General features: G+C 40.4%; 62 protein-coding genes, 1 rRNA gene and 2 riboswitches (1 of these 65 only partly in view). Of the genes, 19 read left to right on the forward strand and 44 right to left on the reverse strand.

Features of this window, described 5'->3' with window-relative positions; genetic code table 11:
• Positions 1–59, reverse strand: a 16S ribosomal RNA gene (locus ACH0BF_RS15645); the annotation flags it as partial.
• 547 nt (positions 60–606) lie between these two features.
• Between ACH0BF_RS15645 and ACH0BF_RS15650 the strand changes: the two genes are divergently transcribed.
• Positions 607–1,326: a class I SAM-dependent methyltransferase gene (locus tag ACH0BF_RS15650; RefSeq protein WP_406909660.1), complete on the forward strand. Its 720-nt coding sequence runs from the start codon at positions 607–609 to the stop codon at positions 1,324–1,326.
• A 167-nt stretch (positions 1,327–1,493) separates the two neighbouring features.
• Positions 1,494–1,859 carry a hypothetical protein gene (locus ACH0BF_RS15655; protein WP_340854185.1) on the forward strand — a complete coding sequence of 122 codons (366 nt, stop codon included), beginning with the start codon at positions 1,494–1,496 and terminating at the stop codon, positions 1,857–1,859.
• 63 nt (positions 1,860–1,922) lie between these two features.
• Here the strand turns inward: ACH0BF_RS15655 and ACH0BF_RS15660 are convergent, their stop codons facing one another.
• From ACH0BF_RS15660 to ACH0BF_RS15715, 12 genes are all read right to left on the reverse strand, one after another.
• Positions 1,923–2,279, reverse strand: coding sequence for a hypothetical protein (locus ACH0BF_RS15660; RefSeq protein ID WP_406909661.1), 357 nt, complete (start codon positions 2,277–2,279; stop codon positions 1,923–1,925).
• A gap of 214 nt (positions 2,280–2,493) precedes the next feature.
• Complete coding sequence (asnB, locus tag ACH0BF_RS15665) at positions 2,494–4,401, reverse strand: asparagine synthase (glutamine-hydrolyzing) (protein ID WP_340854188.1); 1,908 nt, start codon at positions 4,399–4,401, stop codon at positions 2,494–2,496.
• A gap of 334 nt (positions 4,402–4,735) precedes the next feature.
• A complete protein-coding gene (locus ACH0BF_RS15670; RefSeq protein ID WP_120031183.1) occupies positions 4,736–5,173 on the reverse strand; it encodes a peptidylprolyl isomerase in 438 nt (145 codons plus the stop codon).
• Positions 5,174–5,285: 112 nt separating this feature from the next.
• A complete protein-coding gene (locus tag ACH0BF_RS15675) occupies positions 5,286–7,961 on the reverse strand; it encodes a YhgE/Pip domain-containing protein (protein ID WP_406909662.1) in 2,676 nt (891 codons plus the stop codon).
• Positions 7,962–8,259: 298 nt separating this feature from the next.
• Positions 8,260–9,084 (reverse strand): STAS domain-containing protein, encoded by an 825-nt coding sequence (locus tag ACH0BF_RS15680; protein ID WP_259455764.1) that lies wholly within the window; start codon positions 9,082–9,084, stop codon positions 8,260–8,262.
• Between the two features lie 654 nt (positions 9,085–9,738).
• On the reverse strand, positions 9,739–10,644 hold the full coding sequence (locus ACH0BF_RS15685; protein ID WP_120031178.1) for a sulfite exporter TauE/SafE family protein: 906 nt from the start codon (positions 10,642–10,644) through the stop codon (positions 9,739–9,741).
• A 15-nt stretch (positions 10,645–10,659) separates the two neighbouring features.
• Positions 10,660–11,283, reverse strand: coding sequence for an NAD(P)-binding protein (locus tag ACH0BF_RS15690; RefSeq protein WP_120031176.1), 624 nt, complete (start codon positions 11,281–11,283; stop codon positions 10,660–10,662).
• Positions 11,264–12,025 (reverse strand): sirohydrochlorin chelatase, encoded by a 762-nt coding sequence (locus ACH0BF_RS15695; protein ID WP_406909663.1) that lies wholly within the window; start codon positions 12,023–12,025, stop codon positions 11,264–11,266. The genes ACH0BF_RS15690 and ACH0BF_RS15695 overlap by 20 nt, the downstream gene beginning before the upstream one ends.
• Positions 12,022–12,801: a uroporphyrinogen-III C-methyltransferase gene (gene cobA / locus ACH0BF_RS15700; RefSeq protein WP_406909664.1), complete on the reverse strand. Its 780-nt coding sequence runs from the start codon at positions 12,799–12,801 to the stop codon at positions 12,022–12,024. The genes ACH0BF_RS15695 and cobA overlap by 4 nt, the downstream gene beginning before the upstream one ends.
• Positions 12,802–12,865: 64 nt before the next feature.
• Complete coding sequence (cysC, locus tag ACH0BF_RS15705) at positions 12,866–13,465, reverse strand: adenylyl-sulfate kinase (protein ID WP_406909665.1); 600 nt, start codon at positions 13,463–13,465, stop codon at positions 12,866–12,868.
• Positions 13,466–13,479: 14 nt separating this feature from the next.
• Positions 13,480–14,625, reverse strand: coding sequence for a sulfate adenylyltransferase (sat, locus tag ACH0BF_RS15710; RefSeq protein ID WP_120031168.1), 1,146 nt, complete (start codon positions 14,623–14,625; stop codon positions 13,480–13,482).
• A 60-nt stretch (positions 14,626–14,685) separates the two neighbouring features.
• The gene (locus tag ACH0BF_RS15715; RefSeq protein ID WP_120031166.1) at positions 14,686–15,393 is read right to left on the reverse strand and encodes a phosphoadenylyl-sulfate reductase; all 708 of its coding nucleotides are present in this window, start codon (positions 15,391–15,393) and stop codon (positions 14,686–14,688) included.
• Between the two features lie 180 nt (positions 15,394–15,573).
• On the opposite strand from ACH0BF_RS15715, the gene ACH0BF_RS15720 reads away from it, so the two are divergent.
• From ACH0BF_RS15720 to ACH0BF_RS15730, 3 genes are all read left to right on the forward strand, one after another.
• Complete coding sequence (locus ACH0BF_RS15720) at positions 15,574–15,993, forward strand: pyridoxamine 5'-phosphate oxidase family protein (RefSeq protein WP_120037727.1); 420 nt, start codon at positions 15,574–15,576, stop codon at positions 15,991–15,993.
• A gap of 232 nt (positions 15,994–16,225) precedes the next feature.
• The gene (locus tag ACH0BF_RS15725; protein ID WP_182916923.1) at positions 16,226–16,402 is read left to right on the forward strand and encodes a hypothetical protein; all 177 of its coding nucleotides are present in this window, start codon (positions 16,226–16,228) and stop codon (positions 16,400–16,402) included.
• 309 nt (positions 16,403–16,711) lie between these two features.
• Positions 16,712–18,337: an ABC-F family ATP-binding cassette domain-containing protein gene (locus ACH0BF_RS15730; RefSeq protein ID WP_120031164.1), complete on the forward strand. Its 1,626-nt coding sequence runs from the start codon at positions 16,712–16,714 to the stop codon at positions 18,335–18,337.
• Positions 18,338–18,379: 42 nt separating this feature from the next.
• On the opposite strand, the gene tatC is transcribed toward ACH0BF_RS15730, so the two are convergent.
• From tatC to ACH0BF_RS15750, 4 genes are read right to left on the reverse strand one after another with little or no spacing between them, the layout of a single operon-like run.
• Complete coding sequence (gene tatC, locus ACH0BF_RS15735) at positions 18,380–19,144, reverse strand: twin-arginine translocase subunit TatC (protein WP_120031162.1); 765 nt, start codon at positions 19,142–19,144, stop codon at positions 18,380–18,382.
• Positions 19,145–19,159: 15 nt separating this feature from the next.
• Positions 19,160–19,357, reverse strand: a complete 198-nt coding sequence (tatA, locus tag ACH0BF_RS15740; protein WP_120031160.1) for a twin-arginine translocase TatA/TatE family subunit — start codon at positions 19,355–19,357, stop codon at positions 19,160–19,162.
• 14 nt (positions 19,358–19,371) lie between these two features.
• On the reverse strand, positions 19,372–21,084 hold the full coding sequence (locus ACH0BF_RS15745; RefSeq protein ID WP_340854203.1) for a GMC family oxidoreductase: 1,713 nt from the start codon (positions 21,082–21,084) through the stop codon (positions 19,372–19,374).
• Positions 21,085–21,098: 14 nt separating this feature from the next.
• Positions 21,099–21,869: a gluconate 2-dehydrogenase subunit 3 family protein gene (locus tag ACH0BF_RS15750; RefSeq protein ID WP_182916922.1), complete on the reverse strand. Its 771-nt coding sequence runs from the start codon at positions 21,867–21,869 to the stop codon at positions 21,099–21,101.
• Positions 21,870–22,071: 202 nt separating this feature from the next.
• Here ACH0BF_RS15750 and ACH0BF_RS15755 point away from each other — a divergent pair, with 202 nt between their 5' ends.
• A complete protein-coding gene (locus ACH0BF_RS15755) occupies positions 22,072–22,551 on the forward strand; it encodes a hypothetical protein (RefSeq protein WP_340854205.1) in 480 nt (159 codons plus the stop codon).
• Between the two features lie 45 nt (positions 22,552–22,596).
• Here the strand turns inward: ACH0BF_RS15755 and ACH0BF_RS15760 are convergent, their stop codons facing one another.
• Positions 22,597–23,019, reverse strand: a complete 423-nt coding sequence (locus ACH0BF_RS15760) for a DUF2935 domain-containing protein (protein WP_340854207.1) — start codon at positions 23,017–23,019, stop codon at positions 22,597–22,599.
• Positions 23,020–23,106: 87 nt separating this feature from the next.
• Here ACH0BF_RS15760 and ACH0BF_RS15765 point away from each other — a divergent pair, with 87 nt between their 5' ends.
• Both ACH0BF_RS15765 and ACH0BF_RS15770 read left to right on the forward strand, forming a co-directional pair.
• On the forward strand, positions 23,107–23,973 hold the full coding sequence (locus ACH0BF_RS15765; RefSeq protein ID WP_340856409.1) for an MBL fold metallo-hydrolase: 867 nt from the start codon (positions 23,107–23,109) through the stop codon (positions 23,971–23,973).
• A 70-nt stretch (positions 23,974–24,043) separates the two neighbouring features.
• Positions 24,044–24,232 carry a YozQ family protein gene (locus ACH0BF_RS15770; protein ID WP_120031152.1) on the forward strand — a complete coding sequence of 63 codons (189 nt, stop codon included), beginning with the start codon at positions 24,044–24,046 and terminating at the stop codon, positions 24,230–24,232.
• A 23-nt stretch (positions 24,233–24,255) separates the two neighbouring features.
• On the opposite strand, the gene ACH0BF_RS15775 is transcribed toward ACH0BF_RS15770, so the two are convergent.
• Positions 24,256–24,531, reverse strand: coding sequence for a GNAT family N-acetyltransferase (locus ACH0BF_RS15775; RefSeq protein ID WP_340854208.1), 276 nt, complete (start codon positions 24,529–24,531; stop codon positions 24,256–24,258).
• Between the two features lie 30 nt (positions 24,532–24,561).
• Positions 24,562–26,289 (reverse strand): methyl-accepting chemotaxis protein, encoded by a 1,728-nt coding sequence (locus ACH0BF_RS15780; protein WP_340854209.1) that lies wholly within the window; start codon positions 26,287–26,289, stop codon positions 24,562–24,564.
• A 410-nt stretch (positions 26,290–26,699) separates the two neighbouring features.
• On the opposite strand from ACH0BF_RS15780, the gene trhA reads away from it, so the two are divergent.
• On the forward strand, positions 26,700–27,344 hold the full coding sequence (gene trhA / locus ACH0BF_RS15785; RefSeq protein WP_340854210.1) for a PAQR family membrane homeostasis protein TrhA: 645 nt from the start codon (positions 26,700–26,702) through the stop codon (positions 27,342–27,344).
• On the opposite strand, the gene ACH0BF_RS15790 is transcribed toward trhA, so the two are convergent.
• Positions 27,341–27,499: a hypothetical protein gene (locus ACH0BF_RS15790; RefSeq protein ID WP_340854211.1), complete on the reverse strand. Its 159-nt coding sequence runs from the start codon at positions 27,497–27,499 to the stop codon at positions 27,341–27,343. The genes trhA and ACH0BF_RS15790 overlap by 4 nt on opposite strands.
• Before the next feature lie 197 nt (positions 27,500–27,696).
• Positions 27,697–28,251, reverse strand: coding sequence for a helix-turn-helix domain-containing protein (locus ACH0BF_RS15795; RefSeq protein ID WP_340854213.1), 555 nt, complete (start codon positions 28,249–28,251; stop codon positions 27,697–27,699).
• Between the two features lie 83 nt (positions 28,252–28,334).
• Between ACH0BF_RS15795 and ACH0BF_RS15800 the strand changes: the two genes are divergently transcribed.
• Positions 28,335–29,042: an AzlC family ABC transporter permease gene (locus tag ACH0BF_RS15800; RefSeq protein ID WP_120031144.1), complete on the forward strand. Its 708-nt coding sequence runs from the start codon at positions 28,335–28,337 to the stop codon at positions 29,040–29,042.
• Positions 29,039–29,365: an AzlD domain-containing protein gene (locus ACH0BF_RS15805; protein ID WP_120031142.1), complete on the forward strand. Its 327-nt coding sequence runs from the start codon at positions 29,039–29,041 to the stop codon at positions 29,363–29,365. Before ACH0BF_RS15800 ends, ACH0BF_RS15805 begins: the two co-directional genes overlap by 4 nt.
• A 67-nt stretch (positions 29,366–29,432) precedes the next feature.
• On the opposite strand, the gene ACH0BF_RS15810 is transcribed toward ACH0BF_RS15805, so the two are convergent.
• From ACH0BF_RS15810 to ACH0BF_RS15825, 4 genes are all read right to left on the reverse strand, one after another.
• Positions 29,433–31,160, reverse strand: coding sequence for a methyl-accepting chemotaxis protein (locus tag ACH0BF_RS15810; RefSeq protein ID WP_406909666.1), 1,728 nt, complete (start codon positions 31,158–31,160; stop codon positions 29,433–29,435).
• 227 nt (positions 31,161–31,387) lie between these two features.
• Positions 31,388–32,767 (reverse strand): amino acid permease, encoded by a 1,380-nt coding sequence (locus tag ACH0BF_RS15815; protein WP_340854215.1) that lies wholly within the window; start codon positions 32,765–32,767, stop codon positions 31,388–31,390.
• Between the two features lie 449 nt (positions 32,768–33,216).
• A riboswitch (glycine riboswitch) is annotated at positions 33,217–33,276 on the reverse strand.
• Between the two features lie 2 nt (positions 33,277–33,278).
• Positions 33,279–33,375: riboswitch (glycine riboswitch) on the reverse strand.
• A gap of 340 nt (positions 33,376–33,715) precedes the next feature.
• Complete coding sequence (locus ACH0BF_RS15820; protein ID WP_340854218.1) at positions 33,716–34,933, reverse strand: MFS transporter; 1,218 nt, start codon at positions 34,931–34,933, stop codon at positions 33,716–33,718.
• Positions 34,934–35,156: 223 nt separating this feature from the next.
• Positions 35,157–35,300, reverse strand: a complete 144-nt coding sequence (locus ACH0BF_RS15825; protein ID WP_120031134.1) for a YrzI family small protein — start codon at positions 35,298–35,300, stop codon at positions 35,157–35,159.
• Positions 35,301–35,669: 369 nt separating this feature from the next.
• On the opposite strand from ACH0BF_RS15825, the gene ACH0BF_RS15830 reads away from it, so the two are divergent.
• From ACH0BF_RS15830 to ACH0BF_RS15840, 3 genes are all read left to right on the forward strand, one after another.
• Positions 35,670–36,065 (forward strand): hypothetical protein, encoded by a 396-nt coding sequence (locus ACH0BF_RS15830; RefSeq protein WP_120031132.1) that lies wholly within the window; start codon positions 35,670–35,672, stop codon positions 36,063–36,065.
• Positions 36,066–36,322: 257 nt separating this feature from the next.
• Positions 36,323–36,634 (forward strand): CotD family spore coat protein, encoded by a 312-nt coding sequence (locus tag ACH0BF_RS15835; protein WP_406909667.1) that lies wholly within the window; start codon positions 36,323–36,325, stop codon positions 36,632–36,634.
• Positions 36,635–36,860: 226 nt separating this feature from the next.
• Complete coding sequence (locus ACH0BF_RS15840; protein WP_120031128.1) at positions 36,861–37,013, forward strand: YjcZ family sporulation protein; 153 nt, start codon at positions 36,861–36,863, stop codon at positions 37,011–37,013.
• 298 nt (positions 37,014–37,311) lie between these two features.
• Here ACH0BF_RS15840 and ACH0BF_RS15845 read toward each other — a convergent pair whose 3' ends face one another.
• The 7 genes from ACH0BF_RS15845 to ACH0BF_RS15875 all read right to left on the reverse strand — a co-directional run bounded on the left by ACH0BF_RS15845 (position 37,312) and on the right by ACH0BF_RS15875 (position 42,150).
• Positions 37,312–37,686, reverse strand: a complete 375-nt coding sequence (locus ACH0BF_RS15845) for a PH domain-containing protein (protein WP_120031126.1) — start codon at positions 37,684–37,686, stop codon at positions 37,312–37,314.
• Between the two features lie 39 nt (positions 37,687–37,725).
• Positions 37,726–38,085 carry a replication termination protein gene (locus ACH0BF_RS15850; protein WP_340854221.1) on the reverse strand — a complete coding sequence of 120 codons (360 nt, stop codon included), beginning with the start codon at positions 38,083–38,085 and terminating at the stop codon, positions 37,726–37,728.
• Between the two features lie 151 nt (positions 38,086–38,236).
• The gene (locus tag ACH0BF_RS15855) at positions 38,237–39,097 is read right to left on the reverse strand and encodes a DUF421 domain-containing protein (protein WP_120031124.1); all 861 of its coding nucleotides are present in this window, start codon (positions 39,095–39,097) and stop codon (positions 38,237–38,239) included.
• A 15-nt stretch (positions 39,098–39,112) separates the two neighbouring features.
• Positions 39,113–39,319 (reverse strand): DUF1657 domain-containing protein, encoded by a 207-nt coding sequence (locus tag ACH0BF_RS15860; protein WP_120031122.1) that lies wholly within the window; start codon positions 39,317–39,319, stop codon positions 39,113–39,115.
• Positions 39,320–39,331: 12 nt separating this feature from the next.
• Positions 39,332–40,336 carry a stage V sporulation protein AD gene (spoVAD, locus tag ACH0BF_RS15865; protein ID WP_340854223.1) on the reverse strand — a complete coding sequence of 335 codons (1,005 nt, stop codon included), beginning with the start codon at positions 40,334–40,336 and terminating at the stop codon, positions 39,332–39,334.
• Between the two features lie 60 nt (positions 40,337–40,396).
• Positions 40,397–40,603 carry a DUF1657 domain-containing protein gene (locus ACH0BF_RS15870; protein ID WP_120031118.1) on the reverse strand — a complete coding sequence of 69 codons (207 nt, stop codon included), beginning with the start codon at positions 40,601–40,603 and terminating at the stop codon, positions 40,397–40,399.
• Between the two features lie 116 nt (positions 40,604–40,719).
• Complete coding sequence (locus tag ACH0BF_RS15875; RefSeq protein WP_340854226.1) at positions 40,720–42,150, reverse strand: phospholipase D family protein; 1,431 nt, start codon at positions 42,148–42,150, stop codon at positions 40,720–40,722.
• Positions 42,151–42,335: 185 nt separating this feature from the next.
• Here ACH0BF_RS15875 and ACH0BF_RS15880 point away from each other — a divergent pair, with 185 nt between their 5' ends.
• Positions 42,336–43,508 carry an LL-diaminopimelate aminotransferase gene (locus tag ACH0BF_RS15880; protein ID WP_406909669.1) on the forward strand — a complete coding sequence of 391 codons (1,173 nt, stop codon included), beginning with the start codon at positions 42,336–42,338 and terminating at the stop codon, positions 43,506–43,508.
• Positions 43,509–43,558: 50 nt separating this feature from the next.
• Here ACH0BF_RS15880 and ACH0BF_RS15885 read toward each other — a convergent pair whose 3' ends face one another.
• Entirely contained in the window at positions 43,559–43,834 is a 276-nt protein-coding gene (locus ACH0BF_RS15885; protein ID WP_340854228.1) for a YkvA family protein, read from the reverse strand.
• Between the two features lie 234 nt (positions 43,835–44,068).
• Here ACH0BF_RS15885 and ACH0BF_RS15890 point away from each other — a divergent pair, with 234 nt between their 5' ends.
• Positions 44,069–45,424 carry a TrkH family potassium uptake protein gene (locus tag ACH0BF_RS15890; RefSeq protein ID WP_340854230.1) on the forward strand — a complete coding sequence of 452 codons (1,356 nt, stop codon included), beginning with the start codon at positions 44,069–44,071 and terminating at the stop codon, positions 45,422–45,424.
• Positions 45,425–45,629: 205 nt separating this feature from the next.
• Here ACH0BF_RS15890 and ACH0BF_RS15895 read toward each other — a convergent pair whose 3' ends face one another.
• From ACH0BF_RS15895 to bioB, 6 genes are all read right to left on the reverse strand, one after another.
• Positions 45,630–46,313 carry an LrgB family protein gene (locus ACH0BF_RS15895; protein ID WP_120031108.1) on the reverse strand — a complete coding sequence of 228 codons (684 nt, stop codon included), beginning with the start codon at positions 46,311–46,313 and terminating at the stop codon, positions 45,630–45,632.
• Positions 46,291–46,695 (reverse strand): CidA/LrgA family protein, encoded by a 405-nt coding sequence (locus ACH0BF_RS15900; RefSeq protein ID WP_340854232.1) that lies wholly within the window; start codon positions 46,693–46,695, stop codon positions 46,291–46,293. The genes ACH0BF_RS15895 and ACH0BF_RS15900 overlap by 23 nt, the downstream gene beginning before the upstream one ends.
• Before the next feature lie 196 nt (positions 46,696–46,891).
• Positions 46,892–47,710, reverse strand: coding sequence for an SDR family NAD(P)-dependent oxidoreductase (locus ACH0BF_RS15905; RefSeq protein WP_340854234.1), 819 nt, complete (start codon positions 47,708–47,710; stop codon positions 46,892–46,894).
• 41 nt (positions 47,711–47,751) lie between these two features.
• Positions 47,752–48,453: an SGNH/GDSL hydrolase family protein gene (locus ACH0BF_RS15910; protein ID WP_340854236.1), complete on the reverse strand. Its 702-nt coding sequence runs from the start codon at positions 48,451–48,453 to the stop codon at positions 47,752–47,754.
• A gap of 1 nt (position 48,454) precedes the next feature.
• Complete coding sequence (locus tag ACH0BF_RS15915) at positions 48,455–49,051, reverse strand: TetR/AcrR family transcriptional regulator (RefSeq protein ID WP_340854238.1); 597 nt, start codon at positions 49,049–49,051, stop codon at positions 48,455–48,457.
• A gap of 270 nt (positions 49,052–49,321) precedes the next feature.
• Positions 49,322–50,323 carry a biotin synthase BioB gene (gene bioB, locus ACH0BF_RS15920; RefSeq protein WP_340854240.1) on the reverse strand — a complete coding sequence of 334 codons (1,002 nt, stop codon included), beginning with the start codon at positions 50,321–50,323 and terminating at the stop codon, positions 49,322–49,324.
• A gap of 205 nt (positions 50,324–50,528) precedes the next feature.
• Here bioB and yidC point away from each other — a divergent pair, with 205 nt between their 5' ends.
• The 3 genes from yidC to ACH0BF_RS15935 all read left to right on the forward strand — a co-directional run bounded on the left by yidC (position 50,529) and on the right by ACH0BF_RS15935 (position 53,331).
• Complete coding sequence (yidC, locus tag ACH0BF_RS15925; RefSeq protein WP_120031095.1) at positions 50,529–51,311, forward strand: membrane protein insertase YidC; 783 nt, start codon at positions 50,529–50,531, stop codon at positions 51,309–51,311.
• A gap of 183 nt (positions 51,312–51,494) precedes the next feature.
• Positions 51,495–52,166, forward strand: a complete 672-nt coding sequence (locus ACH0BF_RS15930; protein WP_120031093.1) for a 5-bromo-4-chloroindolyl phosphate hydrolysis family protein — start codon at positions 51,495–51,497, stop codon at positions 52,164–52,166.
• A complete protein-coding gene (locus tag ACH0BF_RS15935) occupies positions 52,150–53,331 on the forward strand; it encodes a toxic anion resistance protein (protein ID WP_120031091.1) in 1,182 nt (393 codons plus the stop codon). The genes ACH0BF_RS15930 and ACH0BF_RS15935 overlap by 17 nt, the downstream gene beginning before the upstream one ends.
• A 107-nt stretch (positions 53,332–53,438) precedes the next feature.
• On the opposite strand, the gene ACH0BF_RS15940 is transcribed toward ACH0BF_RS15935, so the two are convergent.
• The 4 genes from ACH0BF_RS15940 to ACH0BF_RS15955 form a co-directional block, all read right to left on the reverse strand.
• Positions 53,439–54,593 (reverse strand): cysteine desulfurase family protein, encoded by a 1,155-nt coding sequence (locus ACH0BF_RS15940; protein ID WP_340854243.1) that lies wholly within the window; start codon positions 54,591–54,593, stop codon positions 53,439–53,441.
• 260 nt (positions 54,594–54,853) lie between these two features.
• Entirely contained in the window at positions 54,854–55,327 is a 474-nt protein-coding gene (locus tag ACH0BF_RS15945; RefSeq protein ID WP_120031087.1) for a flavin reductase family protein, read from the reverse strand.
• A 129-nt stretch (positions 55,328–55,456) separates the two neighbouring features.
• Positions 55,457–55,801: a cupin domain-containing protein gene (locus ACH0BF_RS15950; protein WP_340854245.1), complete on the reverse strand. Its 345-nt coding sequence runs from the start codon at positions 55,799–55,801 to the stop codon at positions 55,457–55,459.
• A gap of 481 nt (positions 55,802–56,282) precedes the next feature.
• A protein-coding gene (locus ACH0BF_RS15955) for an amidohydrolase (protein WP_406909671.1) crosses the window boundary here: on the reverse strand, positions 56,283–56,700 show its end. It continues 1,232 nt past the right edge of the window; the window shows 418 of its 1,650 coding nt (coding positions 1,233–1,650); the start codon falls outside the window, past its right edge — the gene reads right to left on this strand; it ends in the stop codon at positions 56,283–56,285.

A 56,700-nucleotide genomic window follows, 5' to 3' on the forward strand; every position in this document is an offset into this window, starting at 1 on the left:
TGCATGTATTAGGCACGCCGCCAGCGTTCGTCCTGAGCCAGGATCAAACTCTCCAAAAAGATGTTTGACTTGCTCATAATTTAAAAATAAGAATTAACTTACTGGCATGTATTTTGTTCAGTTTTCAAAGATCAATTCATAACAACTCTATCATTATATCATTATTCTAATATAAAAGTCAACTGTTTTATGCTTTTTCTCAGTGCTGCTATTCTTAACAGCGGATGTTTAATATAACATATCATAAAAGATAAAGTCAACCATCATTTTAATGCTTTATTTTCTAAATTATTTTATCCCATACATAATAAATAAGAATAACTAAAACTGCGAGGTTATCAAGTAAGATTAACAACCATTTTATCCTACTATTCTCTATCAACAGATTACTTCATAACAATTATTTTTAAAAAATAACTATAGAAGAGCCAGAATTCTAGGATAAATAGCAAAAGGTCCTCTCTCACTCGTGCACTTTATATAACTCAATAATTCATTACAGGTCAAGGTCAACAAGTATGCCAATCAAAATGGTTTCAATAGACAAACCAGGAACTTCCCGACTTTCTCTTTCATATTTTGTATAAATGAAAATGAGTGAAGAAGGTGATTTTAATTAGAAGTTCAATGTACTTAGATTTTTTATCAAAGTTTGGTGTCGGTGGTGCACATCCCGGCGGTATCCATTTAACAAAAGAAATCTTCAAAACTGAAGAAATAAATAATACCTCTTATGTTTTAGATGTAGGATGTGGCACTGGTCAAACAGCTGCCTATCTAGCTGATCGCTATGGAGCCAAGGTAATGGGAATGGATATTAATCCCATCATGATAGAGAAAGCTAAAAAAAGAATGAAAAAACATCGATTGCCCGTAGAAATTATTCAAGGATCTATAGAAAATTTCCCGTTACCAGATGAGACATTTGATGTTATTATTTCTGAATCTGTTCTTGCTTTTGCAAACAAGCCTAGATCTCTTAAAGAAATTTTCCGATTACTGAAAAGTGATGGCCGATTTATTGCTAATGAGCTCACAGTTAACAAACACCTGGGAGCAAACAATGAGGAAGAAATCAAACGATTTTATGGATTGGATGACCTTCTTACAGAGAAAGAATGGTTAGCCTTATTTAAACAAACCAGCTTTAAAACTCTCCATATTTATAGACCAACACACGTCTTCTTCCCAAATTATTCAATGCCTGAGTTTCATCATTCAAAATATATTGAACCACAGCTTCATGCAGTATCGAACCAACATTTCTATATGATGGCAAAATACCACGGAATTCTGGACCATAGAGTGTTTTTCTGTACAAAATAGTTATTTCCTATAATCTAAATAAAAAAGACTGTCATACACACCTTTTTGATTTCGACAAACAACAAAAAGAGTAAACATATAAACCTTTCATGTGTTATATTGAAAAAAATGGAATTTCAAAAAGAGACATCCCTCTAATTTTAAATAAACCGATAAGGAGGCTCGTTATGAAGATAGCATGGGGTATTGTGTGTTTAATTCCTGTACCATTTTTCTTTCATTTTTATGAATATGAACAATATATAAAAGGAAAGGAAGCCTCTCTTTTATTGTTTGGTTTCTTATTTTTTGTAGTCTTGGTTGGTATTTTATCAAAGAATGTTCGCATCTCTGTCATTCTCTTGGTGAATCTACTTACGACTATTGTCTCGCTCGTCCTCGCGATGAAATTCATTCCTAACGACGGTTACTGGTTTACAGTTACTGGTCGAAATGGAGCAGTGATATTTATTTCTATTATATATACAATTGGGCAATTGATTGTAAGAATGATTGCAAAGTATGCGAAAACAAGCGCAATTGAAGAGAATTGAAAAACCTTGGAAAATAGCTCTCCAAGGTTTCTTTTTTCTATAACGTATGAAAAGTTCAAATCTTTAACGCATACCTGGGCAGCCGCCCATTCCTCCGCCTGGGGAACTGCCCATTCCCATGCCTGGATAACCACCCATTCCTCCGCCTGGATAACCACCCATTCCTCCGCCTGGATAACCGCCCATTCCTCCGCCTGGATAACCACCCATTCCTCCGCCTGGATAACCGCCCATTCCCATGCCTGGATAACCACCCATTCCTCCGCCTGGATAACCACCCATTCCTCCGCCTGGATAACCACCCATTCCTCCGCCTGGATAACTGCCCATTCCCATGCCTGGATAACTGCCCATTCCCATGCCTGGATAACTGCCCATTCCCATGCCTGGATAACTGCCTTGACCCATTTGTCTTTCCATTCTTAACCCCTCCTCAAGTAATCACAAGATAGTATATGCTTACATGCTGAAGGGGCATAGGCGATTGTTTAGTTAAAAAAACGCTGCATCAGTTATAAAGGCCGTACTCTCGTTAACGAGCGCTTCTTTGACTATATAAAAATAAACGAATATCCGCTCACAAATCCACAAACATAGGATGTAAGTGAAAAGATTACTCTCTTTAGAGGGTAACTCAATGAGAAAGCAGCGTCTCTCGATTCTCAGTTAATTCTTCAAAATTATAAAGGCGTTCTATATAAATTTGATGCCAAATCATAAATGTAAGAATGGTCCAGAGCTTTCTGCTATTGTCCTTCTTATTCATGACATGCTCTTCCAACAACAAATGAACCTGCTGTTTATCAAAAATGTAATCAACTTGGCTTGAGCGAATAATAAAGCAAGCCCAGTCGTATAGTTCCTTTTTTAGCCAATGGCGAATAGGTACGGGGAATCCTAATTTTCTCCTTCCCAAAACGTGGCTCGGGACGATGCCTTCCGCTGCCTTTCGCAGAATATATTTCGTTGTATTATTTTTTACTTTTTGATCCACGCTGATTTTGGATGCTACATTGAAAACAGCCTTATCCAAGAAAGGCACTCTTAGCTCCAGAGAATGTGCCATAGTCATCTTATCCGCTTTTAATAAAATGTCTCCTCTTAACCATGTATGAATATCTAGATGCTGCATTTTAGTAACCGCATCGTAGCTTGCAGACTGACTGTATATAGGTTTTGTAATATCGGTGTACCTTAAAGAATCTTTGTAGTTAGTAAGTAACATTTCCTTCTCTTGTTCTTCGAAAATTTTGGCATTGCCGATATATCTTTTTTCTAAAGGGGTCACCCCGCGTTCAATGAAGTTTTTTCCTTTAACTCCTTCTGGAAGAAAATGACTCAATGTTTCTAATGCATGTTTTACCGAAGCTGGCATGTACTTGAACAAGCGCAAGGACTGCGGTTCCTGATAAATATTGTATCCTCCAAACAGTTCATCGGCCCCTTCACCCGATAGTGCTACTGTTACATGTTTGCTTGCTTCACGTGCAACAAAATAAAGCGGTACGGCTGCTGGATCTGCTAAAGGATCGTCCATATGCCAAATGATTTTTGGAAGCTCTTCTAAAAATTCATCGGGTGAAATGACATGACTAATATTCTCTAGATTTAAGGAATCAGCTGTTTCTTGAGCTACATTAATTTCGCTAAATCCATCTCTTTCAAATCCAACAGAAAAAGTTTTTAAACCCGGATTCACTTCTTTTGCCAGAGAAACAATAAATGAAGAATCTATCCCACCGGATAGAAAAGCCCCAACCGGCACATCACTTCGCATATGAACTTTTACAGAATCCGTCAAGACTTCACGAATCTCTGTGACAAGTTGATCCTTCACTGACTGGTGCGGTTGAAAATAAGGCTGCCAATAACACCGGATATCCATTGCCTGTCCTGGTTTTTTAAAAAAATAATGACCTGGAGATAATTTTTTAATTAAAGTCGTCATTGTTTCAGGCTCAGGAACATACTGAAAACTAAGATAGTGGTGTAAAGAATTACGATCTATATCAAAAGAAAGACGGTTTCCTGCCGCTAATAAAATACTCTTCTTCTCAGAAGCGAACACACACAAACCTTCTTGCTCCGAATAAAAAAACGGTTTAATTCCAAAATAGTCTCTTGCTCCAAATAATATTTGTTCCTCCTTATCCCAGATGACAAAAGCAAACATTCCTCTTAATCTCTTCACCGCTTGTTCGTTGATCTCACTGTAAAGGGCCAAGATGACCTCTGTGTCCGAATGAGTATAAAACTTATAACCTTTCTCTTCCATCTCTTGCCGAATTTCGATGTAGTTATAAATTTCACCATTGAATATAATCCAATATCGTTCGTCTTCATAAGAGAGGGGCTGCTGACCATTTTCGATATCAATAATGCTTAGCCGCCTAAATCCAAAATTAACATACTCATCAAAATAGAACCCCTCGTCGTTAGGCCCTCTATGAGTAATAATATCGCTCATTTTTCTAAAGCCATTTCCTAATTTATCGTTCATGTCTTGGGGTTTGTCGTACATACAGCCAACAAATCCACACATTTATAACACCTTCCTATTTGCAAATTGAATTTGTGATGATTCTTTCCCACGATAACAACTTTGGTAAAAAATAGCAAAGCATACGCAGCCTATAACGCGGGTAGCGTATTGATAATTTTGGATTCTTCATTTATATAAAGGGGATTTTTTAGAGAGCGCCTATACTGTAAGTAATTGATGTAGCGATTTATGCGGGGAACAATACGAGAATAAAACAACTTTAATCCTAATAGCTATCCAAAGTCACTCCTTTCCAACTGATACTTATAGCTAGAAAACACCATCCATTTAACCGGACGGTGTTTTCTTTATGACTACATTTCAAATAAAAATCTTATTCCTCAGAAACAGTAACTTCCTTCATTACGTCGCCATTTTTCATAGAGCGTGCGGTTTCCAAGCCGGATGTTACTTTACCAAAGACCGTATGTACGCCATCTAGATGGGGCTGTGGCTGGTGGACAATAAAAAACTGACTGCTGCCAGTGTCTTTCCCTGCATGAGCCATAGATAGACTGCCCGCTTCATGCTTATGCGGGTTGCCTTCTGTTTCACATTTAATCGTGTAACCGGCACCGCCTCTTCCTGTACCTGTCGGATCTCCTCCCTGACTAACGAATCCTGGGATAACACGGTGGAATACAACCCCATTGTAAAATCCTTCATTCGCCAGCTTTTCAAAGTTAGCCACCGTGTTCGGCGCTTCATTCGGGTATAGCTCAAATTCGATGGTTTCTCCATTTTCCATAACAATCTTTCCTGTTTTCGCCATAACAATCTCTCCTTTTCACTCAAAGTGCTTTCAAATTTTATCATACCAGAAGGACTGGAGAAAAACAGAAAGACTTGAAAAATAAAGTAAGCATCCAAGCCTTTTCTTCGTGTCAAGAAAGAATCTTTGTCTTCTTTGCATTCGCTGCAAGCTTGCTCGTGATACTGCTTAGTGGCTTCTTCAATAACAATGCAAATACAATGGTAAGCACTAAGAAGAAAAGCAGCGCAAGCAAATCGGTTCTCACAATATCCGGTACAATGCCGCCAACCGCTTCTCGTAACAAGCTGACTGCGTAAGTAAATGGAACAAACGGGTTAATTTTTTGGAAAACCTCTGGGGTTTGGCTAATAGGAAAAGTTCCACCTGAGCTGGAAAACTGTAAAACAAGAAAGATAATGGCCAGTCCTTTCCCGATGTTTCCAAAAACAGACACAAGCGTATAAGTAATTGTAACGAATACGATGCTCGTTAAGATGGAAAAAAGGACGAACCAGAACTTTTCCACTACATAAGCATGAAGTAGAAATATATCTCCCATGCTGACAATAAATCCTTGAAAAACACCGATAGTTAAAAATGTAAGCAGCCGACCAAAGTAAATATGATGGCTCTGGTACATATTTTCCGAGTCCTCGACATCTGTCCGAAACAAAGAAATCAACAGCATCGCTCCTACCCACAAAGATAACGTTGTGTAAAACGGAGACATGGCTGATCCATAGTTAGGGATAGGAAACACTTTTTCTTCCTTTAATTCAATCGGTTTGGTCAAAAATTCACTTTCTTTTTTAACATCATTTTTCAGCAGCCTAATGATTTCTCTTAAATCCTGTTCCTTTTGGAATTTTCTTATTCTGTTAGCTGCATCACGAACAGACCGTTCTACTTCTGGTAAATCTGCTTCAATAAGGTTTGCTGCTTGATGGACTGCTTTCTCCATTTCCGGAAGCCTTGTTTGAATGAAATGAGAGACCTTTCGCACTTCTCGTTCTGCCGCCGGTAGATCATTTCGCACAAAGTCGGCAGCTTTGTGAATCCTTTGCTCCACAGATGGTAAATCATTTTTCACAAAACGCGCCGCTTCATTGACTGTAGCCGTAAATTGTTTCATTTTTCCTGCTATGGCAGATGCAGTCTGATGAATGTCTGTGCGGATTCGAGGCAGCTCTGCTTGGACTCTTGTCAATTCTTCAAATCCAAATTGTACACCTGCCTGTGCGTCATTCAGAATCTGCTGAATATCAGGCAGCTTTGCTTTTGCTGTTTGCACTACTTCGTTCGATATTCTGGCTTTTTCAATTAATGCAGTTAGTGATTGAGTAATCGTTGGTACAGTTTCACTATCATAGGCGTTTAAAACGGAGCCTAATGTACTGCTGGCTGATGAAGCCAGCCTGTTTAATTGCCCCGCTAGTTCTGTTGCCGGCTCGCGACCATTTCTCATAGCTGCCTCTATTTGAGTTAAAACGTCCTCTTGCTGTTGAAAGTTTTGTCTCACATCCGTTAAACGACTGATTAGGCCACCTAGCTGGTTCCCTTCAGTGTATTGATTCATCTTGGCGAGCAGATTGATTGTCCGGCCAACTACCGCTTCTCCTGTTTGTACACGTGTTTTCAGCAATTCGACAGAGCTAAGGGCCCGTTGAGGATCACCACTCTCTGTCTGAATAGATTCCGTGAGCTGCACAGCAGAATCTGCCGTTTGCTGTAAAAGAGAGACATTTTGCCTGATGACCGGAACAATAGCTTGGAAAGCTTCAGCGTTTTTCTGTAAAAATTCGTTTAGCTGATTGGCAAACCCACTTCCTCTCTCTGCTACTTTTGCTATTTCAGGAAGCTCCTGTCGAGCAGCCATGATGATTTGGTTAGCTTTTTGAGCATCCGTGATCCCCTTCGCTACAGCTTCTTCTATTTTATAAAAGTTGCGATCAATTTCTGCTGTCTTTTCAGCGGCCTTCTGAATAACAGGGAGCTTTTTTTGAATAAGTAAAATTTCATTACCGACTTCTCGTAATTTAGGAAGACGTTCTTCTATTCTTAATATACTGCTTCCCAATTGTTCGATTTTAGGTAGTTGTTTCTCTAGCTCTACGACCTTTTGGCTTTTTTCTCTTATTTCCGGCATTTTCTTGTCCAATTCCCGTACCCTGTCCCCCATTTCTCTAATGGCAGGCAATTGCTTTTCCAAAGCAAAAACTTTACTTTCTATATTCCTGATGGTCGGCAGCTCTCTTTCAAGCTCAACACCCGCTTTGTTAAATTCTGTTAAAACAGCTTGGTCAACGGCGTTAGTAAAGTGTTCACTCACCTGCCCGACCACACCAGTCGCTCCTTTTTCAGTAATTTTCGGGGCAACGGCATTCAGCTTTTCATTTACCTTATAAACAATCTCTGCCCGTTTAGGATTTTCCGATAAAACGCTAATCATTTTTTCGGAGAAGTCTGCGGGAATCAATAAGCTGGCATAATACTCGCCATGCTTAACGCCCCGTTCAGCTTCTTCCTGATTGACAAATGTCCATCCTAATTTTTTGTTCTTCTTTAAGTTATCGATTAACTCTTCTCCTATATTTAGTTCTCTACCTCTCACTTCTCCTCCCTTATCAAGACTGGTCACGGCTATTTTTATCCCAGATGTATCTTTATAAGGATCCCACATCGCTTTTATATTCACCCAAGCATAAACAGAAGGCAAAATCATAATAGCTATGGCGAGCAAAATCCCAGTGGGAACACTGAAAATTCTTTTCCAATCCATTTGATAAATTTGAAAAACCTTTTTCACTTTTTACTCACCCGGCTTTTATCAATTGTTTTATTCTTATTTATTTTGGTTATAAATATTAAATCTATCCTTCAGTCTTTTTGACTCTTTGGGAACGGATCATTTGTTTAAGAAGTTGGACAAAAGAGAAATGTTTTGGAGCTGTCTTGTTCACTCATCAACGGTTGGCAATTCGAAAAGGACCTAGATTCACATGTTTCTTTGCTTGCATTCAAACTGCGCTCTAAACATAAAAAAGCTAACAGATCTCGGTCTGTTAGCTTTTTTATGTTTAGAGGTTATTCCCAGAAGAGAGGGATTATTTAATGCTCTCCAGTGCTTGTTTAACAGTCGCAAACGCTTCAACCCTGTACAGATCCATCCCTGAATGAACGACCGTTTGGGCTAATTTAGGACGCAGTCCCGTCGTAATAACATGCAAGCCCATTAAACGTAGAGTTTCTTCTATTCTCCGGAAATACTCTGCCACTTGTGCATCAATCGTTAAAATCCCTGAAAAGTCGAAGATAACATGTTCTACCTCTAAGTCAGCTATTTTCGGAATCACATTATCCATTATGTAACTTGCCCGGTAATCATCAATGTCTCCAATTAGAGGAAGAACCACAATTCCTTCCTTCACAGGAACAATAGGCGCTGATAATTCAGCTAGCTCTTTTTGTGTTTCTTCTCTAAATTGTTCGGAGAGACGTTCAAAAGCGAAAAACGTTTCGTTTAAACTGATATCTAACATATTGTTGATTCGTTTAATAATAAAAGCATTGTCTTTTACAGAGAGCTCAAGCTCGATGCTGATCCGCGTCAATAAGTCATTAAAAACATCTCTAGTCGCCGGATAACGCACAACTATTTCCAGGATACCTTGACCAGCGGAGACCTGCATGGCTGCGTTTTTTTTGCTCCATTCAATTAATGCATCCGGTACTGAATCGTTCTCTTCACAAAAGAGAGATTCACTAAAAAACTTTAAAAGCTCAATATACATGTTGATTGCTTGCTCTCTTTCCCAAGAAGGGATTTCTAATTGCATTCTATTAATAACAGCCTCGACTACTTCATGAGATAAAGCTTCTACATGGCTACTGATATATTTAGAAAAATTCACAAGGGAATTCATCGTCATTCCTTCCACCCTTTCTCCTCATCCATTGACTAATACTCATTTATACTAACGATTGTGCTATAAATCGGAATCACTTCTTGTTGACATTTGTTAATAAATCGCTTTTTATATTAAAATTTGATTTTTCCCCCTAAAGCTTCAATCTTTCACTTATCATTTCGTAAGAAGAAATTTTTCTATGCTATATTATTTGTCCAATAGGTATTTAGTGCCTTCCTTTCATTCTAAGCAATGGAAGTTCGCTCCAATTAGAGTAATTTGTCCTCCTCGTTCCAATTTAACATAAAAACCTCCGCAAGTTAACGTTCCTTGCGGAGGTTTTTATGTTAATGACCAAATGATGAAAAGTAAGAGTACATACCGATTCCTCCTACTCAAAAATCTGAACAATATAGGAGGCCAGTTGTGATAATTCCCTCTTCCTTAACGCTACCTTGTCTATCCGATCTTACACCACAAGCATTTCACGAATCATTTTGCCGTCAAATTTTACATGATGGCCCTTTATTTTGCCGACTAAAATTGGATAAGTGAGACTGCTCATCATTGATAACATGACAACAACACAGCAAAGGCCAGGATTAATAAATAAAAAAGATCCCCTCTCTGCTATTATGGGAAGGGATCGTTCCCCAAAAATCTCCTAAACGTTTATTAAGAGGTTTCTCTAGATTTCTCCAAAGGAAGCTGAAGCGTTTCGCCCTTCAGCTTGCGTTCTTTTTGGGCTACATAAAATACTATATATATCCATACAAGAACAATGGCCGCATAGATTACATGATGAATCGTAGGATCGATGGTCGTATAGCTAAGTATGGACCGCACGTTTGTAAATATCAACATGCCACTTACAATGACGGCCAATATTTTTGTCGGAAGACTTTTTACGATCCAGGCAGCAATCGGTGCTGCAACCACCCCACCTAGCATGATCGCTCCTGCCCAAAGCCAATTGACTTTGCTGGGGCCAAGCGAAATCATGAATCCGATCGTGGCAGAAGCGGCTACTGCAAATTCACTGACACTGACAGTTCCAATGACTTTTCTGGCTTCTATTCCTTTTCGCGAAAGCAAAGCTGGTGTGGCAATCGGCCCCCACCCGCCTCCTCCGCTCGCATCGAAGAAGCCAGCCACAAAGCCAAGAGGCAAATAAAATTTATTCGTCAGTTGTTTATGCTCTTGTTTACGCGCATCTTTTAAAAACAAGAAGCGTGCCAGAATGTATAACCCCAATGCAAATAAAAAGATGGACACATATAGCCGGACATAATCGCCTGTTAGATGACTTAAAAATGTCGCTCCTGAAAATGCGCCAATCGATCCGGGGATAATGAGACGCTTTGCCATCTGTTTATCAACGTTTCCAAACCGCATATGTGAGACTCCTGAAGCTGCAGTCGTCACAACTTCTGCCATATGAACAGAAGCAGAGGCGATTGCTGGCGCGATACCCGCAGTCATTAAAAGTGTGGTAGATGTAAGGCCGTACCCCATTCCGAGCGACCCATCTACAAGCTGAGCAGCGAGACCAACAAGCGCCAGTATGACAAATCGTTCCATATTTCTCCCCCCAAATCAGTGCCTTACATGAGCAAATGGCCGGATTTCATGTAAAAACGTTTCTCTTCTTTTAATATCTTTATAAAAAATAGGATCAGCTGCTATTTTCAGCAAATGGCGGCGCACTTTGCGGTCTGGCTCTACTTTCTTCACAATTTGCCTAACTTCATATAAAAAATCGAGATAGTCTTCATACGATTCATCATATGTTTCTTCAAGCTGATTTCTAATCTGCTTAGCGAGAGTTGGGCTGGCTCCTCCCGTGGACACACTAAGGACGAGGCGCCCTCGCTGAAGAGAAGCAGGAATCGTGCTGTTGCCAAGATCGGGCTGTTCGGCATGAACGACAAGCTTGCCAGCCGCTTTTGCTTTTCTGGCTACTCTATCATTCACTTCTTTGGAATTCGTCACCGCAATTACTAGAAAGGCATCATCGTAATCTTCCTCTTCCGCCAGTTTTTGCAGGGTCGTCACCAATCCCTCCTCAGCCAATTTTTCTATCTCTGGATGAATAGACGGGCTGACCACATGCACATGAAGGCCAAAACGCAATAAATTCTTTATTTTATGCAGGGCTACTTCCCCGCCGCCAACAACAACAATTTTTTCATCCGCTAAATCAACCATGATGGGAAACATAGGCATACCCTCCTGTTGGATCTGCTTCTTGAATACGATCTTTTATAATTTGACTAATAAATGGATGGTAGCCAAGACACCTTGTTAATATAACGAAGCTCTTCGAGTTTAAAGAGCGAATTTCTTTTTCTAATGTTTTGGATAAAATGCCTGTAAATAATAGATAAGGAAGGACCCATAGTTGAGTAGGCTTCTGTTCATTAAGCCGGATTAATTCTTCCTGAAACGAAGGAGCAGCGGCGGCTAAATATCCAATATTCACATCTATTAACTTGGTTTTATAGCGAAACAGGTCGCGGATTGCAGCAAAATCCGCTGTCGTTTGCGGATCACTGCTTCCTCGGCCAACAATCAATATAGAGGCATTAGGCAAAATTGGATGTCCGGTTTCTTTCATTCTTTCCACCAAAATGTCAACCATTGCTTCATGTACACCAAGTGGCTGAGCATAATGAAAGGTTACTGAAGGAAAACTGAATTTTACTTTTTCCAGTTCTAACGGGATGTCTTTCTTGGCATGGCCCGCAGCAAGCAGCAGAAACGGAAAAACAATAATTTCGGTTGCTCCCTGGGCTACACAGTGGGCAATCCCTTGCTCAATCGTTGGTTCCGCCAGCTCAAGAAAACATGCCTCCTGAATAGGAACATCTATAAACGGCTTTGTCCGTTTAATAAAAGCCAACGCTTCCTCTCGGCCTGTTCTCACTCGGCTGCCGTGACAAACGTAAAGAACAGCTTTCATTGGCTGGCACCTGCTGTCATTACAGCGTCCGCTTCCCACTCACTGAACCACTGTAATCTCTCACGAAGACGCACAACCTCTCCGATGACAATCATGCTGGGATTAGTCATTCCCTCAGCTTTTGCTATATCAGCAATTGTTTCAAGTGTTCCTGTCACTGTTCTCTGCTCTTTCGTAGTACCCCAATGGATTAAAGCGGCTGGTGTTTGTGGCGACTTACCGTGTGAAATTAACTTTTCCTGTATATAAGGCAGGTTCTTTACCCCCATGTAAATCGCGAGTGTGTCAATCCCATTGGCAAGTGCAGACCATTTCAGTTCCTCTTTTTCTCCTTCGCGTCGATGACCAGTTACAATGGCAAAAGAAGCGCTATGCTCCCTATGAGTAACAGGAATGCCCGCATAAGCAGGAGCGGCAATTCCTGAGGTAATCCCAGGGATCACTTCAAACAGTACCCCATGCTCGGTAAGAAAGGCTGCTTCTTCGCCGCCACGGCCAAAAACAAATGGGTCGCCGCCTTTTAGCCTTACGACGTTTTTGCCGCTCTTGGCGTGTTTGACGAGCAAATAGTTGATCGTTTCTTGTTGTAAATGATGGTGGTCCGGAAGTTTCCCACAAAAAATTAATTCAGCATCAGGCTTTGCATGCTCCAGAAGTTCCGGGCTGATTAGCCGGTCGTAAAGAATCACTTCTGCTTCTTTAATGGCCTTTAAGCCTTTCACTGTAATTAAGTCTGGATCACCGGGCCCTGCTCCTACTAACCACACTTTTGCCATAATGGCCACCTCCGCTTTAATTCTTTAGAGCGCAGCAGGAAGCCGGTCTGCTGCTTTTATCTATTCATCTTTCAATCCAACGTTTTCCTTTAATAAAGCTAACTAACTGATCCACACATTCATCGACTGAATAGCGGTTTGTCTCCAGAACCAGCTCCGGCATGTCGGGTGCTTCATATGGAGAAGAGATGCCTGTAAACTCTGGAATCTGTCCATTGCGAGCCTTTTGGTAAAGTCCTTTTGGATCACGTGCCTCACACTCTTCCAACGGGCAGCTGACGTATACTTCAATAAACTCATCCGTACCAAGCAGCTGGCGAACGGTTTCCCGATCTTCCTGAAAAGGAGAGATAAATGCTGTAAATACGATTTGGCCGCTGTCAACAAACAATTTGGCTACTTCACCAATGCGCCGGATATTCTCTTTACGGTCTTCATCAGAAAATCCTAAATCTTTATTTAATCCATGACGGATGTTATCTCCATCAAGTACATACGTATTCACACCAAGCTCGTGCAGTCTTTTGGCTGCCGCGTTGGCAACCGTAGACTTTCCTGAACCGGAAAGACCGGTAAACCAGAAGACGGCACTGTGATGTTTATTTCTCATTCTCTGATCATGTTTGGTTAATGCCTGCTCGTGCCAAACAATATTTGTGCTCATTTATACTCCTCCTGTTAAACAGTTTCTTTCTCACGCAGTCCACGGATTAACACTTCGATGACTTCTTTTCGGCTAAATGTGGATGGCGGCACTTCGCCGGCACGCAGCATTTCCCGCACCTTTGTACCAGATAAGATCACATGATGTTCTTTATCATGCGGACATGTTTTGGCTGAGGCCATGCTCTCACACTTTTTGCAGTAAAAGCTGTGTTCAAAAAAGAGCAGCGTGATTCCGATTTCCTCGGCTGAAAATTGGCTGAAAATCTTTTGTGCATCATACGTTCCATAGTAATCGCCGACTCCGGCATGATCGCGACCGACGATGAAGTGGGTGCAGCCGTAGTTTTTGCGCACGAGGGCATGAAAGACAGCTTCTCTTGGGCCGGCATAGCGCATAGCAGCGGGGAAAACAGCAAGTTTTACCCGATCTTGCGGATAATAATCCTTCAATAAAACCTGATAGCTTTCCATTCGTACATCCGCCGGAATGTCATCCGATTTCGTTTCCCCGACAAGTGGATTTAATAAAAGACCATCAACGATTTCAAGCGCAGTTTTCTGAATGTATTCATGGGCACGGTGGACAGGATTTCTCGTTTGAAAGCCAACGATGCGTTCCCAGCCTTTTTCTTTAAAAATCGCTCTCGTTTCAACAGGATCAAAATAAAATTCGCTAAACTGTTTTCGTTCAATCCGGCGAATTAACGTAATGGGCCCACCAATATATACAGATCCCCGTTCCAACAGTTTTTTCACTCCTGGATGAGCTGTATCAGTTGTCTTGTATACTTCTTGAGCCTCATGCTGCTGATCCGGCCGGAAAATCTCTTCAATGGTCAGCACTCCATATGGAACGCCGTTATGAACAAGCAGTACAGTCTCTTCTTCCTGAAGAGAAGCAGCCGTTTCCTCTGTGACAGGAAGAGTAATCGGCAAGCTCCAAACCGTTCCGTCTGCTAGACGAAGGCTAGAAACAACAGAATCATAATCTTTTTTTGTCAAAAACCCGATTAACGGGCTATACGCTCCTGTACCAATCAACTCCAAATCACTCAGAGCTGTTTGATCTAATTCAATCTCTTTATAAATGTTGGAAATGTCTAAATCAGGATGAAATAATTGAACTAACTTTCCGCCATGCGGCACGCTTTGAGTCATTGCGTATACCTCCCAAATTAATTAAACTTATAAAAATACTATGAATTAAGAGTAAAAAAATTAGCTTGTATGCAAGCCACATTCTGTTTTTCCAGTACCTGACCATCGTCCGGCACGCATATCCTCCAAGGAATACGCTGGTTTTGTGCAAGTCTCACATCCAATGCTTGGATATCCCTGATCATGAAGCCGGTTATAAGCAAGCTCATGTTTTGTTACATACCGCCAGACATCTTTCCATGTCCAGTGAATTAAAGGACATACTTTTATCTTTTTAAATTTGTGGTCTTGATTTAAGAAATTCGTATGTTTTCTCGTTTCCGACTGTTCTCTTCTCAGCCCTGAAATCCAGGCAATAGAAGGTGCCAGCGCCTTAGAAAGCGGGGCGATCTTCCGGATATTACAGCATTGGTTAGGATTTGAACTCCAGAGGTCCGCCCCATACTGGGCAGCTTGTTCTTCAATCGTCAATTCAGGCTGCTGAAGATGAATGCGAAGAGCGGGATAATTTTTCTTTACCTCATCGATGACCTCATAAGTTTCTTTAAAATGATAGCCGGTATCTAAAAAGACAATTTCGGCATCCGGTTTTACTTTTGAAATTAAGTCAATAAGGACAATGCCTTCAATTCCGAAGCTGCACGCATATACAAGCTTTTCCCCATACTGCTCATATGCCCATTGAAGGGTTTCAAGCGCTCCTTTTGTTGCACTTTCTGCTGGAAACAGCGGCAATTCTGTTTCATTCCACTGTTCATATTTAATCACTTTTAAACACCTACTTTACAGATAGGATTTTATGAATATAGATAATCTTATCAGAAAATTTTCTAAAGTCAAACCTTATTTTTAAGAAATTTACTTTTTTTATGAATGTCAACGAGGCGATGTTTATTTTTGTCAGACGAAGGAATAGTAAAAGAAGAAAGCATTGCAAAAGGAGATGGAATGATGGAACAGCTAAAAAAAGAAATTCTTGATGTATTGAAAGAAAATCAAACTGGTACGCTTGCCACAGTAAAAAACAACAAACCTCACACTCGTTACATGACATTTTATAATGATGATTTGACCCTTTATACACCGACAGGGAAAGACACATATAAAGTTGAAGAGATTGAACAAAATCCAAATGTTCACATTTTGATCGGTTATTCCGGAGAAGGAATGGGCGATGCATTTCTTGAAATTGAAGGCACCGCTAAGATAGATGATTCAGCCGAAACTAAAAAGCGGCTTTGGAACGAAGAGATTTCTCAATGGTTTAACGGGCCAGACGATCCTGAATACATTGTCCTTGCCATTACTCCAAATACGATTCGTTACATGAATAAAGGAAAAGATACTCCTCAAGTATTAGAATTGTAACAATATCGGCACCTTCCATGCGAGAAGGTGCTTCAGCTTGTTAAAAAGCAATGAATAGTTCATTGCCTGCCTCATAGGGAAAACTACACTCCTCCCTTCCCTCATTCAACCCAGGAAAAGATTTGTCTGCGTTTTCCGCCTAAAAATCCGCCTTGATTAGATTAGGTAGATAAGCAAATGGGTATACTACAGAAAAGTCTGTTTATTTACCATCTTTGAAAGGAGGAATTTGATGACTCACAGACGAGTTTGTACAGAATGCAATGGTCTAGGTAGAGTTCCTCTTGTCAGAGGATTCCTCGTCAGCAAAATATGCAAGCATTGTCATGGTGTTGGAAACCACTTGGCTTTTCGCTTTCAGGACCCTTTTCTTGGCAGCGAGTTTGGCCAAGAATTTACTTATAAATAAAGAGAGGTTATCCGCGTGAAAGAACAGGATATCATTTTATATGAGGAGAAAAGATATCAGATTTTACGGATTGATCCGGCTGGATATTGTGACATTATGCGACTTTCCCCTCCACACCAGGTAGAGCTGACTCACATTAAACATTTAAAGCACTGCCCTATTATTTCTCAATCCTAAGAACCAGACAGAAGAACAACTCTGCAGGTTCTTTTTTTTTGTTTGCATTCTCCCGTTGAGAAGGACTCTCCCTTTTCCCTCTATAAGATGGTATAATCGATACGATTATGAATAAATGGAGGAAGAATACTATTGATTACTGTACAGGATGTCAGCTTACGCTTCGGCGATAAGAAGTTATTTGAAGACATTAACATTAAATTTACCCCGGGGAATTGCTACGGGTTAATCGGTGCAAATGGAGCCGGCAAATCCACTTTCCTAAAAGTTTTATCCGGTGACCTTGAGTCCCAAACTGGACATGTTTCCATGACTCCTGGCGCACGTATGGCTGTGCTGAAACAGAACCACTTCGAATATGAGGAAGAGGAAGTCTTAAAAACGGTCATTATGGGCCATGCCCGCTTATATGAAGTGATGCAAGAGAAGGATGCCATTTACATGAAAGCCGATTTTACAGATGAAGACGGGATGAAAGCGGCCGAACTCGAAGGAGAATTCGCTGAACTAAATGGGTGGGAAGCGGAGTCTGAAGCAGCTATCCTATTAAAAGGGCTCGGCGTTCCAGAAGACCTTCATACGAAAAAAATGGCTGAATTAACCGGATCTGAAAAAGTGAAGGTATTGCTTGCACAAGCCCTCTTTGGCAAACCGGATGTCCTGCTTCTTGACGAACCGACCAACCACTTGGATATTCAGGCAATTCAATGGTTGGAAGAATTCTTAATTAACTTTGAAAACACAGTTATCGTTGTTTCACATGACCGGCACTTCTTAAATAAAGTATGTACACATATTGCTGACTTGGATTTCGGTAAAATCCAACTTTATGTCGGAAACTACGACTTCTGGTATGAGTCCAGCCAACTGGCTGCAAAAATGGCCCAGGATGCGAATAAAAAGAAAGAAGAAAAGATCAAAGAACTTCAGGCATTTATTGCCCGTTTTAGCGCCAATGCATCAAAATCTAAACAGGCCACTTCCCGGAAAAAATTGCTTGATAAGATTACACTTGATGATATCCAGCCTTCCTCCCGTAAATATCCGTACGTTCATTTTAAGCCGGAACGTGAAATTGGTAATGACTTGTTGCGTGTCGAAGGTTTAACAAAAACAATCGACGGTGTAAAAGTGCTTGATAATATCAGTTTTATTATGAATAAAGATGATAAAATTGCCCTTGTCGGTACAAATGAATTAGCGAAAACGACCTTATTTAAAATTTTAGCTGGCGAAATGGAGCCGGACAGCGGAACATATAAATGGGGAGTAACAACGAGCCAGTCGTATTTTCCGAAGGACAACAGCAAGTACTTCGATGAATCTAATTTAACACTTGTTGAATGGCTTCGTCAGTTTTCACCTGAAGATGAAAGCGAAAGCTTCTTACGCGGATTCTTAGGCCGCATGCTCTTCTCCGGAGAAGAAGCATTGAAAAAAGCCAGCGTATTGTCAGGTGGAGAAAAAGTCCGCTGCATGCTGTCGAAAATGATGTTGTCTGGCGCTAACGTGCTGCTTCTTGACGAGCCGACCAACCATTTAGATCTTGAATCCATCACTGCTCTAAACAATGGATTAACAAGCTTTAAAGGATCAATGATCTTTGCCTCTCATGACCATCAGTTTATTCAGACGATCGCTAACCGAGTGATGGATCTCACACCGAGCGGCTTGATCGACAAGCAAATGACTTATGACGAGTACTTAGAAAATACAGACTTGCAAAAGCAAGTAAAGGAAATGTATCAAGTTTCTTAATTTCAAACAAAAAGCCGGAAGCTCCCCGCTTCCGGCTTTTTGTTATTCAATAGGTACTCTAACTTTTTTATTATTCACCCATTTCTCTGTGAAGCTTGATAATAGAATCCCTGCCTCGTAGAGCAAAATAAGTGGAATGAGAACGATGAGCTGAGAAAGAAAATCAGGCGGTGTAATCAAAGCAGACAGCACAGCCAAAAGAAGTATCGCATACTTTCTCGCCTTTTTTAACTTTAATGGTGTAACCAACTGAACTGCCGTTAAAAACATGAGCAAAAGCGGCACTTCAAATAAGATGCCCATCGGTACAGTTGTCATAGTCAAAAAGTGAAAGTACTCTTTAGCGGTCACCATCATTTCAAAGTTTTTTGCTCCAAGTCCCATTAGAAAGCGATACACCGTTGGAAATATAACATAAAAGCCAAATGCAATCCCTGCCACGAAGCTCCCTAAAACCGCTGGAAGAAACAATAGAGCCATTTTGCTCTCCTGCTTTGTTAGAGCCGGACGCGAAAAAATCCAGAATTGGAAAGCAATAAAAGGGGCTGATAAGCCCAATGCCAAGATTAAGCCGATTCCAGCATAAAGCCTAATCACTTCCAACGGCCCAAGCATGATTAATTCATGTTCATGAGACAAAAAAGGAATGATCCTATGCATGACTAACAGCAGGCCAGCGAAGACAAACAGTACACAACCGACAGAGTTTAAAACAACCTTCCTTAAATCGGTTAAATGCTCGACCAGTGTTTGCTCTTGTTCTGATACAGTCAGAGAAGCTTTTTCAGAGGTTTTCAGTTCTCCCATCCTCTTCCCCTCCTGTTATGCTTTTGGGATTTGATCATCCTTCTTGCTTTTCTCATTATCTTCTTCCATTAATTTATTGGCTCCGCGTTTAAACTCTGATAGCGTCTGTCCAAAAGCAGAACCGATTTCTGGCAATTTCTTGGGGCCGAAAATAATAAGTGTGATAACTAAGATAATAATCAGCCCCGGTATACCGATATTAGCAATACCCATCGTTTTCTCTCCTTTTATACAAGACTGCCGCCTTGTTTGCTGTATTTCATCATTCCTTCTGCTGCACGATAGGCTAAAGCTCCCACTGTTCCGGTAGGATTGTAGCCACTGTTATGCGGAAAAGCAGAAGAACCAATAACAAATACATTTTCGGCGTCCCACATTTGCAAATAGGTGTTCACTGCTGATGTAGCCGGATCAGCCCCCATAATGACCCCTCCGGTATTATGGGTCGTTTGATAAGGGACAATATTATACTTTTCAGCAGACTTCACCGTAATAACATGATCAGCCCCCATTTCTTTCATAATCTCGCTGCTTCTCTCTCCGACAAACTTAAATAAATTTTTATCCTGCTCGGTGAAATCATAAGTTAACCTTAAAAGCGGTTCACCATAGGCATCTTTATAGGTCGGATCAAGATCCATGTAATTGCGGCGAAACGGCATTGAGGCTCCTTGAGCACCGATATTTAACACACGATTATAATAGTGAATCGACTTTTCCTTAAATTCTTTCCCCCATGTTGGTGTATCTGGCGGAACAGGATTATTCTGAATCGGGCGCAAACCTGTCTGGGTAATAGAGACACTCCCTCCATGAATAAAGTTCAGATCAGAGTGGTCAAAGTTATCTCCGTTATAATCATCAATGGTTGCTCCGAGTGCTCCTGCCCCCATAAATGTATTAAATCGCTCCTTTTCAAAAAAACCGACAGATCCTGGCAGTATTTGATAACAATAGTTCTTGCCAATGACACCCGTTCCGGTGTTCGGATCGTATGGTTTGCCTAGCTTGGAAGTCAGCAGCAGCTTTGCATTGTTCATTACATAACTTGTTACAGCTATCATCTCAGCCGGCTGCTCAAACTCTTCTCCTGTTAATACATCTACGTAACGGACCCCTGTTGCTTTTTTGCCGTCATGTAAGATCCGAGTTACGTTTGACTGGGTGCGAAGCTCAAAATTTCCGGTCTTTTCTGCTGTAGGGATAACCGTTACATTCGGGCTTGTTTTTGCTCCATATTCACAGCCAAATCGTTCACAAAATCCGCAATATTGGCAAGCGTTAATCTGTTCGCCATCAGGGTTTTTATAAGGCTCGCTCAAATTAGCTGACGGCATATGATAAGGATGAAGCCCCAACCTTTTAGAAGCTTCTTTAAATCGTTTGGTAATCACAGTTTCTTTCATAGGCGGAGTTGGGTAAGCGTTGGACCGTTGACCGCCAAGCGGATTTTTTTCTCCACTTACACCGATTGTTTTTTCAAATTTATCAAAATAAGGCTCCAGCTGATCATAGGTAATGCCCCAGTCCTGTATGAGATAATCCGCTCCGATTTTATTCTTGCCGTATTTTTTCTCAGTCAATGTTCGGATCTCAAAATCATAAGGCAAAAACCGGAAATTTTGTCCATTCCAATGGACCCCAGCTCCCCCAAGTCCCTCCCCGATTAAAAAAGAACCGAGCTGTCGCATAGGAAGTGCGCGTTCCTTCGGGGCATTTCGGAAAGTAATCGTTTCTTTTGAAGTATCCTGCATAAGTTCATAGCGGATAGCATAACGATATTCATCATGAATCATTAAGAAATCTTTTGTCGAGCGCGAAGCTCCTCGTTCCAGTCCTACTACCTTGAGTCCCTGTTTGGCAAGCTCAGCAGCAACAATGCCTCCTGTCCAGCCAACGCCAATGGTTACTACGTCTACTTTAGGCAATTTCTTTGCCATTGAGAATCCCCCTTTTATTGGTGAAATGCGTGCAAGCTCTGCGGCTTGATTTTCTTAAATTCTTTTGCTTCAATCTGTGAAAGATAGCTTGCCTGGTGGCCAGGAAAGTTTTTCATTTTCCAGCCTTCCATATTGGCATTGCCTCCGTATACTGGGTCCGAATAAGCTCCTTCAAGGACAGCTGACCGAAGAAGGCTGAAGAAAGTAGCCGAATCCGTTCCTTTTAATTTCACTTTTCCTTGTTCAAATTGTGAAAGAATGGCATCTTGTTGTTCTCCATCCAATTCGTCAAACTTTTTTTTGTAGTTGGTTTGACTCAATTCTTTCATCATACGGATTCCTTCGTTAAATATTTGATTGCGCTTTAACGGAGACTGGTAACCTTGCGTTTCTGTTCCTGGGAAAAAAGGTCCCTGCATATATTCCCTCGTGTTGTTCCCATAATTTCCTGCGAGTTGATGGTCGATATAGTAAGGCACCCCTAACCCAATAGCTCCCGGGCCATTTTTATCCTCTGGGAAGATTCTCTCGGTCGCCGCACTCAATACTTGAAAGTCTTCTCGATCGGTAAAATAAATAAGCGCTCGATTGCTATTCTGCTGTTCATTGCCCGATTGATTATGGCCAGCTTGATGTTCATTCTCTGTCTTCTCCTGCTGATCTACATTTGCACCGATCAACGCTCCAATCAAGCCTCCGCCAATTGCGGCTCCTCCTGCGATCAGTCCTGAATTTCTAATAAACCGTCTTCTCGTCATGGTCATTTGTTCATCTTTATCTGCCATTTTCATCTTCCTTTCAATTATGCAAATAAGAACATGCTATCGCCTTAATGTCCCATGATTTCCAAATTTTTTAATGAATAAACAGATAATGAACACATAAATAGGAAAAAGTATGAAATATATGAAAAAATTTGTGGTTTATGGTTAGTTATTAGAGGTAAACGACTAGAAGACAACGAGAGTTTTTCACAAAGGAGGGTGTATGTTTACATTTCACGATATGATCACCTTCGCTTGGGCGTTTTTCATTACGCTCCCGCTTACGTTGATTATTCATACAGGCGGGCATGTATTTTTCGCCTGGCTGTTTGGCAGCTCTGCAAAATTGACAGTCGGGAGAGGAAAGGTGATTTTTTCATTAAAAAGAGTAGAAGTGCGGAAGTTTTACTTTGTCGATGCGGCTTGTTATTACGGGAAATTAAAAAAGGAGAAGCGTTGGAAGCATGCACTAATCTATGCAGGCGGACCGCTCTTCAACGCATTATCTATCATACCGATTAACGGCCTCATTCATATGGGGTACTTGCCGAAGCATCTATTTTTTTATCAGTTCGTCTATTTCTCCCTGTATCTTATTTTTTTCTCGGTTATTCCGATCGATTATGGAGAAGAAAATCCAAGTGACGGCAAAGCGATTTATGATGTCTTAAAACATGGGAAAGTATATAAAGAATTTTACTAAAAAAACAGCCTGAGATTGTATAAATCGCAGGCTGTTTTTTAGTTTCTATGCTGATAATAAAGCTCTGGCAATGCCAATGAAGTACTCTGACTCACGAATAATATGATTTAATACGGTTACAGCGACAGGATTATCCTGAACCGCTTTGCTATTCTCTTTAATCTGCTGGCAAAGTCCAATAAAGTCTAGGCTTTGCTTTAAACAAAATTCAGTGAGCATCATCACTTCCTGATGAAGAGCAGCAGGGATATAATTTCCAGAGCGGGACACCGCTTCAATAAATTGAACAACCTTTTGGTGTGTAGTCGCCAGAGCATTTTCCCATTCCTTTAATGCGTCCACATACTTTTTTTCAAGGTTAGGCAGGATTTCTCTAATAACAACTGTATGCTCTTCTTCCTGATGCTTCCAAAACTCAGCTTCATCTAAGATTCGGAGCGGCATTTGCGGTCCGTAGTAAAATTGCATTCTTTTCCCCCCTGTTATTTCTCTCATAACAGCATATGAGGGAAAGACAAGCATTATGTTTCCTTAAGCGTTTTTCACTTCTTGATTATGGATATAGTAACAGTGACCATAAATGGAGGAGGAGAAGATTTGGAAAATAAATTTATCCCTGCAACTTCTGTCAACAGCGGCCGAGTGGTAGCTATTCAGCCGGATATTCATATGTATACTGTACAAATTGTTAATCTCTTCTTTGTAGGTGTAAAAAATGACTGGGTGCTCGTTGATGCAGGTATGCCCCGTTCTGCTGATGACGTCCTTGAGCAAACAGAGAAATTATTTGGCGAGGGAGCCAAACCAAAAGCAATTGTTTTAACCCATGGCCATTTCGATCATGTTGGTGCGCTGGAAGAGCTGGTTCAACGCTGGGATGTGCCTGTATATGCGCATGAAATGGAGCTTCCTTATTTAACAGGGAAAAGAGATTATCCAAAGCCCGATGCAACAGTTGAAGGCGGACTGGTCGCCAAAATGTCACCCATGTTTCCGACAGAAGCGATTAATATCAGCGGGAAGGTCCAGGCATTGCCTACAGATGGGACGGTGCCACCTATGCCAGGCTGGCGCTGGATTCATACGCCAGGACACTCTCCGGGGCATATTTCCCTATTCCGCCCGGCAGACCGCGTGCTCATTGCAGGTGACGCGTTTGTGACAGTCAAACAGGATGCCCTGTATAATGTGCTGACTCAGAAGAAGGAATTCCAGGGCCCGCCGCGCTATTTAACGACGGACTGGACTGCTGCAAAAGCTTCTGTTGTTCGGCTAGCAGAACTGCAGCCGTCTATTGCTGTAACGGGGCATGGAGAAGAATCGAACGGAGAGGAACTAAGAGAAGGTCTCGCCTATTTAATTGATCATTTTGAGGAGATTGCTGTTCCTGATTACGGACGCTACGTTGATGACAATAATTAAAAAGCCGACTGAATAATTCACCGTTCCTGCCCATACACTAAGCAGACAACTGAGCGAAAGGAGCAGAACGATGAAAAAGAAAAATGAAACAGGACCTGCAGGAAAAACATTTGAATTTAATCATTACCAAAGCGCTGACGAAACAGAAAAAGGCTTTGCTGTTACCCATGAACAAGTAACCGATACGTATACAGAAGGAACGATAGAAGGAAGAATTGATCAACTCGATCAAGCGATAAAAGATTTTCCGAAACAATAAAAAAAGGCCTATTGGGCCTTTTTTTATTGTTTCACTAAGATATCTTTATACTTGCTCTCTTCCTCCATCTTTGCTTTCGCATACGAACAAGTTGGGAGAATCTTTTTATCCTGCTCGCGAGCATACTGAACAGCTTCCTCGATAAGCTCGCTCCCTATCCCTTGTCCACGGAGTTCGTCTGCTACATATGTGTGATTCACTTCAATTTGTCCATCACCCGCAGGCACATAGGACATCTCAGCTAACAACTCTCCGTCTTTCTCAACAAAAAACCGTCCGTTTTCATGTTTTACGTGCATAATTGTCCACTCCTCAACAAAGTTATCTATTTATAGATCAAATCGATGAACCGCTGATTCAAGCTGATGGGACAGTTCTGTCAATTGCTGTGCTGACTCGTTCATCCTTCTCATTAATTCCCTTTGTTCCTCTGAGGCAAACACAGCTTGCTGGGTTTGCTCCACGTTATTTTTGGAAACCTGAGCGACATGTTCCATTGAGGCAAGCACTTCTTCTGTTCCAGCCGACATTTCTTCTGTCACTGCTGAGACTTCATGAATATCCTTATTTACTTCTCTTATAGAATCCTTAATTTGCTGAAGCGAATGTTCCACTTTTAAGACCGCCTCTGTGCTCGTCTCTGCTTTCTTTGTGCTGATCTTTGTGTTTTCTATCACTCTGGCTGTCACCAGTTCAAAATTATGCAGCATATCGGAGATCTGGCCGGCAGAGGCTTTTGATTCTTCTGCTAGCTTTCTTACTTCGTCAGCTACTACCGCAAATCCTTTTCCTGCTTCTCCTGCCCTTGCCGCTTCAATAGCGGCATTGAGAGCCAACAAGTTGGTCTGATCCGTAATGGACGTAATTACTTCTACAATTTTCCCTACTTCTTTAAACATCACACCAAGCTCAACTACTTCTTTATTTGTATCTAAAATCGACCGTGCTGCTTCTTCAATTTCAGATACCGCTGCATTTGTCTGTGTGTAGCTTGCTTCCGTCAGCTCTGTCACCCCACTGCTCGCTTCAGCGATTGAGGAAGCTGATTCAGCAATCCGTTGAACACCGACAGCCATTTCTTCTATGGCTTTCACAGCTTCCCTATTGTTTTGCATTTGCCGTTCGCTGCCAAGAGAAATCTCTTGAATGCTTCTGATAATTTCTTCGCTTGATTTCTGGGCGGATTGATTATCTTCTGCTAGCTGTTCAGCCGCCTGCGTTAATGAATCAGATGATGAGCGAATCGAAGTAATCATGGTCGTTAACTGAGAGACTGCCGATTGGAAATTTGAAGTAAACTGTTTAATTTCATCTTTTCGATTTGAATGGATGGCCTCTATCCGTTGGAGAGATTGTCCAATACGTCCTGCAGCCAATTCATCCAAGCCCCTGTTCATGCCGGACAGCGGTTTCAATGTACGGTTAATGAACATGTAAACAATCGTACAGGACAGCAGGATAATAACTAAAAACAGACCGATGATCAACGGGAGGCTTTTCTTTAAAATTTCTCCTTCAATGCTATCAATTTGTTTAGCTGAAATGTCGAGGCCCAGCATACTGATGACCTCACCATTTTCATTCTTAATTGGTATCATAATTGACATATACTTGCCGTACTGTTCATCATTAATAATGTCTGTGTAGCGTTTTTCCCCTTGAAATACAGCTTCAACATCCTTTATGGGCATCGCTAGCTCTTCACCGATTTTGGTGGAATACTCATCTTCTCGAGACATGCCATCAATGAGCATTTCCGCCTTTCCCTCATTCAATGTGAAAGTATATAAATACATCGCTCCTATATGTTCTCTTACCTGATTTAATTGACGACGGATCTCCCAATAATTTTCGCTTTCTGAAGGCTGCAATAAAAATTCTTCATATTTATCTAGATCTATAAATTTAACAGCGTTCTCAGCAGATTGAATTCCCTGCGCACCAACCGTCTTCTCTGCGGAAGAACTGGTGTTAATATAGGCTAGTACGATCGTAGCAGCAAATATAAAGAGCAAAATCACCAGCATTGTTAAAGTTAACCTTCTTGCTATTGTCATAATCCAGACCTTCCTTTCCACTTTTTCAAAACCTCTAATATCTCTTTAGACCTACATCGAACTAGATCTCTCTTCCTGGTATTTTCTATTCAAATATGAATAAATTATTCCAATATGCATAAATATACTCATTATGTATGATCTTGCTTTTAGTCTATATAATGGTAACACTCGATCAAAAACTATTCCAATCCTTTTTGGGCGATGTTTTATCATTCATAACTTATACTATTTCCCCCCTCGCTCCTTCATGGTTATTTATTAATAAATTTGCAATTTATATGCCAATAAAAGCCTCCTAGCTATTATCGATAAAATCTTCCTTTTTTTGACACGATACGTCAAAAATGATTGGAACTGAATTTATATGGTACACTTGAATTATATTGTTTTAAAAGGAGGGTTCTTCTATGGCAAATACTCATACATTTTCAAAAGGAGAGGAGATTGCCAATTCGATTACTCATGGAATTGGTGCTTTGCTCAGCGTGGCTGCGCTCATCCTTCTTATTGTTTACTCCTCTGTATACGGGACAGTTTGGCACGTGATCAGTTTTACAATTTTTGGCGTAACGATGCTTGTATTGTATATATCCTCTACACTCGTGCATAGCTTCCCAGAGGGCAAGGCCAAAAATTTATTTGAAATTTTCGATCACTCTTCGATTTACTTTTTCATCGCGGGCACCTACACTCCCTTTTTATTTCTAGCTGTAAAGGGATCGCTCGGCTGGACATTGTTCGGTGTTGTTTGGGGACTTGCTCTGTGCGGAACAGTATTTAAATGCTTCTTCGTTAAAAAGTTTTTAAATACTTCCACGTTTCTTTATGTAGTGATGGGCTGGCTCATTGTATTTGCATGGGATGCGCTCGTTCAGAACCTCTCCGCCGGCAGTCTTGCCCTTTTAGTCACAGGGGGAATTCTATACACACTCGGCGCCGTGTTTTATGTATGGAGAGGATTTAAATACCACCACATGGTCTGGCATCTGTTCGTTCTTGCCGGCAGCGTGACTCACTTTTTCTCAGTATTTTACTTGCTTCCATCAAATTAAAAATCGCCTATTAGGGCGATTTTTTGCTTCACTTTTACTTTTTCTTCAAACTGCTCTCTCGTCCTATCATCATATTCAAGAGATCCTAGCTCTGCATACTTTTTTAAATCTTTTGGAGCATGAATGGCAATCCTGCCTTTTTCATTATTATTCACTTTACATGATATATCTACTTTCCATCCTTCTTCTCTATCTTTAACTTTTACAATAAAAAAAGGCGGCGTCTCCTCCGTTACTACTTCTTACAGATTGACTTTTGTCCAGAGTCTATCTCAGAGCATGCTGACACAAACAGCAGAACCTTGTGTACGCCCTTCATTTACAAAAGCTTCCCTTCGGTACTTTCCCTCAGCTATTCTTGATAATAGATAATAACAAAAAAGGAAGTCTTTTTCTGAGAAAAGTTTTTGTACGTATGCTCTTGGTGAGCCTGAAAGCTCAAGGCCTCTCCTTTACTTAACGTAAACTCCCGGCCCTGTATTTCAATTGTCAATTCTCCCTCACTTATTAAAATAAATTCCTCACTGTTTTTTGTATGCACGTCGGAGAAGTGGCTTCCTCCTGGTTCAATTTCAACCGAGTAAATTTCAAACTTTTTCTGGGGGTGATAAGGAAAAAGCGGATAAACCAAATAGTTTCCTTCATCGTCAATTAATGCTTGCAGCTCTTCTTTCTTTACTTGGGTGATATGCGTCTTTTCCTCTTTCATGAATGCAGAAAAAGAAACATTCAAGCCGTTCGCTATTTTCCAAAGCGTCGTAACTGTTGGATTGGTTTTCCCTCTTTCTATTTGTCCAAGCATTGCTTTACTGACACCTGTTAATTCAGCTGTTTTATCTAGACTCAATCCTCTGCCCTTACGGATTGCAAATAAATTCTTTCCTATTAATTCCTGTAAAGACTCCATCATCATCCTCCCGTTATTTATGATTGAACATTATAACATACAAATGTATAATATCATAAACAACGAGATGGGGGAGATAAAAAGTGGAAGCTACGGAAGAAGAATCATTATCGTTTAAAGAGGGAGTAAAAGATTGTATTCCCACGCTTTTAGGGTACATAAGCATTGGCTTTGCGGCTGGTATGATCGGTGTTGCTTCCGGCCTGTCTGTTATTGAAATTGCTTTTATGTCCATTTTTGTTTATGCTGGCGCTGCTCAATTTATTATTTGTGGAATGCTGGCAACTGGAAGCCCGGCTTCAGCTATTATCTTTACTACCTTTATTGTCAATTTGCGTCACTTTTTATTGAGTGCCACGTTGGCTCCACACTTTTCAAAATATTCCGCATGGAAAAACGCTGGCATCGGAACGCTTGTAACAGACGAATCATTCGGAGTCGCAGCAGGAAGAATTTTCAACAACAGGCCGGTGAATGACCGTTGGATGAATGGGCTTAATTTAACGGCTTATACGACGTGGATTGCTTCTTGTGTCATTGGTGCAGTTCTTGGAAAGTGGGTAGCTGATCCTGAGAAATTCGGCTTAGATTTTGCTTTAACTGCAATGTTTATCGCCCTCCTTGTACTGCAGCTGGAAAGCATTAAAGCAGCCAAGTTAAAGCACTATTTAATGCTTATCTTCCTAATGATTGTAATGATGTATATTTTCTCATCTTTCGTCACAGTCGATCTCGCCGTTATTTTCTCGACTGTGATCGTAGCGACCATCGGGGTGGTGACGTCTAAATGAGTATAAACATAACTGTAATTCTTATCCTGGCCGGCTGTGCGATCGTGACTTGGATTCCTCGTGTTGCTCCTTTTCTGATTGTGCGTAACGTACAACTACCGGACGCTATAATGAAGTGGCTTTCCTTTATCCCAGTGTGTATTTTAACGGCTTTGGTGGCAGGAAGTGTAATTGAGCATAGAGAAGGAACACTACCGTCTCTTAATTGGCAAGTTTTAGTAGCAACCATTCCTACTTTACTCATTGCTTTATGGACGAAAAGCCTGTTAGTAACTGTTATCGTCGGGATTGCCATCATGGCAGCCTTAAGAAATTTTATATAAGATTGCTCTCAACAAAAAGCTAGTTCGTCCAGAAGTACTTCTGGACGAACTAGCTTTTTTAATGGGTTTATAATTTGAAGGCTCGTACCTTTTGATGGACCTCTGTAACAACATGACCGGCTTCTATAACTTGATCTGTAAAGCGATTCAAATTGCTTTGCACCTGCTGAATAATTGCATCCACCTCTTCTGTAGCAGCAGCCGTTTCTTCTGATACAGAATTTACAGAGATCATCTGGTGATTTAAAGTAGAATGTTCGCTCATAATTGAAGACGTTCTCTCTTGAATAACAGTTAACTCCCTAAAGGATTGTTCGATTTTTTCTTTCAAGCGATTGACATTTGTAATGACTGCGTCAATTTCAGCTTTTTGAATAAGGAATTCCCGTGATGTTGCATCCGTTCGTTCAATCGTTTTTTCCACTTGCGACTGAATGTTGCTTAAAGAATGCTGGATCATACTCGTTGCTTCTTTCGATTGGGTGGAAAGAGCGCTGACTTCTTTAGCTACTACCGCAAATCCCTTCCCATGTTCTCCAGCTCTTGCAGCTTCGATGCTAGCATTGAGCGCTAGTAAATTTGTATGATCAGCAATGCCTTGAATGTCAGAAATAATCTTTGTAATAGCCGCAGACTCTTCCTGTAGTATTTTTAATTCTTCTACCATTGATTGATAACTCGTCTGTGTTTGCTCAGAATGAATGATAAATTGACTGAGTTGCGCAATGCTCTCTTGCTGTCCTGCCGTAATTTCTTTAAAAAAACAATGCAATTTTTGAATATTTTGCTCCATATCATTTAAATTTTCATGTAAATGGTTGACGGCCACCGCAGACTTTTCAACAGCTTTTGTAACCTCCTGATTCCCCAAAGCAATTTCACTGCTTGCATGTACAATTTCTTTCGTCTGTTCACGAATATCCCGTGAACCGTTTGTTATTTCTGTAAATGTGTTGGCGCTATAATCTGAGGATGACTGTACCTCTTTAATTAATCCTCTTAACTGCTTCTGCATAAGTATAAACGCCTGTTGAATTTTGCTAAATTCATCTTTTCCTGAGGCAGCCTGAATCTGTTCGGAAAAATCACCGTTCCCCATTTTCTCCGCTTGCTTTTCAAGTAAAGTTAATGGAGAAAGCTTTCTTTTTAAATAAACGTTCATTCCTCCAACAGTTAATAAAAACAATAAAAAAATAAGGGCTAGAAGCTTTAACCCAGTAGAGAAAAATACATCCCCTCCTATTTTGTTAGCGGTTTCAGCCGAAATATCAATTCCCAATACACCAATCACTTCTCCGTTCTCGTTTTTGATTGGTGCAAACCCTGATAAATATTGGCCGTATTTCGGATCGTTGAATACATCTGTACGCTGTATCTCTCCCTCCAATACCGGAGCTAGCTCTTCTGCAGGAATAGAGCTCTCGTCTCCCATTGCAGGCGGTTTATCATCCGAAAGGTTGGAGCCTCCATCTATCATGTTGCGGACCTTTTGACCGTCTACATCTAAAATATATACGAATAAAGCCCCCGTTTGTTCTCGAAAGTGCGCTAACTTCTTTTGAAGCGAATGATAATTTCTATCTTCCTTTGGATCGTTTATAAACGATTCATACTTTTCCCCATCTATTGTTTCACTATAGTTTTTTGCTATATCCCCTGCGAAGGCTCCTAACGAATGATTGGCAGAAGTATGGACGGAATAGTAAATTCCTGCTGATGCAGCAAGGCCAATAGTAAAGATGATAGCTGTGATAACTAATAAAATTTTTGATCGAACAGAAGCGTTTTTTCTCATATTCTCCCCCTATGATCTTTAGTTGTAATAGATAGGCTTATTATCCTACTAATATTTTACTATAATGTATATCCTTTCTATTTTCAATTTTTAGCTATAATGATGGCTACCTTTTAACAGATAGCTTTCTAACATGCAAGATATAGGAAAATAAAAGGAGCTGCAGCTGAATAAGCGTTTATACTTTTCAGCTGCAGCTCCGGTCTTTACATCTATTATATTGTCTTTTAATTTTCTACTATTTTTTCTTGATCGGCATGATTTATCTTTACTTTGCGCATCTTATACACCGCGATTAACAAAATAAACCAAACAGGCGTAATGAATAAGGAAATACGAGTATCTTCCGCAAGAGCAAGCACGACAAGAACGAATGCCAGGAAAGCTAAAATTAAGTAATTAGCAAACGGGTAAAGCGGCATTTTAAATTTATTCACTTTCGCTAAATCCGGTCTTGTTTTACGGTATTTCAAATGGCTGATGATTGTAATGCCCCAAATAAAGATAAAACATACGGTAGAAACACTTGTGATTAATGTAAATACTCCCTCTGGCATCACATAGTTCAATACAACGGAAATCAAGATGACTACTGTTGAAAAGAACAAGGCATTAGAAGGTACCTTGCGACCATCAAGCTTGGCCAAAGATACAGGTGCATTTTTGTCTTTAGCAAGTGAGTAGACCATCCGGCTTGTACTAAAGATGGCACTATTACATGCTGAAGCCGCAGACGTCAACACGACGAAATTCACAATACCAGCAGCTGCAGCGATACCAACTGCCACGAATACTTGCACGAATGGGCTTTCGGTTGGGATAATATCGTTCCACGGATACACACTCATAATAACGATAAGCGCACCAATATAGAAAATAATAATCCGAATAGGAATATTGTTAATCGCTTTTGGAATAACTCTCTCTGGATCCTCTGTTTCACCCGCTGTCAACCCTACCAATTCAATGCCAACGAACGCAAACACGACCATCTGGAAGGAAAGGATAAATCCATTTATGCCATTAGGGAACATGCCGCCATGGCTCCATAGATTTGTAAAACTGGCTGCTCCTGAAGGAGTAGAAAAGCCTTTAATAATCATTACAACCCCAACAACAATCAGTGCTAGAATGGCGATAACCTTAATCAAAGCAAACCAGAATTCCATTTCACCAAACAGTTTGACAGTAGCAAGGTTCATAAATAGTAAAATGACAAGGGCGATTAACCCTGGCATCCACTGCGGGACAGATGGAAACCAATACTGAGTATACAAACCAACAGCCGTTAAATCGGCCATCGCAATAGAAATCCAACAGAACCAGTAGGTCCATCCAGTCATAAACGCTGCCATATTCCCTAAATAATCTCTTACAAAGTCAACAAACGAATGATAATTTAAATTACTTAAAAGCAATTCCCCAAGTGCACGCATGATTAAAAAACAAATGACTCCTGTAATCATATAAGCAAATAAAATGGAAGGGCCTGCTAAATGAATAGATTTTCCTGCTCCAAGAAATAATCCTGTTCCAATTGCCCCGCCAATAGCAATGAGTTGCACGTGCCGGTTTTTCAGGCCTCTCGACAAAGTTTGTTCCTGCATACCATTTCCCTCTTTCTACTTTTCGGAATATTCTTTCTTGTCGATTTAAAATATTTTGTTACGGTATTTAAATCGTAAGCTAATAAATTAAATATCCCACAATTAAAGTTTAATATAAAATTCGTTAATCCGAAAGAAAAAAAGCGCTTACATTTTAGAATAAATAAATTCCTCAAAAGAACATGCATGCTCTGCAGTGGTAACTTTTGTCAATACACATGCTCCCGTTCCGTTAATGCCTGCAATTTCTAAAACAATCGAATCCAAGGATTCTAACTCTTTTTCAGGGCAGTTTCTTTCATTTCTTGTTGTGCAATCAATCTAGAAATAGAGTCATTACAATTCTTTTTCTTACAAGGATAATTTCGAGCTTCTCCTCCTCCTTTTTACTTTTCTCCATTTTTCTCCGACAAAAAAAGACAGAGAAAAACAGGAGTATTTCCCATTTTTCTCTGTCCCTTGTACCTGAGAGTTTAACTCCTTTGGTGGCCTATGGCTCTCTCCAGAGATGCGTCCTATTGTAGTCCTTTTACCTGAGAGATTGATACCAGCTGGTACTTGCTCCTTCGGTGCTAAACCATGGGTCTAGTCTCTCCCACAATATTCATCCGCTCTTATCTATCTAATTTAGATACTAGTCTATGGAAGAGATCATGTCAACTGAATATTCAGAACTAAGTTGACTCAATTCTACAAAAAAGCTATTACATCTACTAAAGAGTAAAGAACTTAAAATACTATGCAGCTTAATAAACGTATACATTGCTTTTCAACTAATAGGCTCTGCTTAAAAATTTAATACATCATTTTTATAGCCATCTAAATTATACTGACTATTTGCCTTAGCATACCTTCCTCCGCCTTATTGATAAATTGATTACTGATAGGTAAAAAAAGCCGCCGCACAACCAGTGAATAACTGTATGTGAAGCGGTCTTTAATTTACCATTACTTATCCTGCATTTCCCGTAATTTTTGATCTCCTGGAAGCCAAAGAGCACAAATACCGAGAAGCGGGAGAAGACTTGATAGAATCATAATAAATTTTATTCCGAAACTGTCAGCGAGAAAGCCGAGGATGACAGCCCCGATAGCCCCCATCCCGAACGCAAGCCCAACAATTAAACCGGAAGCCATCCCAATTTTATTAGAAAGCAGCTCCTGTGCATAAACCACGGCTACACTAAAGCTTGATAGCAAGATAAAACCAATTAACAACAAGAGCGGCAGGACAGCGAAAGCCGGTACATATGGAAGAATGACTGTAAGCGGAGCAGCACCCAGCATGGAAAAGACAAGTAGATTTTTCCGGCCAAAGCGATCAGCCAGCGGCCCGCCAAGAAACGTGCCTGCCACGCCAGCAGCCAAGTAAACAAACAAATATAATTGTGATTGTTTAATAGTCAATCCATAATCCTTAATTAAATAAAATTGATAAAAGTTCGTTATAGCTGCCGCATACCAGGAGCGGGCAAATACAAAGAAAATTAATAACACCATTGCCCACTTTATCCGTGCCTGTAATTTTGTTTTTTCCAAGGAAACTTGCTGTTTCTTCTTTGCCGCCTGAGTTGTCAGCCGTTGCTTATACCAGGCGGAGACTCTTGAAAGCAGCAACGCACCAACTGCGGTAACTGCCGCAAACAATAACGCTCCCTTCTGACCAAGCGGTAAAAAAATGTAGGCTGTAAAAACTGGAGCCAGCGATTGGCCGCCGTTCCCGCCCATTTGATAAATGGATTGGGCCAGCCCTCGCTTGCCACCTGCTGCCATAAAAGCGACCCGTGATCCTTCCGGATGAAAAACAGCTGACCCTAAGCCAATAAACAATACAGCGAAGAGTACGAAATAAAAGTTAGGAGACAAACCAAAACCGATAACACCAATCATAGATAGAAGCATTCCGGCCGGCAGCAGGTATGGTTGCGGTTTCCGGTCAGCCGCAGCTCCAAATACCGGCTGCATCACCGAAGAGGTCATATTTAATACGAAAGCAATCCAGCCCAGCTGTGCATAAGATAAATCTAAAGAACGTTCAATAATCGGAAACATAGCAGGGACTACAGATTGTATGGAGTCATTAATAAAGTGCCCTGCACTAATAGCAAACAAAATACTGTAGATTGTAGCCTGACGTACTTCGGCTTTATTCGTTGCAGTCGACATAAGTATCATTCCTATTCAAAAATTATATGTACTCTCTCCATTGACGATAAAAACCCCCGCAGCAAATTACATGGCGGGGGCAAAATTATCAGCTATGGTGTTACTTTAGTTCTGGTCAGCTTTACTAGGCAGAATCCTTCAAAACGAAGAGTGAATTCAATAATTTTACTTGAGTTGGCAATAAGAAAGTCATAGTACATTCTCCTTCCAGTTTGTAATTTTTTTAAAACAGGTTTCTCATGTTTTCGTGTTGCTTTAATTTCATTTCTTCATACATTTGTTCAACGCGCTCGTCATGAAAATAATCTTCCACACTTTTTTTGCGTCTTTTTATGGTGATAATGACAAATATTAAGTTGATCGTCATCTGGTCTCACCTCCTTTCAAAAAGCATCCATTGCTTCTGCCTCTTGAAGTTAATGTGAAAGCTGACCAGTTCATGAACGTACGGCTGACAAACGCATTAAATCTACGTTGTTAATTATATCCATAAAAAAAGTTAAAAAACAATATTTTTTTGAAAAATGAGAAAAAATGCTGATTTTTCGGCACAAAGAAATGAAGAGCCCACTTTCTAAACGTGTTTCCACTAAAAAACCTCAAAAGATTAAATAATTTTTTGCAGATAATAGGTCATCACCCAAACCCGATAAAAACAAGCTCTTTTTTTAAGTATGGAACATAGCATGCAAGTGTACGAAAGTTTTCTACAACTATTAAAAAGCAGGTGGCAAAAATGGAACAAGAACAAAATCATATGTGGCCAGACCAAAATGTATGGCAGGATCAATATGAAAGAGAAAATGTAAGCATTGAGCAGAGTGAAGGCATGTGGTTAGACGAGGAAATGTGGCCAGATCAATATGCAGTCCCTGATATGAGAGGGTTTATGCATGGGGCACCCATGATGCACCCTGGCCATGCCCAAATGATGGGGTGTGGACACCCAGTAAGCGAGATGGAATGCTGTCCGCATCACCATCATTTTCATCACCACTTTCATCATTATCTAGCGCATCCACATGTGACCCAGCAACAAGCCGTGTTAATTACTCAACCGCCGATGGCTTATCCAATGCCTCATCATAAGCCTCATCATAAAAAAAAGTCTAAAAAGCAACATAAGTATTAACAGCCATATGTATCTTTATCCAGACATAAGAAAAGAGAGCAACCAAGGGCTCTCTTTTTCTTATGCTTTTCTTCTACCAGTCATTTCCCCTTATCCTTCTTAGGTTGTGTGACGAATCTGGTCTCTTTGTAGAAAGATTAATCTGTCACGTTTCATTTCTCTTTTATTTGAAATAAATGGGTAACCAACCCGGACATAACCAGTCTATTTCCATAGACTATTAATGACTCACATCTTAGAAAAAAGGAGGTCATGACATGTTTAATAGACCTTGGGCTGGCCATGGAGGATGTCCTCCTCATCTGTGCCCACCGCAACTAATGCCTACTCAATACAATCCGCCATTAGTTTCACCGACACAGCAATTTGTCAAAACAAATGTTTTCAATACTGTCGTACCACATATTCATCCTTCTCATACAACTACAGTTAACAAACATATGATTAATCACGAACATTATTTCCCACATACAGAATCTGTTGTGAACGAATGTTGTGAACAACACATCATGTGTGGGAAGCCAGTTAATCCTTGTTGTCCTCCAAGACCTAGACGGTTTGGCTTTTAATGATTCGTTGTCTTTTAAATAAAACAGCCAGGTACACGCCTGGCTGTTTCATTTTCATGTCAATCTGCGGCAAACGCAGCAATGAAAGCTTTTCTTATAAACTGAATGATCTCACGAAAGCAATCAAAAAACAGCAATTACTTATCCTACTAGTACATTAATCCAAACCTTCTTTATATGTAACTCATAGTATATATTGTTCTTAATTAATTAGGAGGTGAAAAACATGGGCTTCTTTGGCGGCGGATGCTGTGGCGGCTACGGTTATGGCGGCGGCTACGGCGGTGGCTATTATGGCGGCGGTTACGGCGGCACTTTTGCATTGATTGTTGTGTTGTTCATTCTTTTGATTATCATTGGCGCTTCCTTCTGGTGCTAAACAATCAGTGTGAATAACACTGCCTTTGCCTCATGAATGAAACACCATAGATAGGATCTCCGATCAAGATACATCCTCCTGGGATATTGATAAAGTCAGACTTGACTTGCTATTTCCTTGCGATGCAGCAGGCAAAGTCTGATTTCATTTTCTTCTTCCATCTATGGTGCCTTCTCTACATATATCTATCCAGGATGAAAATCATAAAAAAACAGCTTAATAAGACTTTTCCAAAAAAGAAACAGCTCATGCGTCTGTCTCTTTTCTTTTATGTATGCAAACTTGATATGTAAGGACGCTACAACACATAAGCAGCAAGTGCTCTTTGCACATCAAATATGCTGTCATCTTTTCGAAACTGCTTCGCAATAGGATTCTCTGTGCCAGCGATCCAAATAAGCAGCTCAGCCTCCAGATCGAATGTGCCAGCTGTCTGTACACTGAAATGCGTAATGCTGCGGTAGGGAATAGAATGGTATTCCATTCTTTTTCCAGTTACTCCTTGCTTATCAATTGTTATTAGGCGCCTGCTAGTGAAAACAATTAAGTCCCTTAAAATCTGAAAGGCCTTCTCAATCTGTTCTCCCTCATAAAGAATTTTCTCAAGCGTTTTTTCTACTTTCTCAATATCCGCTTCTGTCGCATTGCCAATTAAACCGTCAAATATTCCCATCTTATCCCTCTTTTCTTTCGCTGCTCATTGCCCTTTATGTTAATACACATCTTCCAGCGCTTTACGCAACAGTCCCATGCTTCGATCGAGATCTGTTTTTACTTGCTTCTTATAAAGCCTTGCTTTTTCATAGTCAGCAAACTGATAAATGACAACTTCTTTATATTTGGCGCCTTCCTGCAATTTTTTCTGTCTTTTTAAAATCCCATCATCAATTAACTCATGAAGCGACCGATAAATTTCCGAATGGTTCGGTTCATAGCCGAATTGTTTAAAGGTCATCTTCAGTTCATCCATCGCCTGCATGCCATACAACTTATTTTCTTCTACGAAACGAATCATAAAAAGTTTTAAAAAGGCTCTTTGCTTAATTAGGAACTTTCCTTCACCTCTTGGCAAACCCCTCACTCCTTTGCCTTCCTATTTGTATGATTACTTTATCTTTATTTTAGCAAATTACTGGCTATAGAACCAATAAAAATTCATTTTTTGAATTTTGCACATATTGAATTAAGAAAAATCGAATTAAAAACTGTCTAACGAGAGAGCTTTAATTCGATAGATATGGCTTTGTTTGCCGAATGAGCCTTTGAATATCCGCCGCATTTTTTTCATACATTTTCTTTGTTTTTTGGCAGTCTGTAGCTAAGGCGAAAGCTTCCATATCCGCAGCAAATTTCTTCAAGTTTGCCAGCAATAACGGCCTTTCCTGCGGTGGAGGCGCCTGCAGCTGATCATCAAATAAATCGATGTACAGTTCTCCATAAGAATTTACTTGACCGAGAAACACATTTTCAAGTGTCACACCGGCCGCTTCTAACTCTTGATTCAGCCATTCCTTCGTTTTGCCGCTTTTTGAAAGTGTCTCCACTAATACACGCCCATCCATAATAACGGTATAGGGCTCTTTTTCATTGATTGAAAGCATTTGTAAATCGCTTCTCGTTAATGGACGCTTATCTTTTTTCAAGAGAGCATTTAGATTTCCGTCTTGCTCTAACACGGCATATTCCACATCTTCTAAGGAGAAAATATTCTTTTTCCGCAATAAAGAAAGCAATTCGTCTGTTGTATATTTTTCTTTCTTTAAATTATCCTCAAGAATTTTTCCATCTTTTATAAATACTGTGCTATGGCCTTCTAGCACCCCTCTTGCTGATTTGCTCTTCATAGCAATATAGTCAGCAAGAACGGGTATAATTCCCCATACCGCAATTGCTATAAGAGCATCGATAATTGACCGCTCTCTTGCTAGCGAAGCTTCAGCGACAATGCTACCAATTGTGATGCCTGCAATATATTCAAAAAAGGACAGCTGAGCAATTTGCCTTTTTCCAATTACCTTTGTAATGATAAATAAGATGGTCAAAAAAGATATAGACCGGATCAGGACTTCTAGCCACTGAGTCATATAATCATCCCCCGACTAAAACCCTTTATATTGCGGTTCCTCATTTTCCAGTTCAAAAATTCGCTTGTTCATTCGTTCGATGATCTCCTGCATAGTAAGCATACTCTCATGAAAAAGCCGTTGCGCTTCGGGATCACTTGACAACAGGGCCAGCTTAGAAAAAACCGCTTCTGCTTGTTTTAAACCGGCCGTACATATTTTCACATCTGATGCTACGGTCATAATAGTCTCCTCTTACTGGTTAGATTCAATCGCTACCGCATGGGCAATGCAAGGAATAGATTCTTGTTGCTGGAAGGAAAGCGGGGACAGCAAAGCCCCAGTCGCCACTAATAGAATCCGTTTTAGTTCTCCTTTTTTCAATCGGTTTAGCAAATGCCCATAGCCGACAACAGCCGAGCACCCTGCTCCGCTTGCCCCGGCAAAGACTTCTTGGTTCTCTTTATAAATCATTAAGCCGCAGTCCTGAAACTGACTCTCATTGATTTCGATGCCTCTTTTTTTCAGCAATTCAAGGGCGATGTTTCTGCCGATTGTTCCTAAGTCTCCTGTAACAATTAAATCATAGTAAGAAGGGTCAATTTTTAAAGAAGTAAGATGATCAATAATTGTATCCACTGCAGCTGGAGCCATGGCTCCTCCCATATTAAAGGGATCGGTCAGCCCCATATCAATGACTCTTCCAATCGTGGCAGATAAAATATGAGGGCCCTCGCCTTGTTGGGCCACGATGGCTGTCCCAGCTCCTGTTACCGTCCATTGAGCCGTTGGCGGCTTCTGGCTTCCGTATTCTGTTGGATAACGAAATTGTTTTTCCACTGCCGCATTGTGGCTAGATGCACCAGTTAAAACAAAGTTCGCCATCTTACTGTTGATAAGAAGGGAACTGAGCGCCAACCCTTCCATCGATGTGGAACAGGCACCGAACAGTCCGAGGTACGGCACAGCAAGAGTCCGAGCAGCAAAGCTTGTCGGCGTGATTTGATTAATTAAATCACCGGCGAAGAAGTATTCAATATCCTGCTTTTTCAGTCTTGCCTTTTCAATAGCCCGCAAAGAAGCTTCTTCCATTAACTTTCTATGCGCTTTCTCATAGGACTCCTGCCCGATCCATAGATCATCATGCAGCACATCAAACTCATTTGCTAGCTTTCCGTTGCTTTCAAACGGTCCCCCGACAACGCCGGTTGAAATAATGACTGGTTTGTTATCAAAGACCCATGTTCGCTGCTTCTCCACGCTTTCACCTCCATTTGCTGCTATTGAATGTTTTTTGATTTTTGCACAAAGTGTATTTATTTAACTATTTTTGTATTGCGGTTCTTCATTTTCTACTTCAGTGATGCGCGGCTGAAGAGCATCTATTACCGACTGGGTTTGTTGAGCAGCCGTTTGGAATAATTGCTTCGCCTGTTGGTTTTCTGTAGCTAAAGCAAATCCCTCGAGGCTTGCTTGGGCACTTTTTAATCCGGACATCGTTTGCTTTAAATCACTAATTACTGTCATTGCTGTTCCTCCTTGTAATCGATTCTCTTATAGCATGGTTGTTTTAAAAAAAATTATTTTGTCAATTTCTGCAAACCAAGCAAGCAGGCGAATCCGCCTGCTTGTTTGGTTCTATATTAATATGTGGTTAAATGCAAAAGCTTCTGTAGTGTATATACTACCCTCTTGATTCCTGCTGTTTTTTCATAATGTATTTTATAATTCGTTGTATATTCTGCCCCTTCGTTGTTCCAAATCTGCTGAAAATAACGTTCTGTTTCCGCTATGACAGCAGCCGAATGAGGGCCTGTTATCTTTACACTTGTCTCCAAATTAAAGTTGTTCAAATTTCTTGATGTATAATTGGCAGAACCGCTAATAATCGTGCTGCTCTTCTTCTTTTTTATATAAATCATTTTCGTATGAAATTGCTCAGGTTCTGGCGCAAACCATCGAATATGGATCTTGCCGTGAGAATCTTCCAGAAGTTCTTCGCTGATTGGAATATTCGGCAATCCTGTTTTCTTTTTACCAAACGAGTTTTTGTTCGTATCTAAAATGAGGTTCACTTTTACCCCTCTATTCGCCGCCTCCGCCAAAGCATCAACCATGTCACGATCGGCAAGATAAAACATCGCAAGCCAGATTTCTTCTCCTTTCTTCGCCTTTGTTATTTCCCGTTTGGCCGCTTTTGCAATTTTTCCTTCTGTTAATAACTGTACGTACATATTGCCTTTACCGGTCTGTTGGTGGACAGGCTCCGGGAAAGTAATTTTCCGTCGTGTATCAGCCGCCGCCTTTTCTGAAACGAGCAGATCATTCATTAAAGCTCCTCTCACTTCGTAGGCTGTATTGGCAAAATATGCACTCGCATCATGAGGATTGCCTGAACTGATAAGCGTTGTTTTTTCTGTGGCAATGGTCTTCCGATGATTCGCTTTAACGTTAAATAATTTCAAATAAGAACGCACCGTCATATCCGGTGCCGTTTCCGCAAGTGCATTGGGCAGCCATCCTTTTCCTTTGTCGCCAAACCATTGAAAAAACATCCGCCACACTCCACTATAAAGCGGGGTGGAATCACGCAGCGGTTGAACATCGGTTAAAACAACTTTTATGCCATTTTTCTTCAGCATTTCAAATTCAGGTGCCTTGTGAGAATTATAGGATGTATTTACTTCATCGGAGATAAGAATGATGTCTATATCCGGGTTTTTCTTTTTTTTCTCAATCAGGGCTCTAGTGAGCTTCTCTGTTATTTTAGGAAATTGTTGATTTTTATTATGATAGGAATTAAAGAGGAAAAAGTCCAATACGATAAATTGGTCAGCCTCATCAATAATCTCCAGTGTTCTTTTAAATATTTGTTCAGTAAATGTCTTCCCCTCTTTTCTCTTTCCAGACAAATTATAATAAAAATTCACCTGATCTTCCCCTACCTGGTAAACAGGGCTTTCATATGATACATGCTTGGGAAGCGGCTTATACACATTGCCCAGCATGGTGACTGCATAAATGCTTAGAAAAATAATAATCAAAATCTGCTTTCTCGTTCTCTTTTTGTCCATAATGCTCCTCCCTCTCCTGCATACAGGACTATTCCCGTTCCCGGAGAAAGGAAACTGGCAAGCAAGCCCAAACTTGCCATCTGAACAATTATGGTAATTAATTGAAAAATTTAAAATTAAATAAGAATTCTGTATGCTACAATATGGAATAAAGACTGATCTATACTACACAGGGGGCGTTCATCTTGGCGTTTCATTATTCAAAGCGAATGGAAAAGTTCGGTTCATCTATTTTTAGTGAGTTAAAATCATTTAAAGTCAAGCAGGAAGCAGAAGGAAAAGAACTCATCGATTTAAGCTTAGGAAGTCCCGACCTCCCGCCAGCGGATGTTATCCGCCATGAGCTTGCTGCCCGAGCTGCTGAGCCTTCCAGCTATGGGTATACCCTCTCAGGCACGAAAGCATTTTATGAGGCAGCCGCTCGCTATTATAAACGGGTATACGGGGTTACCTTAAACCCTCAAACAGAAATTGTTCATGCGATGGGCTCCCAAGAAGGACTTGTCCATTTACCGCTCGTATTTGCTGACCCTGGAGATGTCGTTCTTGTCACAGATCCTGGGTATACCGCCTATGAAACCGGATTAGCTGTAGCAGGAGCGGAGCCTTTTTACATGCCATTGCTTAAAGAAAACCGCTTTCTTCCTGATTTAACCGCTATTCCAAATGAGGTTGCTGAAAAAGCAAAACTGATGATTTTAAACTACCCCGGCAATCCGATTGCTGGCGAAGCAGATGAGCAATTTTTCAACGACGTCATCGCTTTTGCTAAAAAACATCAGATTGTCGTTCTTCATGACGGAGCTTATTCAGAATTTTATTTTGATGATACAAAACCGCTCAGCTTTTTGAGTGTGCCAGGCGCCAAAGAGGTCGGCATTGAAATTAATTCGCTTTCTAAAAGCTTTAGCCTGGCTGGAGCCCGCATCGCTTATATTGCTGGCAATGAGGATATCATTAAAGCAATCACTCAATTAAAGTCTAATTTAGATTACGGCATATTTGCCCCGATTCAAGCTGCGGCCATCACCGCCTTCGATCATGCCGAGAAAATCAGCCAGCAGGTCCGCTCCGTTTTTGAGCGGCGGCGGAACCTATTCATCAATGAGTTGAGCACTATCGGCTGGGATGTTGACCGTCCATCAGGCGGCATGTTTATTTGGGCCGAAATACCGGCAGGCTGGACTTCCAAAGAGTTTGCTTTTTACTGTATTGAAAAAGCCGGTGTCGTTATGGTGCCAGGAAATGCTTTTGGCCCTTCCGGAGAGGGCTATGTGCGAATCGCCCTTGTTCAGCCGGAAGAGCAATTAATAAAAGCGGCAAGAAATTTGCAAGTCATTTTTGCTCCTGTCTCCTGAAAAAAAAAAAAAAATGGCCCTGTACCTCAAATAGCGGTACAGGGCAGTGTTTATATCATCTTATGCTTTTCTTTTAATGAATCTGGTGCCAGTTTAACAATTTGTTGAAGTACAAACGCAAAAATGGCAATATCATCTATTAAGCCGAAAACGGCAAAAAAATCAGGAATCAAATCAAATGGCAGCAACAAATAGCCAATGATTAACCCAATGGATACTATTTTGCTAACGGCAGTTACTTCTTTGCTTAAAAAGAAATCCTTTAAGAACGGGATAGACCGTCTGAAAGTAAAAACAAACTTTAGCCGCTTCCAAATCTTCTTCATCTTTTTCCTCCTTTTCCGCAGTTGCCTATTTATACGTTTTCTTTTTTATTTGGTTTCGTTTTTTGTCGAAAAAAATAAAACATCCTCTCTGTCATTTGTTCATATCTTTGAAGGTTTTTTTCTTTTGAGGAAAGGCTTTTAAATTCGTTCCTTTTTCTAATATAATAGGGAATATGTTTTTACGACGCAAAAATCGGGCAGACATTATGCCGGGAAAATTGAGAGGTAGATGTTATGAAAGATCCTGGGAAAATAAAAGCACTCAAGTTGTCCACTTTTCAATTAATCGTCATGCTGTATCTAACCGGTGCATTGTTCTCTACCGGCTTATTGCTGTTACCTATTGCTCATAAACCCGGAGTTGAAATTTCTGTTATAGATGCTGCCTTCGTGGCGGTCAGTGCTTTAAGTGTTACTGGGTTATCAACAGTTTCAGTCGTTGACACATTCAGTACCGTCGGTTATTTTTTTATCCTGTTTATTTTGCAAGTAGGCGGCGTAGGGATTATGACTCTGAGCTCTATTATCTGGATCTTATTTGGAAAGCGGATTGGGATGCGCGAGCGTCAGCTGATCATGGCTGACCAAAATAGAACAGATTTAGCCGGACTCGTCAGGCTGATGATTGAAATCTTTTTATTAATTCTTGGAATTGAAGCTGTCGGTGCTCTTATTTTAAGCACGTATTTTCTTCAATATTATCCGACTGTTTCTGAAGCCTTTTTACATGGGGTTTTTGCTTCAATCAGCGCCACAACGAACGGCGGGTTTGATATAACCGGAAGCTCATTAATTGGTTTTTCCAATGATTACTTTGTCCAGTTTATCAATATGATATTGATTGTGCTCGGTGCTATCGGTTTTCCTGTGTTAGTAGAAATTAAAGATTATTTGACTTACAGAGAGCCAGTGAAGTTTCATTTCTCTCTGTTTACAAAGCTGACAACGACCGTATATGCCATTTTGGCGGCTCTCGGTACTCTGCTCATTTATTTGCTTGAACGAAATCACTTTTTCATTGATAAAACATGGCATGAGTCGTTCTTTTATTCTGCTTTCCAATCTATCGCTGCTCGCAGTGCCGGCTTAACTTCACTGGACTTGAACGAGTTTTCAATGGCCACCCTGCTGCTTATTTCAACACTGATGTTTATCGGCGCTTCGCCAAGCAGTGTAGGTGGCGGGCTGAGAACGACTACTTTTGCGATCGCTATTTTGAGTGTTTACTTTTATGCGAGAGGAAAAAATACCATTAAGATTTTTAATAGAGAAGTTCATCCAGTTGATGTACAACGCTCATTCGTCGTGATCACAACAGGCTTCTTTATTTGGGGCGGTTCGATTATTTTTCTTTCATTCCTTGAACCAGGGCTGCCCATTATAAAGATCATCTTCGAAGTATCTTCCGCTTTCGGAACTACCGGATCATCTTTAGGCATCACAAGCGATTTAAGCACTTCCGCTAAGCTATTATTGATGACGCTAATGTTTATCGGAAGAATCGGGCTTTTCTCTTTGCTCTTTATTATTCGCGGAAAAGAAATTAAGGACAGCTATAACTTCCCAAAGGAACGAATTTTAATTGGGTAATCGCCCAGGTAAAAAAGACGCCGAAACAAAAACGGCGTCTTTTTTATTATGGCTATGTTAATCATAAGAATCGAGCGGATTCTCTTTGCTTTCCATAGGGCATTGAATAGTAAATTTGAATTCCTCATACAAAACCCTGTAACTACACGATAGAGAGGTCTTTGTAACTTCCACTCCAATCAACCAGATAAAATTAACCGGGCCTTTATTTTAACAATGGAAAAAACCATGGCAGAACAAAAGAGATAAAGATAGCTGCAAATCCCATAGCGGCGCCCGAAACGGCCCCTTGAAGACTTCCTTCATTAACGATTTGGCCCGTTCCTATTCCGTGGGCAGTCGTTCCGATGGACAAGCCGCGGGAAAAGGGGTCTGTCACCCTCATCCATGTGAGCAGCCAGGGTCCAAACATGGCACCGAACATTCCTGCTACCATAACGAAGATAGCTGATAAAGCTGGATCTCCCCCGATTATACGAGCTACTTCAATGGCTACCGGAGTGGTGACTGACTTGACTGCGGCAGAGGCAGCGGTCGCCATTGGCAACTGAAAAGCTTTGGTTAGCCAAACTGCCGAAGTAATAGTTGCCAGTGTCCCAGCTGTCAATCCAAAAAAAGCAGGCATAGCTCTCTGCAATAATACATGTCGGTTGTGATACAGCGGAATAGCCAGTGCTACCGTCGCAGGCCCAAGCAAATAAGTCATGATCTCTTTTGCAGGTGTGTAGTCTTCATAAGACATTCCACTGCACACTAAGATAAAAATAATAGTCACTGTGCTTAAAAATACAGGTGTAGTAAGCGGCGATGGGAAACGGGAGGCAAGAACACGGGCAAGCAAATAAACCACAAGTGTTAAGACAATATTAAACAGAGTGATGATGCTCACGGGTAGTCTCCCCTTTTTCTTTGTGCACTTGTTTCGCTGATAAAAATTGCGCCACTCCGCCTGTTACTGCCATTCCGATAATGGAGCTGCCGAATAAAATAACAGCGAGCGCTCCACCGCTCTCTTTTAAAAGTGGCATGAAAGTCATTAAACCGACGGCGATAGGTATGAAAAAAAAAGCCAAATGCGTGTTTAGAAATAAAGCCCCTTTTTCAATCCACCTTATTTTCACTATCTTAAAAGAAAGCAACAAAAATAAAATGAGCATTCCTAAAACATTGCCAGGCACAGGCAAGTGAAAAAATCCAGAAATAAATTGGCCCAGCTCGTAAATCAGCCATAAAAAAGCGAGTTGAACAATAAACAGACAACCATTTCTCATAGCCCCACCCTTTCTTCTGCTCTACATTATTTTGTATTTATATAATAGTAACATTAAATGAAACAGCAGAACTACGACAGGTGGAAAAATAAAACAGAGTTTTTATTATAAGAAAAACTGCCCTATTAGAGATTTTTGTTCCTTTAACTGGTCTGTTCAACAAGAGCGAATGATTTTGAGAAAATGATAAGATTGGCTACAACATACGGGCTTTTCTACTTACCTTACAAACTAATTTCATAAGTGAACGGTGTAATGGAGGAAAAATTGTAAAAATGACATCCATCGTTTTACGCATGGGGAGTGGACAGATGATAAGTTTATTTTTATGAACGGCACGAATCGTCATTTTGGCAAGCTGCTCTGGTGACATCGGCTTTTGTTTTTTTAGTTGTTCGGTCATCATAGATTTATTAATATTAATGGCTTTCGCTTCATCAAAAATTGGAGTATCAACAAAGGCCGGACAAAGCGCGCTCACTTTCACACCAAATTCTTCTGCTTCATAGTGAAGAGAGGTGGTGAGCCCAACGATAGCATGCTTTGTTGTTGAGTACGCTGAGGATATAGGAGAAGGACCAAGACCTGCAGCTGATGCCGTATTGACAATATGACCATATCCCTGCTCCTTCATAATCTTGTATCCGGTTTGAGTTCCGTAAATGACGCCCCATAAATTAATATCCATAATTTCTTTCCAGTCTTCTATCGACATATCATATAGTTCACCGTACATAGCCATGCCAGCATTGTTAAAAAGATAATCCAATCTCCCAAAATCCCTATATGTTTCTCTAATAAGCTCTTCCACACTAGCTGAATCAGTGACATCTAAATAAACAAACTTTGAATGATGATTTCTTTTATTAAGGTCTTCTTCAACGGCTTTTCCTTCTCGAATATTAATATCTGCAATAACGACAAACACATTATGTGCAGTTAATTCATTACAGATCGCTCTCCCTATTCCTGATGCTCCACCAGTTACAATCGCAACTTTTTTACTTTCCCCCATGCCAATCCCTCCGTTTGAAAAACTTCACCTTCTATCAAGAATTACTTCTCCAATGTACGACTGTTATTATAGATAAGATGTTCCATCACCGTTGTATATTCATCGGCAACGATCCGGGCACCGCTAGTATTTAAATGAATGCCATCTAATGTCAAATGGAGCCCCCGCTTGTTTGATAATCGATCGATCCGAGCCTCATTTTTATAAAATAGTACATCCTTCATCACTCTCCAAACGCTGGTGCTCATGTAATCCGAGCTTTTCACGTTGGCTAGATGTCCTTCAAACACAGCCTGCATATTCAAAAAGCTTACAGTGGAATATAGATCAGTAATCGACTGAATGATTGTAGACAAATCCCTTAATTCTTTGTTTGCTTCATTGCTCATGTTTTCTCCTATAATTGCCGGCGATACAGTAACAACCTGTTTTGCAGAAGCGATAACGATCTCTAAAACCTTAGTAAACACTTCTCGAAATTCCTGACGGTCTCCTGTAACAGGCTGTGCTTGAACGCTTAACATTTTAGAATAAACATCGTTGGTTCCAATCCACAGGAAAGCCAGATCATAATCTGTTGCTAATTTCGATTTGGTTAGTCTAGCATGCAAACTTTTGACTGTTTCACCTGGTTTTCCGAGATTATCAAAAGTCAAATTCGGGTATCTCTCTTTTAATAAATTCAAGAAAGACACGCCAGGGCGACCTTCTGTTAAACTATCTCCAATTAAGCCAATCCTCATTTTATATCCCTTCCTTTTTGATGGATCTTAAAAAGATGGTTATTGCTTGATTAAAAAGAGGTTCAAGCAAACCCAGTTCCTGAGTATTGGTGAGCTGGCACAATCCCCCGAGCCATGATCCAAGCAATACGGTCCATTCATCAATATTTCCAGCTATAAATTCTCCTTGATCTACCCCTTCTTGTAAAATAGCACGGTACGCACTCATTGGAACAATGGCTAAATTGTATAATTCTTTCACAGACTCTGAGCTCGAATTCGGACTTGATGCCAATTCCCGTCCCGCTTTTAATAACGGTGTCTGGTAATTATAGAGAACATGCAGGGCCATTCCGTACAACTTTTCTGTTGCAGAAGAGCAAGTAGATTCTTTTCTCAGCCACTTGTCATGCCATTCTTGCATCGTTTTTTTTGCCAGTATGACAAAAAGCGTTTCTTTATTTTGAAAGTGATAATAAATATGCCCTTTGCTGTAACTAGACGCTTTTGATATGTCTCCAACTGATGTTTGATTGTAGCCTTTCTCAGAAAATAACAATGTTGCTTTTTCCATGATTTCCTTTCTTGCCTTTTCACTGTCATAACGTCTTTTATTCAAAAAGTTGCACCCGCCTTAAATTGAACAATCGTTCTAATTAAGCCATAAATATAATTCACATATTTGAACGATTGTTCTAATTTGATTGTATATTATTTTACCAATTTATACATTATTTTAGAGAAGAAGTTTTTGTTAGAGATTAGAATAGGACGGAACTGCGTACAAATCTTCGTCCTATTCTAATCTTAATGCTATTCAACACTCTGATTGGATTGTTGAATAGCACCCTTCCGTTTTTAAGTCTCTTTATTGTAGCTTAGCACTCATTCACACAACCGGCTGCTCCTCTGACTGTGAAGCAAACTCGACTTCAAAGCCCATTTCTTCAATCATTTTATGATCAGCTGTCGTTTCTTGCCCGGCAGTGGTTAAATAATCCCCTACAAAGATAGAGTTAGCTGGATAAAGACCCAACGGCTGAAGTGCACCTAAGTTCACTTCCCGGCCTCCTGATATCCGGATTTCTTTTGACGGATTAATAAAGCGGAACAGACACAATACCTTTAGACAGTAACGGGGATTTAATTCAGCCGTTCCTTCAAGCGGCGTCCCATCGATCGCATGCAAAAAGTTTACCGGGATAGAATCGGCATCCAACACTCGTAAGCTGCGGGCCATGGAAACCACGTCTTCCTTTTGCTCCTTCATGCCAATGATGACGCCCGAACAAGGAGAGATGCCCGATTCCTTGACGGTATTGACCGTTCTTACCCTGTCATCGTATGTATGAGTCGTTGTAATTTGTTCATGGTGGCTCGCTGAAGTATTGAGATTATGGTTGTAACGGTCTACTCCCGCTTCCTTCAGCCTGGCTGCTTGTTCCGGCTTTAGCAGCCCGAGGCAAGCGCACACTTTTAATTGATATTTTTCTTTAATTTCCTTCACTGCTTCCGTCACACGCTCTACCTCTTTATTACTCGGCCCGCGGCCGCTGGCGACGATGCAATACGTGCCGGCCTGCAAATCATACGCCCGCTTGGCTCCCTGTAAAATCGATTCCTTGTCCATCATTCTGTACTTTTCAATTGGAGCCGTCGACCGGATAGATTGCGAGCAATAGCCGCAATTCTCCGGGCATAGCCCTGACTTTGTATTAATGATCATATTTAACTTCACCTTGTTGCCGTAATAATGACTTCTCACTTTGTATGCAGCCTGCAAAAGAGCCAGCAGCTCCTCATCTGGGCAATTTAGCACGGCCAATGCCTGCTCATCACTTAATTCGTTCCCTTCCAACACTTGCTCTGCTACATGGTCCCAATTTGCCATTGCTCTCTCCCCTTTATCTTTTCTCTCTTTAAGGATAAAAGATAAAAGCTTTTTAAGTCAACCTATTATAAATAAAAGTTCACAAAACCCATTAGTGATGAAAACGAATAGGCTATTCTACGTATGTATTCATTTGAACTAACAGGCAATTTAAGGTATACTCATTTTAGTTTTCATCATATAGAAACAGTTTGACTGCCAATTAATGGCTTATAGGGGGAACTATTCATTGAAAAAAACATCGATACTGTTATCTTCTTTGCTCGGCGCCAGCCTTTTTTTGAGCGGGTGTCAGGCTGCTCAAGAGGAGGGGCACTTCTTTCACGATTATCTCGTCCGACCTTTTGTTGAATTGATTCATGCACTTGGCGAGCTTCTCGGAAGCTATGGTTTTGCTATCATTGTTATCACGCTCGCTGTTCGCTTGATCTTAATGCCTTTAATGCTGAACACGATGAAGAAACAGCAAGTTATGAAAGAGAAAATGGAAGTCGTTAAACCAGAAATGGATAAGATCCAGAAACGATTGAAAGCCGCCAAAACTCCAGAGGAGCAGCGGAAAGTACAACAGGAAATGATGGCCCTTTACCAGCAGCATAATATTAATCCATTTGCCATGGGCTGTTTACCGATCTTTTTGCAAATGCCTATTTGGATGGGGTTATATTATGCGATCCGGACATCAGACGATATTCGGCATGCCGGTTTTCTTTGGTTCAAGCTTGGCCAGCCGGATATCGGAATGGCAATTATCGCTGGTGTTATGTACTTTATTCAATTCCGAGTATCCTTAATGAGCATGCCAGAACAGCAGCAACAGCAAATGAAAATTGTCGGCATGCTTTCACCTGTTATGATTCTCGTATTTTCGTTTTCCGCTCCGGCAGCACTTCCACTGTATTGGGGAGTGAGCGGTCTGTTCCTCATCGGACAAACGTGGCTGAGTAAGAAACTCTATCCTGCTAAAGAAGTAAGCAAAGGAAAATAAAAAATGAAACAGATCCTAAAGGATCTGTTTCATTTTTTTCTTTTCAGTTGACTTTCCCATTCTTTTCTTCTATTAGTAAAAGTAAAGACAAAGCGGCTGCATTTTTGATAAAATTTAAAGAATCATGAAACTTTTTGACAGATCGCGCGTATTACAAGGAAAATCATAACTGGAGTGAGTACGATGAAAAATCCATTGCTTTTTATCCTTCGTGCAATGATCACCATTCCCGCAGTGATCATTTGCTCGCTGCTCTTTGTGAATCAGCTCGGGCTCTCTCCCTTGCTGGCAGTTATATTAGCTGTGGCCTTGGGGGCCGGCATTTATTTCGGTTTGGGAAAATATGCAGATGCGCGTCTATATAAAAAATATGGCTTAACGAGAAAAGAATACAATTTTATTCTTGAAAATATGAAAGAAGCAAAACAAAAACTAAGCCGGCTAAAAAACGTGTTTGTCCGCGTGCGCAGCATCAGTTCCCTAAAACAAATGATTGAATTGAACCGTCTCGTACGCAGAATTTTTTCGGTAGTGAAAAAAGAGCCAAAGCGTTTTTATGAAGCAGAATCCTTTTTTTATTCCCACTTGGACTCTGTTGTTGAACTGGCTGAAAAATATGCGTGGTTAAATTCCCAAAAATTGAAGGACTCATCCGTCAAACAGTCTTTGCTGGAAACAAAAGAAACACTCAATGATCTAACAAAAACATTAGAAAAAGATTTGCATAAAGTATTGGCACAAGATATTGAACATTTAACTTTTGAACTCGATGTGGCCAAGCAGTCATTAAATAGACAGGAACTGCCCGAGGCCCTGGAGAAGGGAGATAAAATAAATTATGACAACAGAAAATGAGAAACGTCCCTCCTTATTAAAGGAAGATGTGGGTGGGCTTGATGATTTGCTTTCTTCGCCATTCGGCGAAAGCTTAATGGAGCAAAGTCCCAGCCCCTCTCTTCATGAACAATCAGCTCCTAAAAAATTGATTGATGTGCTTCCTGAAGAACACCGACTCAAAGCTCAGGAAATCGCCAAGCAAATTGATCCGACAAATCACCAGGCGGTTATCAGCTATGGTACAGCAGCTCAGACGAAGCTTTCAGGTTTTTCACATTCCATGCTTGATCATGTACAACAAAAAGATATCGGAACAATTGGGGATATCTTAAGTGATTTAATGAAGAAACTGCAGGAAGTCAATCCGGATGAATTAAGTCCTGAAAAAAAGAATGTATTCAGTCGTCTGTTTAATAAAGTATCCAACTCTATTCAAGAAATTATGTCAAAGTATCAAAAGGTTGGCACGCAAATTGACCGGATTAGCGTCAAGTTGGATCACTCGAAAAAGATTCTTTTGGAAGACATACAAATGCTGGAGCAATTGTATGAAAAAAATAAAGAATATTTCCAGGCGTTAAATATCTTTATTGCAGCCGGGGAATTAAAGCTAGAAGAGTTAGAACAGGAAACGGTTCCTGCTTTGCGCCGGAAGGCTGAGCAGTCAGGAGATCAAATGGACTTTCAAGATGTAAACGACATGGTACAATTTGCTGATCGTCTAGAAAAAAGACTACATGATTTAAAACTGAGTCGGCAGATCACGATTCAAAGCGCCCCGCAGATTCGCATGATTCAAAACATGAACCAAGCATTAGCTGAAAAAATCCAGTCTTCCATCTTAACGGCTATTCCATTGTGGAAAAACCAAGTGGCGATTGCACTTACGCTTGTCAGACAGCGAAAAGCGATGGAGTCCCAGAAGCAAGTATCACAAACAACCAACGATTTGCTATTAAAAAATGCTGAAATGCTAAAAACGAATACAATAGAAACAGCAAAAGAAAATGAACGTGGCCTCGTTGATATCGACACATTAAAGAAAACACAGGCCAATTTGATCTCTACTTTAGAAGAAACGCTGCGCATTCAACAGGAAGGCCGGGCTAAACGTAAACAAGCCGAACAAGAACTTTCTTCTATGGAAAATGAGCTAAAGCAAAAATTGTTAAATTTAAAATAAAGAGGTTTCAACAGATCGAAAAGAAATGAACGGTTAATAAAAAAGAAGGCTTATCCAAAATATAGATTTTGGATAAGCCTTCTTTTTTATTGCTTTCTTCTATTTAATCATTTTCTAAGCTTCTCAGCTGCTAATCGTGTAACTATGTTAGCTGTTTCATTTGCAGCAATTCTCACATCTTCTAACGTATTTTCTCTCCCAAAACTGAACCGAATTGAAGACATACTTCGCATAGCATCTTCTCCATGCATTGCGACTAATACATGTGAAGGCTGAATCGATCCAGCTGTGCAAGCAGAGCCGCTCGACACAGCGATCCCCGCAAGATCCATATTTGTTAATAGAGATTCCACATGTGCCCCTTTAAAATATATGTTTAGCACGTGCGGTAAACCTTCTAAAGAGCCATTAACATTAAACTCTAGGTCATGCTCACGGAAAATGGATAACATCTCTTCTTTAAATGATAGGTATTGTTCACTCCTTTGTTTACGAGAAGAAAGTGCCATTTTTGCTGCAACCCCTAGACCAACAATACCGGCAACGTTTTCTGTACCAGCACGCCGTTTAAGTTCCTGCCCTCCTCCAAAAATAAGGGGATTTATTCTCTTCCCTTCTCTTGCATAAAGAAACCCTACACCTTTTGGTCCATTAATTTTATGAGCCGTTGCGGACATAAAATCAATGCCTAATTGTTGAACATCGATTTTCTCCATTCCATATGCTTGGACGGCATCAGTATGAAAATAAGCTGGATGGTCTTTTAAAAGCTCGGCTATTTCCTCAATAGGCTGAATCGTGCCAACCTCGTTATTTCCATACATAATAGAAACTAAAATCGTTTCGTTTGTAAGTGCCTTCTTTAAATCATCTATCGATATATTTCCCTCTTCATTAACAGGTAGATAAGTCACATTAAACCCTAATTTCTCTAAATAAAGACATGAATGCAAGACCGCATGGTGTTCAATTTTAGTCGTAATAATGTGCTTACCCTTCTGCTCATTTGCCAGAGCGACTCCAATAACAGCAAGATTAACAGATTCTGTTCCACCGCTTGTGAAAATAATTTCCCTCGGTTTTGCCCCAATACTTGCAGCAAGAATGGATCTTGATTCATCAACAGCATGTCTGCTTTCCCGACCGAAAGAATGAATGCTGGATGGATTTCCAAATGCAGTTGACATATATGGGAGGATCTCTCTCATAACTTCTGGGTGCATGGGAGACGTTGCAGCATGATCTAAATAAATGCGTTTCAACTCTCATTCCTCCTTTTTAAATTCTTTTCTAAGAGTGGTTACTCTTGGGATATAATCTACCTTTTATATAATAAAAAAGACAGACTCACCAATAACAGGCGAAGTCTGTCTACGATAGAGCTGCATTGATGCATAAATTGTTTTGATTATCATCTTAAGTCGAAAAAAATATATAGTTCTATGTTTTTACACTATCACTCTTTCTAGCACACCATTTAATTATCTGCCTTAAATAATAGTCTTATCTTGTTCATTATTACTCATAAGCTAATTAGCTGATTAACTTCACTATATTTCCCTTCATAAAAGGCTAGTGGTGCCCCTTCGCTAGTGACAATATCAGTTACTTCTCCAATGAAAAGTGTATGATCCCCTGCTATTTGTTTACTATGGACCTTACATACAATGTTTGCTAAAGCATTTTTTATTACTGGTAGTTCATTTACCCAATCAAATTCAATTTCACGTTCTTCTTTCGTTTGACCCGCAAAATGCATGGATAGCTCTTTTTGATCATCAGACAATATATTAACAGCAAATTTTCCAGACTCGTTAATTTTATCTAGCATTTTAGCTTTTTCACCTATTGATATTAAGACCAATTTTGGATTAAGGGAAACTGACATAAATGCATTTGCAGTCATACCGTGTGCTTCACCTTCTAAAAGTGTTGTAATGACTGTTACTCCTGTAGCAAATTTTCCCATCGCATTTCTAAAAGTTCTATCATCCATCAGTTGATTGCCTCCTTAAAATTTAAATGATATTGAGATGATTTCATAGAAGTTACCTGATTTAAAAATGTAACTATCAATCTTTTCATATTACCTACCTGTCCATTTGAAGAGATAATGTAGTCGGCTTTATGTAGTGTAATAACGGACTTCAAAAATCTTGCATCCGTTTGGCGATTTCCAAGGACCATGTTTCATGCCCGGGGGACGGGTAGCAACCATTCCTTCTGTAAATTCTTCGTTTAATTGCAAATCAATAATTGAACCCTCGATGATGATCAGCTCTTCCCAAAAGTCATGAATTTGCACTCCATTTGGTGATGTATCTGTGTTAGGCTCAAATTGTAAAATACGAGTTGCCACTCCACTCTCCGGATCTTCAGCAATCACTCTTTGAGATAATCCTTTAACATTTTCGAAATGTTCTACTTCGAATTTTGTATAACTAGTAAATTCAAGTTCTTGTTTTGGCAATGTTTATTCCTCCTTACCATCTATTTAAATTTGCATTTACTAAGAAAGCATGACTTTCTATTAGACTTTAGGTTATATAATTCTGCTCAAAGAGATTCTTCAAATATAAATTGACTGGCAGAGATGCTATTTTTGTGTGCCCCCTTATATGCTTTTTAACTTCAATTCAGCTCTATGTATACATTGTACATAACACTGAATTCATAAGTCAATAAATTGTTAGAATTTTTTTGAAATATACCTCTGCAGTTTGGTAGCTTGTGCATTCTTTCCCTTTACCGCTACAATTCCATCACTTGAGTTCTTGTTCACAGCAATCACTTCCCTATTTAAAAAGATAGAATTTGCATTTCTAAAGATCTATCCGTTTTAGTTCGTTCATGAGGCTTATTTTCAGCTTTTGTTCTTTCTCTAAAATAAAGGACAGGCTTTTTTGAAATACAAGAAACTATCAGCTTAATAGCGATGTGGCGCTCTTTTATTATTCCTTAATTGCATAGTTTGTTACGACATTTGCTTGTTGTTCAAGATCAGTGAAGACGATTTCACCGTCCATGATGGTCATTTTCACTTTTGTTTCAGGTATTTTCTCAAGCGGAACAGCAAAGAGGTCACGGTCGAGAACAACAATATCAGCAAGCTTGCCTGATTCCAATGTTCCTAGCTCTTTCTCTCGATGCACGCTGTAAGCTGCCCCTTTTGTATAAGCCCGAAGTGCCTCTGCAATCCCAATCCGTTCTTGTGCATTCCATGTGTCTTTCCCGGTGTAATCGACTCTTGTGACTGCATGGAAAACTTGTAGAATAGGGCTCAACGGTGCGATCGGAAAATCCGTTCCGAAAGCCAGAGCTGCGCCCGCATCCTGCAATGACTTACAAGTGTAGAGATAAGGGAATTTT

This window comes from Pseudobacillus sp. 179-B 2D1 NHS, from assembly GCF_045370945.1.
Lineage (GTDB): Bacteria > Bacillota > Bacilli > Bacillales > Domibacillaceae > Pseudobacillus.

Excerpts from the sequence above, each read along its gene's own strand:
- ACH0BF_RS15655 (WP_340854185.1), top strand. The coding sequence starts at position 1,494 with ATGAAGATAGCATGGGGTATTGTGTGTTTAATTCCTGTACCATTTTTC.
- ACH0BF_RS15660 (WP_406909661.1), bottom strand. The coding sequence starts at position 2,279 with ATGGAAAGACAAATGGGTCAAGGCAGTTATCCAGGCATGGGAATGGGC.
- asnB (WP_340854188.1), bottom strand. The coding sequence starts at position 4,401 with ATGTGTGGATTTGTTGGCTGTATGTACGACAAACCCCAAGACATGAAC.
- ACH0BF_RS15670 (WP_120031183.1), bottom strand. The coding sequence starts at position 5,173 with ATGGCGAAAACAGGAAAGATTGTTATGGAAAATGGAGAAACCATCGAA.
- ACH0BF_RS15680 (WP_259455764.1), bottom strand. The coding sequence starts at position 9,084 with ATGACGATGAATTCCCTTGTGAATTTTTCTAAATATATCAGTAGCCAT.
- ACH0BF_RS15685 (WP_120031178.1), bottom strand. The coding sequence starts at position 10,644 with ATGGAACGATTTGTCATACTGGCGCTTGTTGGTCTCGCTGCTCAGCTT.
- ACH0BF_RS15690 (WP_120031176.1), bottom strand. The coding sequence starts at position 11,283 with ATGTTTCCCATCATGGTTGATTTAGCGGATGAAAAAATTGTTGTTGTT.
- ACH0BF_RS15695 (WP_406909663.1), bottom strand. The coding sequence starts at position 12,025 with ATGAAAGCTGTTCTTTACGTTTGTCACGGCAGCCGAGTGAGAACAGGC.
- cobA (WP_406909664.1), bottom strand. The coding sequence starts at position 12,801 with ATGGCAAAAGTGTGGTTAGTAGGAGCAGGGCCCGGTGATCCAGACTTA.
- cysC (WP_406909665.1), bottom strand. The coding sequence starts at position 13,465 with ATGAGCACAAATATTGTTTGGCACGAGCAGGCATTAACCAAACATGAT.
- sat (WP_120031168.1), bottom strand. The coding sequence starts at position 14,625 with ATGACTCAAAGCGTGCCGCATGGCGGAAAGTTAGTTCAATTATTTCAT.
- ACH0BF_RS15720 (WP_120037727.1), top strand. The coding sequence starts at position 15,574 with ATGATGGAACAGCTAAAAAAAGAAATTCTTGATGTATTGAAAGAAAAT.
- ACH0BF_RS15725 (WP_182916923.1), top strand. The coding sequence starts at position 16,226 with ATGACTCACAGACGAGTTTGTACAGAATGCAATGGTCTAGGTAGAGTT.
- tatC (WP_120031162.1), bottom strand. The coding sequence starts at position 19,144 with ATGGGAGAACTGAAAACCTCTGAAAAAGCTTCTCTGACTGTATCAGAA.
- tatA (WP_120031160.1), bottom strand. The coding sequence starts at position 19,357 with ATGGGTATTGCTAATATCGGTATACCGGGGCTGATTATTATCTTAGTT.
- ACH0BF_RS15745 (WP_340854203.1), bottom strand. The coding sequence starts at position 21,084 with ATGGCAAAGAAATTGCCTAAAGTAGACGTAGTAACCATTGGCGTTGGC.
- ACH0BF_RS15750 (WP_182916922.1), bottom strand. The coding sequence starts at position 21,869 with ATGGCAGATAAAGATGAACAAATGACCATGACGAGAAGACGGTTTATT.
- ACH0BF_RS15755 (WP_340854205.1), top strand. The coding sequence starts at position 22,072 with ATGTTTACATTTCACGATATGATCACCTTCGCTTGGGCGTTTTTCATT.
- ACH0BF_RS15760 (WP_340854207.1), bottom strand. The coding sequence starts at position 23,019 with ATGCAATTTTACTACGGACCGCAAATGCCGCTCCGAATCTTAGATGAA.
- ACH0BF_RS15765 (WP_340856409.1), top strand. The coding sequence starts at position 23,107 with ATGGATATAGTAACAGTGACCATAAATGGAGGAGGAGAAGATTTGGAA.
- ACH0BF_RS15770 (WP_120031152.1), top strand. The coding sequence starts at position 24,044 with ATGAAAAAGAAAAATGAAACAGGACCTGCAGGAAAAACATTTGAATTT.
- ACH0BF_RS15775 (WP_340854208.1), bottom strand. The coding sequence starts at position 24,531 with ATGCACGTAAAACATGAAAACGGACGGTTTTTTGTTGAGAAAGACGGA.
- ACH0BF_RS15780 (WP_340854209.1), bottom strand. The coding sequence starts at position 26,289 with ATGACAATAGCAAGAAGGTTAACTTTAACAATGCTGGTGATTTTGCTC.
- trhA (WP_340854210.1), top strand. The coding sequence starts at position 26,700 with ATGGCAAATACTCATACATTTTCAAAAGGAGAGGAGATTGCCAATTCG.
- ACH0BF_RS15795 (WP_340854213.1), bottom strand. The coding sequence starts at position 28,251 with ATGGAGTCTTTACAGGAATTAATAGGAAAGAATTTATTTGCAATCCGT.
- ACH0BF_RS15805 (WP_120031142.1), top strand. The coding sequence starts at position 29,039 with ATGAGTATAAACATAACTGTAATTCTTATCCTGGCCGGCTGTGCGATC.
- ACH0BF_RS15810 (WP_406909666.1), bottom strand. The coding sequence starts at position 31,160 with ATGAGAAAAAACGCTTCTGTTCGATCAAAAATTTTATTAGTTATCACA.
- ACH0BF_RS15815 (WP_340854215.1), bottom strand. The coding sequence starts at position 32,767 with ATGCAGGAACAAACTTTGTCGAGAGGCCTGAAAAACCGGCACGTGCAA.
- ACH0BF_RS15820 (WP_340854218.1), bottom strand. The coding sequence starts at position 34,933 with ATGTCGACTGCAACGAATAAAGCCGAAGTACGTCAGGCTACAATCTAC.
- ACH0BF_RS15825 (WP_120031134.1), bottom strand. The coding sequence starts at position 35,300 with ATGACGATCAACTTAATATTTGTCATTATCACCATAAAAAGACGCAAA.
- ACH0BF_RS15830 (WP_120031132.1), top strand. The coding sequence starts at position 35,670 with ATGGAACAAGAACAAAATCATATGTGGCCAGACCAAAATGTATGGCAG.
- ACH0BF_RS15835 (WP_406909667.1), top strand. The coding sequence starts at position 36,323 with ATGTTTAATAGACCTTGGGCTGGCCATGGAGGATGTCCTCCTCATCTG.
- ACH0BF_RS15840 (WP_120031128.1), top strand. The coding sequence starts at position 36,861 with ATGGGCTTCTTTGGCGGCGGATGCTGTGGCGGCTACGGTTATGGCGGC.
- ACH0BF_RS15845 (WP_120031126.1), bottom strand. The coding sequence starts at position 37,686 with ATGGGAATATTTGACGGTTTAATTGGCAATGCGACAGAAGCGGATATT.
- ACH0BF_RS15855 (WP_120031124.1), bottom strand. The coding sequence starts at position 39,097 with ATGACTCAGTGGCTAGAAGTCCTGATCCGGTCTATATCTTTTTTGACC.
- ACH0BF_RS15860 (WP_120031122.1), bottom strand. The coding sequence starts at position 39,319 with ATGACCGTAGCATCAGATGTGAAAATATGTACGGCCGGTTTAAAACAA.
- ACH0BF_RS15870 (WP_120031118.1), bottom strand. The coding sequence starts at position 40,603 with ATGACAGTAATTAGTGATTTAAAGCAAACGATGTCCGGATTAAAAAGT.
- ACH0BF_RS15875 (WP_340854226.1), bottom strand. The coding sequence starts at position 42,150 with ATGGACAAAAAGAGAACGAGAAAGCAGATTTTGATTATTATTTTTCTA.
- ACH0BF_RS15885 (WP_340854228.1), bottom strand. The coding sequence starts at position 43,834 with ATGAAGAAGATTTGGAAGCGGCTAAAGTTTGTTTTTACTTTCAGACGG.
- ACH0BF_RS15890 (WP_340854230.1), top strand. The coding sequence starts at position 44,069 with ATGAAAGATCCTGGGAAAATAAAAGCACTCAAGTTGTCCACTTTTCAA.
- ACH0BF_RS15900 (WP_340854232.1), bottom strand. The coding sequence starts at position 46,695 with ATGAGAAATGGTTGTCTGTTTATTGTTCAACTCGCTTTTTTATGGCTG.
- ACH0BF_RS15905 (WP_340854234.1), bottom strand. The coding sequence starts at position 47,710 with ATGGGGGAAAGTAAAAAAGTTGCGATTGTAACTGGTGGAGCATCAGGA.
- ACH0BF_RS15910 (WP_340854236.1), bottom strand. The coding sequence starts at position 48,453 with ATGAGGATTGGCTTAATTGGAGATAGTTTAACAGAAGGTCGCCCTGGC.
- bioB (WP_340854240.1), bottom strand. The coding sequence starts at position 50,323 with ATGGCAAATTGGGACCATGTAGCAGAGCAAGTGTTGGAAGGGAACGAA.
- yidC (WP_120031095.1), top strand. The coding sequence starts at position 50,529 with ATGGCTTATAGGGGGAACTATTCATTGAAAAAAACATCGATACTGTTA.
- ACH0BF_RS15930 (WP_120031093.1), top strand. The coding sequence starts at position 51,495 with ATGAAAAATCCATTGCTTTTTATCCTTCGTGCAATGATCACCATTCCC.
- ACH0BF_RS15935 (WP_120031091.1), top strand. The coding sequence starts at position 52,150 with ATGACAACAGAAAATGAGAAACGTCCCTCCTTATTAAAGGAAGATGTG.
- ACH0BF_RS15945 (WP_120031087.1), bottom strand. The coding sequence starts at position 55,327 with ATGGATGATAGAACTTTTAGAAATGCGATGGGAAAATTTGCTACAGGA.